This window comes from Absiella sp. AM29-15 (genome assembly GCF_003434225.1).
Taxonomy (GTDB): Bacteria; Bacillota_I; Bacilli_A; order Erysipelotrichales; family Erysipelotrichaceae; genus Hoskinsella; species Hoskinsella hominis.
Genome location: NZ_QVFL01000001.1, coordinates 230,686 through 288,356 on the forward strand (window position 1 = coordinate 230,686; position 57,671 = coordinate 288,356).

60 protein-coding genes (2 of these 60 only partly in view) are annotated in these 57,671 nt (G+C 32.8%); 15 read left to right on the forward strand and 45 right to left on the reverse strand.

Features of this window, described 5'->3' with window-relative positions; translation table 11 throughout:
• The 4 genes from DW761_RS01160 to DW761_RS01175 form a co-directional block, all read right to left on the reverse strand.
• On the reverse strand, positions 1–204 hold the start of the coding sequence (locus DW761_RS01160; RefSeq protein ID WP_117454660.1) for an HD domain-containing phosphohydrolase. The gene continues 2,298 nt to the left of window position 1, outside the view; 204 of the gene's 2,502 nt are visible here — the first part of the coding sequence; it begins with the start codon at positions 202–204; its stop codon lies off the left edge, out of view.
• Entirely contained in the window at positions 195–1,838 is a 1,644-nt protein-coding gene (locus DW761_RS01165; protein ID WP_199485569.1) for a GH3 family domain-containing protein, read from the reverse strand. Before DW761_RS01165 ends, DW761_RS01160 begins: the two co-directional genes overlap by 10 nt.
• Positions 1,835–2,386, reverse strand: a complete 552-nt coding sequence (locus DW761_RS01170) for a hypothetical protein (protein WP_117454659.1) — start codon at positions 2,384–2,386, stop codon at positions 1,835–1,837. Before DW761_RS01170 ends, DW761_RS01165 begins: the two co-directional genes overlap by 4 nt.
• Before the next feature lie 164 nt (positions 2,387–2,550).
• Positions 2,551–3,015, reverse strand: coding sequence for a pyridoxamine 5'-phosphate oxidase family protein (locus tag DW761_RS01175; RefSeq protein WP_117516181.1), 465 nt, complete (start codon positions 3,013–3,015; stop codon positions 2,551–2,553).
• A 91-nt stretch (positions 3,016–3,106) separates the two neighbouring features.
• On the opposite strand from DW761_RS01175, the gene DW761_RS01180 reads away from it, so the two are divergent.
• Positions 3,107–4,369 (forward strand): replication-associated recombination protein A, encoded by a 1,263-nt coding sequence (locus DW761_RS01180; protein ID WP_117454657.1) that lies wholly within the window; start codon positions 3,107–3,109, stop codon positions 4,367–4,369.
• Between the two features lie 353 nt (positions 4,370–4,722).
• On the opposite strand, the gene DW761_RS20945 is transcribed toward DW761_RS01180, so the two are convergent.
• The 9 genes from DW761_RS20945 to DW761_RS01220 form a co-directional block, all read right to left on the reverse strand.
• Positions 4,723–4,866: a hypothetical protein gene (locus tag DW761_RS20945; protein ID WP_158552301.1), complete on the reverse strand. Its 144-nt coding sequence runs from the start codon at positions 4,864–4,866 to the stop codon at positions 4,723–4,725.
• A gap of 152 nt (positions 4,867–5,018) precedes the next feature.
• Positions 5,019–6,029, reverse strand: coding sequence for an SIS domain-containing protein (locus DW761_RS01185; protein WP_117516182.1), 1,011 nt, complete (start codon positions 6,027–6,029; stop codon positions 5,019–5,021).
• Between the two features lie 36 nt (positions 6,030–6,065).
• Positions 6,066–6,497: a secondary thiamine-phosphate synthase enzyme YjbQ gene (locus DW761_RS01190; RefSeq protein ID WP_117454655.1), complete on the reverse strand. Its 432-nt coding sequence runs from the start codon at positions 6,495–6,497 to the stop codon at positions 6,066–6,068.
• Positions 6,490–7,344 (reverse strand): amidohydrolase family protein, encoded by an 855-nt coding sequence (locus tag DW761_RS01195; protein ID WP_207732803.1) that lies wholly within the window; start codon positions 7,342–7,344, stop codon positions 6,490–6,492. The genes DW761_RS01190 and DW761_RS01195 overlap by 8 nt, the downstream gene beginning before the upstream one ends.
• Before the next feature lie 37 nt (positions 7,345–7,381).
• On the reverse strand, positions 7,382–8,200 hold the full coding sequence (locus DW761_RS01200; RefSeq protein WP_117454654.1) for a PTS system mannose/fructose/sorbose family transporter subunit IID: 819 nt from the start codon (positions 8,198–8,200) through the stop codon (positions 7,382–7,384).
• Entirely contained in the window at positions 8,190–8,954 is a 765-nt protein-coding gene (locus DW761_RS01205; RefSeq protein WP_117454653.1) for a PTS mannose/fructose/sorbose/N-acetylgalactosamine transporter subunit IIC, read from the reverse strand. The genes DW761_RS01200 and DW761_RS01205 overlap by 11 nt, the downstream gene beginning before the upstream one ends.
• Position 8,955: 1 nt before the next feature.
• Positions 8,956–9,438: a PTS sugar transporter subunit IIB gene (locus DW761_RS01210; RefSeq protein ID WP_117454652.1), complete on the reverse strand. Its 483-nt coding sequence runs from the start codon at positions 9,436–9,438 to the stop codon at positions 8,956–8,958.
• Positions 9,439–9,452: 14 nt separating this feature from the next.
• Entirely contained in the window at positions 9,453–9,878 is a 426-nt protein-coding gene (locus DW761_RS01215) for a PTS sugar transporter subunit IIA (RefSeq protein WP_233512996.1), read from the reverse strand.
• A 191-nt stretch (positions 9,879–10,069) separates the two neighbouring features.
• The gene (locus DW761_RS01220; protein WP_117516184.1) at positions 10,070–12,808 is read right to left on the reverse strand and encodes a sigma 54-interacting transcriptional regulator; all 2,739 of its coding nucleotides are present in this window, start codon (positions 12,806–12,808) and stop codon (positions 10,070–10,072) included.
• Between the two features lie 163 nt (positions 12,809–12,971).
• Here DW761_RS01220 and DW761_RS01225 point away from each other — a divergent pair, with 163 nt between their 5' ends.
• Entirely contained in the window at positions 12,972–14,204 is a 1,233-nt protein-coding gene (locus DW761_RS01225) for an RNA polymerase factor sigma-54 (RefSeq protein ID WP_233512997.1), read from the forward strand.
• Positions 14,205–14,243: 39 nt separating this feature from the next.
• Here the strand turns inward: DW761_RS01225 and DW761_RS20950 are convergent, their stop codons facing one another.
• On the reverse strand, positions 14,244–14,402 hold the full coding sequence (locus DW761_RS20950; RefSeq protein WP_158553725.1) for a hypothetical protein: 159 nt from the start codon (positions 14,400–14,402) through the stop codon (positions 14,244–14,246).
• Positions 14,403–14,693: 291 nt separating this feature from the next.
• Here DW761_RS20950 and DW761_RS01230 point away from each other — a divergent pair, with 291 nt between their 5' ends.
• Positions 14,694–15,947, forward strand: a complete 1,254-nt coding sequence (locus DW761_RS01230) for a helix-turn-helix domain-containing protein (protein WP_117516185.1) — start codon at positions 14,694–14,696, stop codon at positions 15,945–15,947.
• Here DW761_RS01230 and DW761_RS01235 read toward each other — a convergent pair.
• From DW761_RS01235 to DW761_RS01245, 4 genes are all read right to left on the reverse strand, one after another.
• On the reverse strand, positions 15,944–18,187 hold the full coding sequence (locus DW761_RS01235) for an ABC transporter permease (RefSeq protein ID WP_117516186.1): 2,244 nt from the start codon (positions 18,185–18,187) through the stop codon (positions 15,944–15,946). The two genes, DW761_RS01230 and DW761_RS01235, sit on opposite strands and share 4 nt — an antisense overlap.
• On the reverse strand, positions 18,159–18,827 hold the full coding sequence (locus DW761_RS01240; protein WP_117516187.1) for an ABC transporter ATP-binding protein: 669 nt from the start codon (positions 18,825–18,827) through the stop codon (positions 18,159–18,161). The genes DW761_RS01235 and DW761_RS01240 overlap by 29 nt, the downstream gene beginning before the upstream one ends.
• A 182-nt stretch (positions 18,828–19,009) precedes the next feature.
• Positions 19,010–19,141: a hypothetical protein gene (locus DW761_RS21610; RefSeq protein WP_255411884.1), complete on the reverse strand. Its 132-nt coding sequence runs from the start codon at positions 19,139–19,141 to the stop codon at positions 19,010–19,012.
• Positions 19,142–19,159: 18 nt separating this feature from the next.
• On the reverse strand, positions 19,160–21,700 hold the full coding sequence (locus DW761_RS01245) for a YhgE/Pip domain-containing protein (protein WP_117516188.1): 2,541 nt from the start codon (positions 21,698–21,700) through the stop codon (positions 19,160–19,162).
• 223 nt (positions 21,701–21,923) lie between these two features.
• On the opposite strand from DW761_RS01245, the gene DW761_RS21295 reads away from it, so the two are divergent.
• From DW761_RS21295 to DW761_RS01255, 3 genes are read left to right on the forward strand one after another with little or no spacing between them, the layout of a single operon-like run.
• Complete coding sequence (locus DW761_RS21295) at positions 21,924–22,223, forward strand: RNA polymerase sigma factor (RefSeq protein ID WP_233512136.1); 300 nt, start codon at positions 21,924–21,926, stop codon at positions 22,221–22,223.
• Between the two features lie 23 nt (positions 22,224–22,246).
• Positions 22,247–22,786 (forward strand): sigma-70 region 4 domain-containing protein, encoded by a 540-nt coding sequence (locus DW761_RS21300; protein ID WP_233512134.1) that lies wholly within the window; start codon positions 22,247–22,249, stop codon positions 22,784–22,786.
• A complete protein-coding gene (locus tag DW761_RS01255) occupies positions 22,786–23,469 on the forward strand; it encodes a DUF2461 domain-containing protein (RefSeq protein ID WP_117516189.1) in 684 nt (227 codons plus the stop codon). Before DW761_RS21300 ends, DW761_RS01255 begins: the two co-directional genes overlap by 1 nt.
• Positions 23,470–23,618: 149 nt before the next feature.
• On the opposite strand, the gene DW761_RS01260 is transcribed toward DW761_RS01255, so the two are convergent.
• From DW761_RS01260 to gpmI, 3 genes are all read right to left on the reverse strand, one after another.
• Complete coding sequence (locus DW761_RS01260) at positions 23,619–24,053, reverse strand: GNAT family N-acetyltransferase (protein ID WP_117454643.1); 435 nt, start codon at positions 24,051–24,053, stop codon at positions 23,619–23,621.
• 90 nt (positions 24,054–24,143) lie between these two features.
• A complete protein-coding gene (locus DW761_RS01265) occupies positions 24,144–26,129 on the reverse strand; it encodes an FUSC family protein (RefSeq protein WP_158553727.1) in 1,986 nt (661 codons plus the stop codon).
• A gap of 177 nt (positions 26,130–26,306) precedes the next feature.
• Positions 26,307–27,881, reverse strand: a complete 1,575-nt coding sequence (gene gpmI, locus DW761_RS01270) for a 2,3-bisphosphoglycerate-independent phosphoglycerate mutase (RefSeq protein WP_117454641.1) — start codon at positions 27,879–27,881, stop codon at positions 26,307–26,309.
• Between the two features lie 498 nt (positions 27,882–28,379).
• On the opposite strand from gpmI, the gene DW761_RS01275 reads away from it, so the two are divergent.
• On the forward strand, positions 28,380–29,018 hold the full coding sequence (locus DW761_RS01275) for a DUF3796 domain-containing protein (protein ID WP_117516191.1): 639 nt from the start codon (positions 28,380–28,382) through the stop codon (positions 29,016–29,018).
• A 3-nt stretch (positions 29,019–29,021) separates the two neighbouring features.
• Positions 29,022–29,240, forward strand: coding sequence for a helix-turn-helix transcriptional regulator (locus tag DW761_RS01280; protein ID WP_117516192.1), 219 nt, complete (start codon positions 29,022–29,024; stop codon positions 29,238–29,240).
• Positions 29,241–29,256: 16 nt separating this feature from the next.
• Here DW761_RS01280 and DW761_RS01285 read toward each other — a convergent pair whose 3' ends face one another.
• From DW761_RS01285 to DW761_RS01315, 7 genes are all read right to left on the reverse strand, one after another.
• Positions 29,257–30,600: an ATP-binding protein gene (locus DW761_RS01285; protein WP_117516193.1), complete on the reverse strand. Its 1,344-nt coding sequence runs from the start codon at positions 30,598–30,600 to the stop codon at positions 29,257–29,259.
• 176 nt (positions 30,601–30,776) lie between these two features.
• Entirely contained in the window at positions 30,777–31,394 is a 618-nt protein-coding gene (locus DW761_RS01290) for a manganese efflux pump (RefSeq protein ID WP_117516194.1), read from the reverse strand.
• Between the two features lie 201 nt (positions 31,395–31,595).
• Entirely contained in the window at positions 31,596–32,885 is a 1,290-nt protein-coding gene (locus tag DW761_RS01295; RefSeq protein ID WP_117516195.1) for a family 1 glycosylhydrolase, read from the reverse strand.
• On the reverse strand, positions 32,882–34,192 hold the full coding sequence (locus tag DW761_RS01300) for a PTS sugar transporter subunit IIC (RefSeq protein WP_117516196.1): 1,311 nt from the start codon (positions 34,190–34,192) through the stop codon (positions 32,882–32,884). Before DW761_RS01300 ends, DW761_RS01295 begins: the two co-directional genes overlap by 4 nt.
• A gap of 13 nt (positions 34,193–34,205) precedes the next feature.
• Complete coding sequence (locus DW761_RS01305; protein ID WP_117516197.1) at positions 34,206–35,582, reverse strand: glycoside hydrolase family 1 protein; 1,377 nt, start codon at positions 35,580–35,582, stop codon at positions 34,206–34,208.
• A 158-nt stretch (positions 35,583–35,740) separates the two neighbouring features.
• Complete coding sequence (locus tag DW761_RS01310; protein ID WP_158552305.1) at positions 35,741–36,544, reverse strand: MurR/RpiR family transcriptional regulator; 804 nt, start codon at positions 36,542–36,544, stop codon at positions 35,741–35,743.
• Positions 36,545–36,633: 89 nt separating this feature from the next.
• Complete coding sequence (locus DW761_RS01315) at positions 36,634–36,870, reverse strand: helix-turn-helix domain-containing protein (protein ID WP_117452688.1); 237 nt, start codon at positions 36,868–36,870, stop codon at positions 36,634–36,636.
• A 152-nt stretch (positions 36,871–37,022) separates the two neighbouring features.
• On the opposite strand from DW761_RS01315, the gene DW761_RS01320 reads away from it, so the two are divergent.
• Positions 37,023–37,712: a hypothetical protein gene (locus DW761_RS01320; RefSeq protein ID WP_117452687.1), complete on the forward strand. Its 690-nt coding sequence runs from the start codon at positions 37,023–37,025 to the stop codon at positions 37,710–37,712.
• A gap of 130 nt (positions 37,713–37,842) precedes the next feature.
• On the opposite strand, the gene DW761_RS01325 is transcribed toward DW761_RS01320, so the two are convergent.
• Positions 37,843–41,505 (reverse strand): FtsX-like permease family protein, encoded by a 3,663-nt coding sequence (locus DW761_RS01325; RefSeq protein WP_117516198.1) that lies wholly within the window; start codon positions 41,503–41,505, stop codon positions 37,843–37,845.
• A 6-nt stretch (positions 41,506–41,511) separates the two neighbouring features.
• The gene (locus DW761_RS01330) at positions 41,512–42,213 is read right to left on the reverse strand and encodes an ABC transporter ATP-binding protein (protein WP_117516199.1); all 702 of its coding nucleotides are present in this window, start codon (positions 42,211–42,213) and stop codon (positions 41,512–41,514) included.
• 148 nt (positions 42,214–42,361) lie between these two features.
• Between DW761_RS01330 and DW761_RS01335 the strand changes: the two genes are divergently transcribed.
• From DW761_RS01335 to DW761_RS01355, 5 genes are all read left to right on the forward strand, one after another.
• Complete coding sequence (locus DW761_RS01335) at positions 42,362–42,937, forward strand: TetR/AcrR family transcriptional regulator (RefSeq protein ID WP_117452684.1); 576 nt, start codon at positions 42,362–42,364, stop codon at positions 42,935–42,937.
• 300 nt (positions 42,938–43,237) lie between these two features.
• Positions 43,238–43,657 (forward strand): helix-turn-helix domain-containing protein, encoded by a 420-nt coding sequence (locus DW761_RS01340; protein ID WP_117516200.1) that lies wholly within the window; start codon positions 43,238–43,240, stop codon positions 43,655–43,657.
• Positions 43,658–43,759: 102 nt separating this feature from the next.
• Complete coding sequence (locus tag DW761_RS01345) at positions 43,760–44,389, forward strand: hypothetical protein (RefSeq protein WP_117452682.1); 630 nt, start codon at positions 43,760–43,762, stop codon at positions 44,387–44,389.
• 359 nt (positions 44,390–44,748) lie between these two features.
• Entirely contained in the window at positions 44,749–45,732 is a 984-nt protein-coding gene (locus tag DW761_RS01350; RefSeq protein WP_117452681.1) for a helix-turn-helix domain-containing protein, read from the forward strand.
• 228 nt (positions 45,733–45,960) lie between these two features.
• On the forward strand, positions 45,961–46,485 hold the full coding sequence (locus tag DW761_RS01355) for a helix-turn-helix domain-containing protein (protein WP_117516201.1): 525 nt from the start codon (positions 45,961–45,963) through the stop codon (positions 46,483–46,485).
• Positions 46,486–46,530: 45 nt separating this feature from the next.
• Here DW761_RS01355 and DW761_RS01360 read toward each other — a convergent pair whose 3' ends face one another.
• From DW761_RS01360 to DW761_RS01405, 10 genes are all read right to left on the reverse strand, one after another.
• On the reverse strand, positions 46,531–46,986 hold the full coding sequence (locus DW761_RS01360) for a hypothetical protein (RefSeq protein ID WP_117452678.1): 456 nt from the start codon (positions 46,984–46,986) through the stop codon (positions 46,531–46,533).
• Positions 46,987–47,069: 83 nt separating this feature from the next.
• Entirely contained in the window at positions 47,070–47,480 is a 411-nt protein-coding gene (locus DW761_RS01365) for a DUF2000 domain-containing protein (protein ID WP_117452702.1), read from the reverse strand.
• Positions 47,449–48,357 (reverse strand): DMT family transporter, encoded by a 909-nt coding sequence (locus DW761_RS01370; RefSeq protein WP_117516202.1) that lies wholly within the window; start codon positions 48,355–48,357, stop codon positions 47,449–47,451. Before DW761_RS01370 ends, DW761_RS01365 begins: the two co-directional genes overlap by 32 nt.
• A 1-nt stretch (position 48,358) precedes the next feature.
• On the reverse strand, positions 48,359–49,183 hold the full coding sequence (locus tag DW761_RS01375) for an AraC family transcriptional regulator (protein ID WP_117516203.1): 825 nt from the start codon (positions 49,181–49,183) through the stop codon (positions 48,359–48,361).
• A gap of 523 nt (positions 49,184–49,706) precedes the next feature.
• Entirely contained in the window at positions 49,707–49,982 is a 276-nt protein-coding gene (locus tag DW761_RS01380) for a hypothetical protein (RefSeq protein ID WP_117516204.1), read from the reverse strand.
• 32 nt (positions 49,983–50,014) lie between these two features.
• Positions 50,015–50,392, reverse strand: coding sequence for a helix-turn-helix domain-containing protein (locus tag DW761_RS01385; protein WP_117516205.1), 378 nt, complete (start codon positions 50,390–50,392; stop codon positions 50,015–50,017).
• A gap of 193 nt (positions 50,393–50,585) precedes the next feature.
• The gene (locus tag DW761_RS01390; RefSeq protein ID WP_117452673.1) at positions 50,586–51,347 is read right to left on the reverse strand and encodes an SDR family NAD(P)-dependent oxidoreductase; all 762 of its coding nucleotides are present in this window, start codon (positions 51,345–51,347) and stop codon (positions 50,586–50,588) included.
• 91 nt (positions 51,348–51,438) lie between these two features.
• Positions 51,439–53,079, reverse strand: a complete 1,641-nt coding sequence (locus tag DW761_RS01395) for an AAA family ATPase (RefSeq protein ID WP_117516206.1) — start codon at positions 53,077–53,079, stop codon at positions 51,439–51,441.
• Positions 53,080–53,140: 61 nt separating this feature from the next.
• Complete coding sequence (locus DW761_RS01400; protein ID WP_117516207.1) at positions 53,141–53,941, reverse strand: nitroreductase family protein; 801 nt, start codon at positions 53,939–53,941, stop codon at positions 53,141–53,143.
• A gap of 112 nt (positions 53,942–54,053) precedes the next feature.
• Positions 54,054–54,740: an AT hook domain-containing protein gene (locus DW761_RS01405; RefSeq protein ID WP_117516208.1), complete on the reverse strand. Its 687-nt coding sequence runs from the start codon at positions 54,738–54,740 to the stop codon at positions 54,054–54,056.
• A 127-nt stretch (positions 54,741–54,867) separates the two neighbouring features.
• Between DW761_RS01405 and DW761_RS01410 the strand changes: the two genes are divergently transcribed.
• Positions 54,868–55,905, forward strand: coding sequence for an HNH endonuclease (locus DW761_RS01410; RefSeq protein ID WP_117452669.1), 1,038 nt, complete (start codon positions 54,868–54,870; stop codon positions 55,903–55,905).
• A gap of 33 nt (positions 55,906–55,938) precedes the next feature.
• On the opposite strand, the gene DW761_RS01415 is transcribed toward DW761_RS01410, so the two are convergent.
• The 5 genes in view from DW761_RS01415 to DW761_RS01435 are tightly spaced (at most 11 nt apart) and all read right to left on the reverse strand, a layout consistent with a single transcriptional unit that may run on beyond the window.
• Positions 55,939–56,490, reverse strand: a complete 552-nt coding sequence (locus tag DW761_RS01415) for a DUF4303 domain-containing protein (protein ID WP_158553728.1) — start codon at positions 56,488–56,490, stop codon at positions 55,939–55,941.
• Between the two features lie 11 nt (positions 56,491–56,501).
• Complete coding sequence (locus DW761_RS01420; protein ID WP_117452667.1) at positions 56,502–56,864, reverse strand: hypothetical protein; 363 nt, start codon at positions 56,862–56,864, stop codon at positions 56,502–56,504.
• A gap of 6 nt (positions 56,865–56,870) precedes the next feature.
• Positions 56,871–57,137 carry a hypothetical protein gene (locus DW761_RS01425; RefSeq protein ID WP_117452666.1) on the reverse strand — a complete coding sequence of 89 codons (267 nt, stop codon included), beginning with the start codon at positions 57,135–57,137 and terminating at the stop codon, positions 56,871–56,873.
• The gene (locus DW761_RS01430; protein ID WP_117452665.1) at positions 57,131–57,460 is read right to left on the reverse strand and encodes a hypothetical protein; all 330 of its coding nucleotides are present in this window, start codon (positions 57,458–57,460) and stop codon (positions 57,131–57,133) included. Before DW761_RS01430 ends, DW761_RS01425 begins: the two co-directional genes overlap by 7 nt.
• Before the next feature lies 1 nt (position 57,461).
• Positions 57,462–57,671, reverse strand: partial view of a GNAT family N-acetyltransferase gene (locus tag DW761_RS01435; protein ID WP_117516300.1) — the final stretch only. It continues 273 nt past the right edge of the window; only the last 210 of its 483 coding nucleotides appear in the window; the start codon falls outside the window, past its right edge; its stop codon occupies positions 57,462–57,464.

A 57,671-nucleotide genomic window follows, 5' to 3' on the forward strand; every position in this document is an offset into this window, starting at 1 on the left:
GCCAAAGATGGATAATTTACACCAGAAGATTACGCCTGGATATAATTGCGCACGCATCATGACAGAACCAGCTGTCCATAGTATGAAATAGATGATCATTGCCATGAAGTTATATATCAAACGATCTTTTTTAGCTGCTGTTAGTGCCAGAAACAGAATGGTGTAGAAAAACAAAGCGATTCCCGGAACGATAATCAGATGCATGATGCTTCACCCCGCTTTGCCTGGCTAAGTGCCAATAAATCCTGTATATGGTGTTTGGAAGGATTCATTTTAGGTAATTTTTCATTATGCAACTGATGATATAAATGGAAGGTATGACAGCGCACAACTGTGATTTTCAATGGATCAATTCCCAGCATCGTCTGTAGATCTTCATAGTCACTATCAAAGTATGTAAAATAAATCTGTAAGTGTTCTTTTAATATCTTCTTTAAGACTGCATCCTGACAAATGCTGGATTCACTCATTTCTATAATTAAATGCATATAAGGACGGAAGTCATCGTACTCTTTTAACGCTACCCATTCTATAATATCCAGTTTACTCATTTTGATGACATCTTCTATTGTTTTTTCACTAATTCTGGTAAAGCCAGCTATATCAATGATATCCAAAGAACGATCAACATACGTAAAACGAGGCAGCTGGATATGGTCTTCACTATCATGTGTGGCAATACAGCGATAACGGTCTTTTGTCATATATCGGGCAAAAGCACCACCTTTGAATACCGTCACAACCAGTTCATATTCTTCATGTGGTATGACTTCATCCATCAGGTAGGTTCTAGGTTGATAGGTATGATCTTTTGAGAAATGTTTCGCTTCTTCAATCGGCATAAATTCATAGAAACACGCATCGGGGAAGAAATACATTCCATTACGGCTCCAGTTTTCACTTGCAATACAGGTAGGTTCTGTACCCGCAAAGATTTCATGTGGTCGTTTACCCCAAAGCTTCTCTAAAACTGGCTTATACATTTGACTGTCTGTCCCAGCACATAAGAAACATTTCATTTGAAATACATCTTTTGGAAGCATACTGCGGTTTTCTTTTTTAGCCTGATAACTGCCTTTTAACAAGCGATATGCCATTTTAGGTTTTATCTTTCCACTTGAATGAGAAGAGGAAGAACTGGTTTGACTTTGTAAAGAGGAAAATGCCATACTGACATAATATGCCACAGAGCTTAAGGCAAAGAAGATATCAATTCCCTGCTTCACACCCATTTTAAAGCCTAATACATTACGTTCTTTAAAGCCAAGTTTTTCTGCTTGCTCCACTGGCGGCAAGATATCCAGAGTTAATTCTTCTTCTACCAGAACTGGTAAAAGTCCTGTCGCATAGGGCAAAGATGCTACACCATACAACGCTTTATCATGTGGTCGCAATACAACATCATTTCTTGTTTCACTTCCCGCAAGAATTAAACAAGCCATCATATTATTTTTAAATACCTGAAGCATTTCCTGAGTATAGGGTGCACATTTCACTGGATGTCTGCCTGCTTCCCATGTGGTTTCTATCCATGTGACTGGTTTTCCCGGCAAATCTTCTTCTTTTCTATTTAATAGGATATCAGCGTAATCTTCATAAGTGGTAAGTGGCACAAGATAACGAAAATCCTGAATATTCTTCAGGTTTTTCCCTTGCATAATACTTTGCCCTAATGGTGAAACAAGCCAATTAAGCATCTGTTCCTCTAATAACCGGTATTGTATATGCATATATTCCTGTATTGATAAATCTAAAAAGCCACAGTATTCTTCCCAGATATCCTCATACTTCTTTTTCCTCAATAATTCCTCAAAATGCATATGGTCCATCCCTTTCATGATTGTAGACTTCTTTTAATTGATGCAATGGTTGGTATCAGGAATGGAACATGCTTTTGATAATCTTCATATCCTTCCAAAGTGATTGGAAAAATCATGCGATCTTGCATATAGGCGTATATAAGATTCATTAAAGAGAATAAAACAGCCGCAATTCCTATTTCAATTGAAGATAGTGTCATCGCAAGAAACGAATAGGCAAAGAAAAACCAAAGGATTCCCGGATGACGGCATAAGGCATAAACACCCTGATCATAGACCTTTAAGTGATCTTGTTCAACATAGGTTCCCTCAAATGGCAGTGCAAAGAACAGTGTATAAATTAATAGGAGTGTATTAATCATACACAAAACTGCCGCAGCCAAATGCCCAATATGGAAGGTTTTTTCATCATATAGATGTCGACTGATCAATAACCCTGTCACTATCAAAAGTAGAAAACACCCAGCCATAAATGTATATTTTCCCCATCGCAAATGAAATTTTACCTGATTCATATCATTAAACATCATTAATAAAAATGCAAAGCATCCTAACACCAATAACATACCATACCACTTCCTATTTTACATGGTATCTTTATTATAACGTGATTTGCGTGAAATTTATATAAAAACTTGCTAGATATTAATATTTAATTATTATAAAAGATAAGCGTTATACTGTTTTAATTTATTTATGTAATCATTACAAAAGCAGCCATAAGGCTGCCCTATTCATGAAACTTTCCACTGATATGGTCAATTTCTATTTTTACAATACCTGTATTCGCAATTCCCTGTTCAATATATGCTTTCCCTGATGGTACCTGCATAGGACAATATTTCGCAATCAACAAGGTTAATGCATGAAACTTTTCCTTTTCCTCTTCAATTATAGAAGCTTTTCCATATGCCAGCACACTTTGATATTTCGTAGAATATTTTTCTGGAACGATTTCATCTTCCGCAATCACACAAAAGCTTACTTTCGGATTCTTTTGTATCACATCTAGCTTATGCCCGCTCTTTGCACAATGAAACCAAATTGTATCATTCTCATATACGAAGTTCAATGGAACCATTGTTGGTTCATCTTGATAGGTAATTGCCAGAATTCCTGTTTTCCCCTGTTTTAGTATTTCTTTTGCCTCATCCAAAGGCATTTGCTGCTTTATTCTTCTCATTGTAGGATACATTCGATAACCCCTTTTCTTTTTGATTAGTATAGCGTTCAAACGTATACCATGTCAATAATTTATGGTAAAATAATACCCAGGAAGTGATGATATGAAACAACCCTTGGCATTTCGTATGCGCCCACAACATTTAGATGATATCATTGGTCAACAACATTTGATTGGTGAAGGTAAAGTACTAAGAAAATGTTTAGAAGCAAAGCGTTTATTTTCAATGATTTTTTATGGTCCTCCAGGAACAGGCAAAACAACGTTGGCAATGGTTTTGGCAAATGAATTAGGTATGCCTTATCGTTTATTTAATGCAGTGACTGGCAACAAAAAAGATTTAGAAACTATCTTTCAAGAAGCAAAGTTCTATGAAGGACTGGTCGTAATCATTGATGAGGTTCACCGTTTAAATAAAGATAAACAGGATTTATTATTACCACACGTGGAAAATGGCAATATCACGCTAATCGGCGCTACCACCAGTAATCCTTTACATGCAATCAATCCTGCTATTCGTTCCCGTTGTCATTTATTTGAAATAAAGCAAGCCCAGCAGGAAGATATAGAAAAAGCTTTATTAAAAGCTATACAACATCCAGATGGTTTAAATAATGAAGTAAGCATTGAAGATGAAGCACTACATATCATCGCAAGACACAGCAATGGAGATATTCGTTATGCATTAAATATTCTTGAAATTGTCGCAATCGCAAGTGATGGTGTGATCACAAAAGATCTTGTTTCTCAATATTCTCAAATTCCAAATATGAGCATGGATAGTGATGGAGATGGCTATTACGATGTATTAAGCGGTTTTCAAAAATCTATACGTGGCAGTGATGTAGATGCTGCTTTATATTATCTTGGTATCATGATTGAAGCAAATGACATGGATAGTATTGAACGCAGATTATTGGTGACTGCTTATGAAGATATTGGATTAGGCAATCCTGCCGCAGTAGCTCGTTGTGTTCAGGCAATTGATGCCGCAAAACGAGTTGGTTTTCCAGAAGGAAGAATTCCTCTTGCTATGGCAGTCATTGATTTAACATTATCCCCTAAATCAAAAAGTGCAGAAAACGCAATTGATGCCGTTATGCAGACAATCAGAAATACTTCCTACAGTGTGCCAGATTATTTACGGTTCACTCCTGTAAATATGAAAGAAGAAGATAAATATGATTATGGTCGTGCTGATCTATGGGCAAAGATTCAATATCTTCCAGATAAATTGAAGAATGAAAAATTCTATATGCCACAAATGAATTCTTCTTATGAAAAAGTTCTTGCACAGAATTTAGAGAAATTACGCAGTGTAAAACGTACAAACAAATTGGCATCGTTGAAGAAAAACACAAAATAAAGAGTCCAGTAGATGTAATATTATTTACTGGATTTTTTTATTTCTATATAACCATCATTTTAGCTATATGAAGCGGCAAATATGCCCCTTAAATTGAGTTTCGTGCTAAATAACTACATATAAAACGCGGTTTCGTGTATAAATAACCATATATAAAATTGAGTTTCGTGTCAAATCAGTGTTATGAAAAGCTTGGTTTCGTGTCAAGCGATATAAACAAACACCTTATTTCTAAACAATATAAAATTCATTTTTTATAAAACTTCACAAGCTTAAATATCAAAAACTCATAATTCCATAATAAAAACAGGAAGCTACCATTTTAATACTTTTAGCTTCCTGTTTTTTTTCAATTATAAATTCGCCCACTGTTTTGCTCTTTGTTGTTCCTTTTCCTCTAACATCTGTCTTTTCTGCTGACGATAAATCTGCATGCCTTTGAATATTCCAATGATGGTGGCAATACCTAATATACTTTTCTTCTTTAATTGTGCCATAATTTTGTTCTCCTTTACTGTTTTATTTAAGTTACTTATATTATAAATAATAATTATCAATAAAAAGTTGAAGAAAAACAAAAGAATTTCTTAAGATTATATAAGAAAAGAAAGAATCTTATGCTTATTCACAAAAGATTCTTTCTGAAATTCTAGTATTCAAACTGACGATAGTAACGGCGAATTGTTAAATCATGTCCTGTAACACGTTCATAGTGAATCGCAAGACGTTCATCTAGGATCGTTGTCACGATAGAAGTCGCAATAATTTCTTTAAATTGATCATCCACATGTGGTGTTTTAAAATCAGCTACATCAATCACGACTGCTTCATCTGATAATTTTTTGATTAGATTTTCTACACGATCATCAATTGGTCTAGTAGCATCAACACCTTTCACAAGGAATACTGGTGTATCTTTTTCAATTACTTCCAATGTTCCATGGAAGAACTCTGCACTTTGAATTGATTTTGTGCGAATCCATTGCATTTCTTCTAAAATACACATTGCATGTAAATAAATTTCTGGTGCTAATGATCCACCACCAATCCAATATTGAATATTAGAGTTATGATATTTCTCTGCGATAGCAGCTGCTGTTGGTTCAAATTGTTCCTTAATTGCGATTAAATCTTCTGGTAATTTTTCTAATTGTGCAGCTAATCTTTCATATGCATCAAATTCTCCATTGTTGTATAATAAACGGAATGCTAATAAGTAATGCTGGATATATTCAAATTCAACGGCATCTTTTGCTTTCCCAATAATGGAATATGTCGCAAGCTGATCAACTGGTGTATCTGGTTTCCCACAGAAAGCAATAACACGGATATTTCTTTCATTACAATATTGAATAGCTTCTACTGTTTCTTTTGTTGTTCCTGATTTACTAGATGTAATGACGATAGAATCCTCATTTAACTGTGAGTTTCCTGTCAAAATTACTTCTGATGCGATTTCACAGTATGTTGGAATTTTTGTTTTTGAACGTAATAGATATTGGATTGGTCGCATAACCGCCAAAGATCCGCCTGAAGAAATGAAGAAAATATTTTTAAATCCTTCTTTTGTGACTTCATCAGCCACTCTTTCAATTTCTGCTCTTGTTTCATAAGTTAATTTTGCATCTGTATAGTATGCGTCTAAATCAAAGTTATACATATCGTTTACCTACCTTTCTTAATTTATATACGACATTTATTTTTCACCCATCATCATGATCATTACTGTTCTGGATTGAGGCCCATCAAATTCTCCTAAATAAATTTCTTGTGCCTTTCCCAGTTTTATTTCACCATTGATGATTGGAAATACTGCATGATTCCCTGTTACCATTGCTTTCAAATGCCCTGTTGGATTTCCTGCCATTGCTCCATAACTTTGAAGAAATCTTGCGTGATAATACTCACCATCTTCAGGAAACATCATAGAAAGCTGTTTTAATATATCATCACTCAAACATTCTAAATTTTCATTTACAGTAATCCCTGTTGTTGTATGCTTTGTGATGATGTAAATAATCCCATTTTTTACCTGACTATTTTCTATACATTCTTTTATTTCTTTACTGATTGGCACAAGTTCATTATAGGCTGTTGTATCAAACGTTATTTCTTTATAATCAATCATGGATACATCCTCCTTTTAAGAACGTGATGGCATTTTCCCCTAGCACCATTTTCTTTGTGGACTCGCGCCAGTTCATTTGTCGAATCGCTTCTATCATGCGATGTTGTTCTAAACGTGGTTCTTCTGAAGCAAACATTACCTGATGACGTAAGCTTCGATCAATCCAGTGTTCACCAATATCTATGCCAAATGACTGGTGATAAAATTCTTTAGGATTATCAAAATAGAGTAAGGATGTATCTGTATAAACATTTTTATATTTCAATAACAGCATACATACTTCTCTTATCCATGGCCAACCAAAATGCTGTAGACAAATTCTTAAATCTGGATATTTGCATGCGACTTCCTCAAATCTTAAAGGATGTGAGTACTTACTAACTGTATTTGGTCTTACCGACATTCCACTATGGAAAATAATCGGCTTATTATGCTGTATACAAAGCTCATAGATTGGATACATCCATTCTTCATCTGGATAGAATTTCTGTTGGGATGGATGCAAGAACAAACCTGATAATCCTAATTCTGTAAAGGCTGTTTCTATTAATTCTAATGCATCTTCACGATGAGGATCTACACTGGCGAAAGCAATGAATAATTCTGGTTCTTTATGAACAAGTTCTGATACCTGCTCGTTTGTACCTAAATTGCCTTTTTGAAATAAATCTAACGGAAGCAGGCACAATTTATCTATACCAGAAACATTACATAAGGTTTTCATTGACTGTATAGATATTTCATCTGTCTTATATAATCCCATTTGATTTCTACAAAATGCTAGTTGTTCATCGCTTGATTGCAGTTCCTCTATAAATGCAGGTGAAACATTCATATCTATTACCATCTCATACCTCCTTTTCTAAAAGATTTTTCTTTATTCATTAACAAAGGATGCCTAACCATACACATAAGATACCAAATAGTGCAGTACCTACGATCATTGCGATAACATTCACTTTCTTTTTCAAAAGCCAGTAATATATACCCATAACACCTAAGCTCATCATACCAGGCATAATACCATCAAGAATTTCCTGGATACTTGCTGCAGCATCCCCTGTTCCAATCGCAAGTGGTGTTGTTACTGTGATTAATTCTTTCGTCATACCTCCAATAACCATGACTCCAACGATAGATGCAGCCATCATAAATTTATCCATCATTCCTGATTTTTGTATTTTTTCAAGATAATTTGCGCCTAGTTCATAACCTTTCATCGCTCCAAAATAACGTACGAGGAATGCCGGAACATTAAATACAAGTAAGAATAGAAGTGTTCCTAAAATATTTCCTTGTGCAGCTAAAGATGTACCAATACCAATTGCAATAATTCTTATCGTACCAAAGAATAAGGAATCACCGATACCTGCAAGTGGCCCCATCAATGCGACTTTCATCGTACTGATAGATGTTGGATCAAAATCATCCTGTTTCGCATTCATTTCTTCCATAGAAGCTACAATACTACCAATAAACGTTGTAACATACATAGAACAGTTAAAGAATTCCAAATTTCTTTGTAATGCTTCTTTATATTTTTCTGGATCATCTTTATATATTTTTTTCAATGCAGGAATCATCATAAACTCAAAACCCATATGCATCTGTCTTTCATAATGCCATGAGAATTCCATTGGTAATGATCGCCAGAATATTTTACGTAAATCTTTCTTTGTGATTAATTCATTATTAGAAGTCATCATCTTCACCTCCATCAACAACTACCTCTGTTTTATTTGAGAAAAAGTCAACTTTTAAGAATGCGGCGATTACACCTAACAATGCGATTCCTAAAACTGGAACACCAATATATGCAGATAATAAGAATCCCAGGAAGAAGAATGGTACCACTTTTTTGTTTAACGTCATTTGCGCAAGCATTGCAAACCCCATACCAGGTAATAAACCAGTTGCTACTGTTAATCCATCTGTAATTACAGAAGGAATAGAATTTACCAATGTTTCAACCTGACTACTTCCTAATAAGAATCCAAATACTACTAATAAGCCAAATGTTAAACTCTGAACGATTCCATCGCCAATATGTATCATTTCAATGGCACGTGCATTACCTTTTTCCGCATACTTATCTGCCCATGTACCAGTTAACGGAAAGATTGCGGACATAAACAGATTTTCAAAAATACTTGCTAATAAAGCAATCGGATAAGCTAGTGTTACTGCCACCTCTGCACCTTTTCCTGTAGATATTGCAAATGCTGTTCCCAGTACACCCCCAACAACAACGTTTGGTGGCACAAATGCCCCAACAGATTGTGCACCGATAAAGGCTAATTCAAGAATACCTCCAATAATAATTCCCTGTGTGACATCACCCATAACCAATCCAACAACCGGACCTAATACGATTGGATTTTTGATTAAACTTGTACCTAATGCATAATCACAATTTCCTATAAATGCAATAATTCCCAATAATATAGCCTGAAGCATATTAACCCTCCTTATTCAACGCATGTCGTGCGTCAATCGATGTATCTAAAGGAATCATACGAATTTCTACATCAATACCGCTATCCAGCATTTCTCTAATCCTTTCTTCTTCTTTCTTTGTTACATTCACAGCTTTTGAGATATTTCTAGTTCCTTCTCTTGCCTTGGTTCCTCCCAGATTTACAGCTTTGATTTGTGGACAGTTCTTTACAAGCTGATATGCATCTTCAATAGATTCCACAACAATAAATAATTTATATTTATCAGTAACTCCACTGTTAATTGCTTTAATAGAATCTTCTACTGTTTTGATTACCAGCTTTACACCACTAGGTTTAGCAAGCTTAATGGTTGTCTTACGAATTTCATTTTGTACAACATCATCATTTGCGATTAATATACAATCTGCGCCAAGTGATGTTGTCCATGAAAATGCTACCTGTCCATGTAATAATCTGTGATCCACTCTTAAACACTTGATCATATTTCATTCCTCCTTTAAAATTCCTCATCATTTTCAATGATCAAATCTTTTCTTGTCATTTGTGTTAAACCTTTTTTCGCATTTGTTAGTAATTGTTCTGCCTGTTCATCATCCAGACCTTCTTGATAAGAAAGTAATAAATCCAGTACAAGATTCATATTGGTACCACTGAATACACGAACATTTGAATAAACACACAATTGGCTCAATGCCGTATGCACGCTCCCTCCTTTGATATCACACAGAAATATATATTGCGTATTTCCGTTTTGTCCAATTTCTTTTTCCATTGTTTCTTTGAAATCCATAGGACTTTCTGATGGGTAAAGGCAAAATGTTTCTATTTCATCTGCCATTTCTCCCACAATCATTGTTATAGAATTTTTTAAACCTTTTGCGAATTCACCATGTGAGGCGATGACAATCTTTCTCAAATTCATATCTCCTTTCATTTGTATCCAAGCAAGTTATGTGCCATAACTTCTTTTTTATTTCCAATATCTTTACATCTTCATACAAGCAAAATCTGTGCCACAGCATTTAATTTCTTTTAAATTCTTTTACGCTTGCTCATTTGTATACAAGCAAACTTTGTGCCATACAAAAAAAGAGCAGAACTTTTTTCTGCTCATCATATAGAAAATCCTCTTTCAATAAAATTTTTATCATTGCGTACATAATCATAAATATAGCCGATTTCTGCAATTGGTATAGTCACTCTATAGAAATTCTCTACATCTTTAAATGATTCCTTAATATAAGATATAAAGAGTGCATGCTCTTTCTCAAAGATATTCATATCCGGATAGATTTCTATTTCCTTCTGCATAACTTGTCGTTCTATCAGACAACTGATATGTACATATAATCCAAAACATGTATTATTAGAAAAATTAAAATCCAGTGCTATCTGTAAACGATCAATGGCATCAGCAACATGTTCTAAAAGCTTATTTGGATTCAAGATTGTCAAACTGTTCATAATATTTGATAAAGAGAAATTCTTTAAAATATTCTTCTTAAAGTCCTGTAGCTGTTCTATTGTCATAGAATCTTCAAGATAATTATCCAGCTCACCTAAACAATCGTTAATGATCAAGTCTTCAATGGGTACGAAATTCATTTGTTCAATATTTGGATTTAATGTTCCAATGACACATAATACATGATAATCATCAAATAATGTGCTGTTCATTCCTTTCTCTACCAATTCATTATAATCATAAACTCTAACAGATATTTCTGATTGTAAAGGTAATGAATCTTCCATGATCTGTTTCAATTTTTCTGCAGTTCCTACACCACTTGCACATGAACATAAAATCACTTTCTCTTTCTGACGATTACGTTCAATATGATAACTTGTAGAACTATATGCAACAACATCTTTGAAGATATCTTCCATTGCACGATTTTGTAAGATACCATTTCCTATTTCCAACGCTGTTTTTGTGCTGATGTTATTAATAATTCCAACATTTACATTATCTAAATGAAGTCCTTTATATATTTCTTCCAAACTTCCCATATCCACAAGCAGAAATAACTCTTCGGTTTTTCCTAACTTTTTCATATAAGAATTTAATTGCTGGAGAACAGAATTCATATCCACATTTACCGGCATATCAATCGCATCAAATACATATTTCCCTAAAAATTTATTTACAGCATCAGCAATACTACTCGCTGTAGAAAACCCATGTGCAAGAATCACACCTGCACGTTTTTGATAAGTATCATCCTTTTTTAAGCTTTGGAAATAAAAGATAAATGTTATCATTGCCATAGGCAGTACATCCATATCTAAATAAGATGATAAATACTTCCCTATTTCTTCAGATATACTATACTCACGATGATAATGCTGTTTCATGAATGAATAAAAAGTTTCTACTACTTCATTATTTTTCACAGACCAATTCCGAAAGCTATGATAATCCTTTGTATATGCATTTAAATAGCTGCATACAGATAAAATATCATTATTTGTAACTTCAAATTTATATTGTCCTGCAACTAAATCAAGGATATGCTGGATGCCATTTTGATAGAAATCCTTTTGTTGTTCTTGTTCTTTATAAATCAAGGTACTATCAAAATATTTCCATACAGTATCTCTACATCGTTCTATACACTGTTCTTCATTGATTATTCTTTGAACACATTCTTTATAATGCTTCATCAATTCTTCATTTAATCGTATAATATTCTTTTCTTTATGTATAAAATTTTGTAAATCATCAATCTTGATATACTCACTGGCAGATGTATATACCGCACTTTTTTCAGTAATATCATTTAGAATACTATTTGGTAAACTTTTTAACTGTATCAGCATATCGCCTTCATCATTTTCTTGAAATAAAGAATTGATACAACATGATTGTACACAGCTTTTTAATCCCCCTATGTTACCAGGAAATTCATGTGACAGTAAGATGTTATACGCTTTCGTGCTGATACTGATTTTCTTATGTAAACGCTCTTCTTCCTCTTTGAACATTGAATATATCAACTGTACCTTTTCCTGCATTCCTCTTTGTTGTAAAGATGGTACAGTAATCGTCATTGGAATTCTTCGCTGTAATGTTTTTAATAATACTTTTTCCGGGTTCTCTGTTGTCGCAAGAATCAATCGAACTTTTGATGTATACCACGTTTCATTATCCCCAACGCGATGATAAATAGATTGATCCATAAATTGAAATAGTTTTTCTTGGCATTCGGCTTTTAGATTATGAACTTCATCCAAAAACAATACGCCACCATTCGCAAGTTCTATCAGCCCAGCTTTATCTTTCTCTGCTCCAGTAAATGCACCTTTTACATAACCAAATAAATTCGCAGTCAATAACTCTGGATTGTTCGCATATTCACTACAGTTTACCGCAATAAATTTTCCTTGTGCTTCTAATAAATTTTGATTTTTCGCATACTCATATGCCAGCTTGGCAATAAAACTTTTTCCTGTTCCTGTAGGCCCATATAACATCATAGGAAGCCCATCAGGTGGATAAGCGATTGTCGCTTTACACTGATTGATTAAATCAGACAAACTGCCATCATGTCCAATCAATTTATCAAAATCACGTACACTTTGATGACTTTGGTTAAGCAATAAATCTAAACTTTTAAAAACATCTTGTTCTATTTTCATATTATATTCATTTTCAAACACTTGTTTATCAATGTAATAAGCAGGGCGTTCTTCTATCTTCATCAAAACATGACGTGCCACAAGCGTCTTTAATATCGTAGCTACTTCATTACGACTAACATGTACAAGTTCACTGATGTTTGTGGCAGTATTATTTTCATATTTATGACTTTGAGAATTTTCTTTTATGATATTAAGGATTTCTTCATTCATCTTATCACTCCTTGTATATAGAATGGTAAATTCTAAAATCATAAATGTCAAGGAAGAAATTATACCCAAAAACTCTATTTTAATAAAAATAATTATTTTTTATTTTTTTATGTAATCGTGCTGCTTATGGCACGTTTTTTGCTAGAATAGATATAGAAAGGATATGATGATGATGATGAAACAGGATTTGATTTTTCAACAAAAATTAACACAAACATTACAGCTTTCCATGTCAATGAAAAATTCTTTAGATATTCTAAAATTAAATCAGGAAGAGCTATTAGATTATATTGAGGCATTGGTAGAAAAAAATCCTGTTATCGCATATAAACCATCTACGGATATGCATACTTTACTGCATGAAACACTGTCACAAACACGTACGTTAAAAGATGATTTATATATGCAATTACATACATTTCCATATGCCTATGATGAGCGTATTTGCACTTATTTAATAGAATCCCTAGATGAGCATGGCTTTCTGACTTCCACAATTAAAGAATATGCACAATGCCTTCAAGTTAGTGAAGATACAATAGAAGATCATTTAGAGATCCTCCAGTCTTTTGAACCATGTGGTATTGCGGCATTTGACAGTGTCGACAGTATTCATCTACAACTGCTACATAAACATCTGTTTGTGTCTGAATATATCTTTTCAAATTATCCAGATGATATCATAGAAAAAAACTATTCTAAAATTGCTAAGTCATGCCATCTTAGTATTTCTGAGGTCATGGAAGCTTTGGATCATATTAAAAACTGTACGCCGTTTCCTTGTAGTAATTATCAAAATACAAAAGATCCTGTAGTTCTTCCAGATTTTGAAGTAAAAGTTATCGGACAAGATATTGAATTAATCCCAAAACAGCCAGGTCATTTTACAATTGAAGATGAATTAGCTGTTATGAAAGAAGAAAGTGAACAGATAAAACAATATTTTGAAGAAGCATATTACTTTATCGATAACCTTAATAAACGTAATAAAACTCTTATGATAATGGCAAATGAATTATTCCATATACAGAAGAATTACTTTCTTTATCATGACGAGTTACAGCCTTGTACATTAGCCGATATAGCCCAAAAAACCGGATTTCATGAATCAACTGTTTCCCGTACATTATCAAATAAATATTATATCTTTGAGAATGAAATTTATCCTGTAAAACAATTATTTATATCTTCAACAAAAAGTGGCAGTAGTAAAGATTCTATTCTGAAAGCTATTCAAAAATTTGTAAAAGAAGAAGATAAAACTCATCCATATAAAGATGAAGAACTTGTTGATTTATTAGCCGAAATCGATTTATATGTTTCCAGAAGAGGTGTAGCGAAATATCGTTCTTTATTGGATATTCCCGGTTCTCGTGAACGACGATTGAAATATTAAAAAAATCATCAAAATTTATGATGATTTTTTGTTTATTATTTAATTTTCAGCGCCATCTTCTACAACCTGTCCACGCTCTTTTTGTTTAGCTGCTGCTTTTTCTTTTTTCATATTCATATATATCTTAGCCCCACCAAATACACCTACACATGTTGCGATACCACCAATGACTGCTTTTTTTACTTTACCTTTTCCCATAACTGTCCTCCATTTACACACACTCATTTATATGGTTATTATACAGCAACTACATGTGAAAAGTATCAAAATTTTATGGCAAAATTATTAAGAATTATTAAGAATTTAATCGTGTTTTACAAGCATGACAACTTTTGCAAGCTTTAGATAAACATATTTCCTTTAATTATTTTTAAGATATTAATTCATTTCCAAACTATAAACTAAATATTGGTATGTTTGCTAAAACAAAACGTTTAAAAAATATAATAACTGTATTATACTTATATATAGAAAAAGGGAGTCTATTTTATGCCATTTGAAGAAAAAATATTAAATACAAATATAGAAAAAAGTAAACGATTAGGTGCATTTATTCGCTATCATCGTGAGGAAGAAAAAATGTCATTAAGTTTTATGGCAGATACAGTCAAAATATCCAAAGCATACTTAAGTGAAATTGAACATGGTAAAAAAGCACCTCAACCTTATACTCTTCAACAAATTTTAAAAGTTCTTGAAATCAAATTTTATCCAGAGATGGACTTATTTTATCAATCAGAAAACTTATTAAAACAATTGTTTGAAAATTATAGTAACTTAAATGAACAAGAAGAAATCCATTGTTTTGACATTTTAAATGAGAATGCATACTTCGAATATTCATATGGGTTTTTACAGTACTACCTCATGAAGTTTATGTATGAGATAAGATTTCACCATAATCAAACTAAAATAAATCACTATAGAAAATGCATAGAAAAATATATAAATTTATTGAATGAAGATGAACAAAGTATCTTTTATGATTTATGTGGGCAAGAAAATATTCGTAAAGAAAATTATTTAGAAGCTGCCTCACAATTAAATAAAAGCCTTACTTATCAATCTTCATTAACTACGCCAATGGTTCATTATCATTTATGTATCGTACATCAATACTTAAGTAAAGCAGCAATTGCACTATCTCATTGTTTTAAAGCACAAGAATTATTCAACAAACAATTTGCTTTTGAACGTATGCTGTATTTGGCAATATATGAAGCTAATTGTTATTCAGGATTACGCAGCTATGATAAAGCAGAAGAATTATACCTTTTTGTATTACAAAAAACAAATCTTACTTCTTTAAAGCACATTCAAATCACAATTTATAACAATCTTGCATGGAACGCATTAAAACAAGAAAACTACAAGAAATGTGTTACTTATGTGAAACAAGCAATCCAACTTAGTTCTAAGTTTATTGATATTTTCATTTACCTTCCTATTTCTTACTATTATCTTTCTGATTTTGATATGTGCAAGGCTAGTATAGAAAAATATCAAAGTACATATACTGATACAAATTATCATAAATATGTATTAGAAGCATTAACATTTATGATGAATCATGATTTTACACAAGCTTTGAATTCCTTGAAAAAAAGTTTAAGCTTGTGCAAGGAATATGAAATGCGTATTGTTATTTTGAAACAAATTTGTTTCGTGCTAAGCAAATTAAAAGCATATCCTGAACTTTGTGAATATCAGGATATGCTGCTTCATGCATATGAAGGATACTAATTCATATTTTGTTCTATGATATCATTAAGATACTTTTTAATAATATATTTCATCACAAGAATAAGTAGAACTATTAGTGATATAGAGTATATTATTAATTGAATCAGGAACATGACAAATGATATATTTAAATTTAAATATAAACTTACTAATTTGTTTAATCCTAATAAAAGAATAAACGAAATACATAAAGAAATTACAGAAATCACCATTATTTGTATAATATATTGCTTAGATATATCTTTTCTTGTCATTCCTGATGTAAATAATAAATAAGTATCTCTTGCTTTACTTAGGAAATATTGAAGGGAGATATTGTAAATAATACAAATACTAACCATGATTGCTATGAAATAAAACCCATAAATAAATATTTTTATAGCATTAATATCTCTTTTATTTTGTTCCATATTTTCTTTATTATCTATTAGATATAAATGATCATTTTCTGAAATATTCCAATAGCTTTGTAATGACGCACCTTTTTGTGAAGCTTGAGGACCATTCAATTTTAAATTGCCTTCTACATATGTTTCTGGATATGCATCTTGCCATTGCTCTGTTAATGTGGCAGGGACAATCACCACAGGTGTATCAAATGACAGTGTATCATCTTGAATACTTTCACAAGGATACTGTAAATAAGCTAAAGTTTCTCCCCATTTTTCATTTATATGTATAGAAACTTCTGTATTTGTATTACTTGCATTCACGACAAGGATACTTTCTTTGTCTTTTATTTGATGCCTTTTCAATAAATTTTCATATGTTTCATCATCTATTGTATAGACTTTATCTATTTCCTCATTCCCTGCCTTTGCATCTGCCTTTACACCATAATAATACTGGTATGTGCCCTCTTCTCCTTTGCACACTTTATCTAAATCCTGTATAAGATTATGGATTTCACTACCACTCTTTTGAAAAAGATCAAAATTAGCAGATACATCCGCAACATAATCTATAGAAGATAAACTTGCTTCTTGCCATACACCTACTATTAAATTTGTGGATATGCAAAATAAAGTCACAAGTATCATAATAAAACTAATTGGGATACCATAGCTAGTTCTTAACGTATCTCTTATTGCCATGCGAAAATTCATAGAACCCGCTGTTATATGTAGCTTGCGAAAATGAAGTTTTGTTGATTTTGGCTTTTGGTGTTTTATCAACAAAAGTATAAACGTTATGATTAACATTAAAGTGACAACACATGATATGATACTTAAATGTTTCACATTAGCACAAAAGGTTAGGTGAATAGATAAATTAAATATTTTCGTTATACTTTCGCCAAATGCATTCATAACAATAAACCAAAAACCTACACTGCATCCTAAACAAAGTAAACCAAATAATCCATTTACCAAAATAACTTCATTAAAAATGAAAGTACGTATTTGTTTTTTTGTTGCGCCTGCATAAGATAATTGTTTAAGTTCATGTCCTCTTTTTTTCAAATACATGGCAGAAACATTATAAATAAAGAGAAAGCAGCATATGCCAATTAATAAAGTAAATGCATAAAATATGAAATCAAATCTATAATTTAAATGATATTTTTGATTAATTAATCCATCATTTACTTCCAATGTCAATGGCTTATTTTCCAAAAAGGTTTGTATAGAAACATCTTGTTTAAATGTTGCATATACTTCCGTCATTAGATTTTTATCTTTAGAACCCATCAATGTCCAGAAAGAAAGTGTCGGACGCCAAGTATTTTCTTTAAAAACGCCAGATATTTTATAATTCACTTCCTGATTCTCATCATCAAGTAATGTTATATAATCACCAATATGAAAATTATTTTGTTTGGCGAATGATTCATCTACTATAATTTCTTTATTATTTTTAGGATATGTACCTTCTTGAACTGTAATAGGATAGGTATCATCAAAGCAAGATACCGCAAAAAAAGCATAGTCATTACGCTTATTTTGATAGGATAAAGCTAAATTTTTGCGATAGTTTTTTGTGGTCAAATAAGATGAATATTCATCATCTAAATCTTCCTTTTGTTTCGTATAGTGAACATCCCAGTTACCAAATATTTTTTCACTTAGTTTTAAATCATATTTATCATAAGAATCTTTGATAATCACAGTGGAAGATAACATAAAAATTGACAAAAAAATGATAGCTAACATGGGAATAACAGACTTTTTATTGCTTTTCAAATAGGCTTTAGATATCTTCAATAAATATTTATAGTTCTTCATCTGCAATCTTTCCATCTTTCATATATACAATACGATCTGCCGTATTTGCGACATGCTTATCATGTGTGATCACGATTATAGTTTTCTTTTTTTCTTTCAGTTTTTTAAATATATCTAGTATAATCTGTGTATTTTTGCTATCTAAATTACCTGTTGGTTCATCCGCTAAAATGATTTCTGCGCCACTCAATAAAACTCTAGCAATACCAACACGCTGTTGTTGACCTCCTGAAAGTTCACTGATAAAACAGTTCCTTTTATTCATCAGATCAAGTTCTTTTAAAACTTCAGCTAAACGTTCTTCTGATATTTTTTTGCCATCTAATTCTGTACTTAAGCGTACATTTTCTTCTACTGTTAAGGATGAAATCAAATTGAAAAATTGAAAAATCACACCAATTTTTTGCCTTCTTTTCTTGGTTATTTCATCCTCAGATAATGTTTGTATATTCACATCATCTATATAACAATCACCTTCATATTTACGATCAATACCACTTATAATATTGAATAATGTTGTTTTTCCACTGCCGCTTGTTCCACAAATAGCAACAAATTCTCCATCTTGAATGGATAAAGATAAGTCATTTAAAGCAACACATTGATTTTGTTTGTTGCCATATATTTTTGTAATATGTTCTAATCTTATTGCCATTTCTTACCCTCCTTTTTTATAATTATACCCTTTTATAAAAAAACAGTCCACAGAATAACGTTAGCTAACACACTTTTATTGCCGGTTTAGTCCAAGCAATTAAAACACGATATATTAAATTCTGGCAAGCCGTTAAAAAAAAGGATCTCATACATATTTCAGTATAAAATCCTCTTTTCTTCTTAACCAAATAGCTCTTTTTCTCTTAATCTCATTCGTTCACGTTTATCCTTCAGATATAATTTCATACCTCTAAACGCCCCAATACATGTTGCGAACACTTCGATCATGAATGATCTTGCATTATTCAGCACGCTTGACTCCTCCTTGAATTAATGAAATTTCGCTAAAGCTGTTTTTTCATATGCTTCATCACTGATGTTTGCTTTCCAGTGATAAAACAGAATAGATAATACAGAGAATATAATGATCATTCCCACAAACACCATAATATCTGGTGTAATATTACCACCCATTGCTAATGTATGACGGAATGCCTCTACACTATACGTGAATGGCATGAATGGATGAATAACATTATAGAATACGCCGGATGTTTCAATTGGATACGTACCAGCTGCACCACCTAATTGTAATACCATGAAGATTAATACGATAAAACTTCCAATCTTGCCACAGGTGATACTAAAGAACACGATCATTGACATGAATGCTGCTGCGACTAATATTGCCATACCAAAGGTTCCTGCGACCTGATATGGAGATAAGCCATTCACAAGCATTAATGCACCGATCATTACAATTGCCATAATGGTTGAAATCACATACATCACACCTGCTTTGCTAGCCCATAGCTTGAATCCAGATTTTGTTTGAATGTTGTTTTTCAATAATGGATACATCAATGTAAATGCCATACATGCGACATATAGACCAACAGACATCATATATGGTGCCATGGCATGACCATTGTTTTCAACCGTACTGATTTCCTGATGCTGCAGCGTTACAGGACTTGCCATCATATCTTTGGTTTGATTACTGATATCCATATTGCTTTTTTTCGCTCCATCTGCAAGCGATGTTTGTAATGTAGACGTACCAGATTTAATGGTAGATAAACCATTGTATAGACTATCAGAACCAGTTGCCAGTTGGTTTGCGCCATCACTTAATTGTGTACTTCCGGATTGTAGTGCCTGTGCACCATTTAAGATTTCAGGGTTATTAGACACCAGTGTATTAGCACCTTGTGTTAAAGATTTACTGCCTTGTGCAAGTTCACTAATTCCCTGTGTTAACGTAGGAACATTATTGTTTAGTGCCTGACTGCCTTGTGCAACCTGACTGGCACCATTTCGTAATGCATCACTGTTTGCCTGAATTTGTGATGCACCTTGTGATAAAGCACGCACACCATTGGTATATGCTTCTACACCTTTCACAAGACCCTGATCACTGTTTAGACTTTGATTTAAAACGGAAAGATTGTTTTGTAAAGTTTCCATGCCTTGAATAAGTCCCATATCTTCAGCACTTGTGCCTTGGGCATCTAATGCTGTTTTAATATCCTGCATACTTTGTGATAATGTGGTAATCGCCTGATTATTACCGTTTAATACAGTTTTCATCTGGTCGCTTTGTGTAACTAGCGTATCTAATACTTGTGACAGCTGTTCATAATTAGTATTTGATGCTTCCATGCCCTGAATGACTGCATTCAGTTTTGCGGCTGATACTGCATCACTTGTTTGCACTGTTTTTAAAGTATCAATTGCAGTCCTTTGTGATTCGCTTGCGCTATTTAAGGCGTCTTTTAACTGTTGTGCCTGTACTTTTAAGGTATCCATACTGGAAGCACCTGCTTGATTGCCCTGCATCAGTTTTTGAATATCCGCTTTACTTTTTTCCATGTTATCTCCAATTTGATTAGACATGGTTTTTAATCCATTTGTGATATTTTGACTGCCCTGATATAAAGCTGTACTGCCTTGTGCTACCTGCTTGATACCGCCAACAAGTGTTGCATTATTCTCAACTAATAAAGCACTGCTGTCTGATAATTGATTGACACCGCCAGTGTATTCATTTACACCACTTTGTAATTGTTGGCTGCCATCTGTTAACTGAGCGATGCCACTTGCAAGTGCTGGCGTATTGCCATTTAACTGTGTTAAACCATCTTGAAGCTGTACAGAACCTTTTTGTAATGAAGTAACACCATTTGTATAATCAGATAAACCTTTCACAAGGGTGGAAGTACCATTTTCAAAGGTCAATGTGCTGTTTGCCAAAACCTTTAAATTGTCGTTAATTAACTTACTGCCATCCTGTGCATCATTCACACCATCATATAACTTCGTACTGCCATCGCTTGCGTCTTTTAAACCACTGCTTAACGTCTTTACCTGTGAGAATATTGTATCCGCGTACGTCTTTGTGACAGAAGCTGATACACTTTCTTTAATCTTAGACACTGCTGTGTCATCCATCTTTGTGGCGATATAATTGGTACCCGGATTGGTTGTATATTCCAGTTTCATTTTTTCCGGATGTTCATCCAATAATGTTGTCGCATTCTTTGAAAAGTCAGATGGAATGGTGATTACCATATAATATGTTCCATCTTTTAATCCATTCATTGCCTGTGTTTCATCCATAAAAGAAAACTTCATTGACTTGTTATCTTTGAGATTCTTCACCAGTTCATTTCCTACATCCAATGTTTTATCGTTGTAAGTAACCTGTTTATCGTTATTCACAACAGCAACTGGTATATCCTCTGCCTTCCCATATGGATCCCACATAGATCCTAAGAAAATTCCCGCATATAACATTGGTATGGTGATAATTGCTACTAAAACGATTTTCAGCCATGTGCTGTGCAGCACACCTTTCCATTCTTCTCTCATCGTATCCTTCTTTCTATCAATGACATACATTATAATCTTGTATTCATCACAAACAATGTACAAAATGCTAGCTTTGTCTAAGTATGCGGTTTCATAACGATCGATGATGAAATTATAAAAATACTTTATATTGTATGTCATAGAAAATTTTTTGTGATATGCTGTCACAAAGAAGGAAAAGAATTGTCTAATTTATAGAAAGAAAAACAGGAGGATAGTTTTTATGAATAAAATTGAACAAAATAAGTATGTAGAAGCTGCATTGGAAGGTGATTCTCAGGCATTGGAAACCCTTTTAATAGAGGTAAAAAATTTTATATTTAACTTGTCATTGAGGATGCTTGGCAATGTACACGATGCACAAGATGCGACACAGGATATTCTAATACGTATTATGACACGACTAGACAGTTTCCACCAAGAATCAGCATTTACTACCTGGGTTTATCGTTTATCTGTGAATTATTTAATTAATTATAAAAAATCCATCTTTGCTCAGCACTCATTATCTTTTGAATTTTAGAACAGGATACCAAAAATGGTTTTATGGAAAAAAATGAAGCCTTGTTGCAAGGTATAGATGAAGATGAGTTGGCATGGGAGCTTCGTATGTCATGTACAAATGTCATGCTGCAATGCTTTGATCCACAGACCAGATGTATCTTTATCTTAGGAACGATGTTCCATTTAGATAGTAAAATTGCTGGAGAGTTATTGGATATGAGTCCTGATAACTATCGCCAGAAACTTTCACGTGCTAAGAAAAAAATGACCAAGTTCTTAGGTGAAAACTGTGGACTAACGAAAACTGGTTATTGTGATTGTAAAAAAAGAGTCAGCTATGCTATTGCAAGTCATCGATTACACCCTAATCATTTGGAATTTAATACACTTCAGCCTTTGAATGAACAATTATTAACAGATGTTACCAATCATATGGTAGAGATCGATAAACAAGTACCTGTCTTTGAAGATTTACCTAATTATGAACCCCCTATATCTGTCGAGGCATTCATGAAAAATCTTCTTGAGTCAGATGATATGAAAGTAATACAATCTTATGATAAAGATGAGGTGATATCCTAATGGCTGATTTACAAATAATCTTACATTATCTATCTGACTTAAAAGCAAATAACAATCGAGAATGGTACCATGCGCATAAAAAAGAGAAAATGGAAGCAATGAAGGAATTTGAAAATCTTGTACAGGATTTGATGATTATCATTTCAAAAGATGAACCAAATGTATTACAATTTCAACCAAAAGATTTGATTTTTTCATTGGTCAGAGATACACGATTTTCAAATGATAAATCACCTTATCGACCAGCTTTTCGTGCTCACATATCCCAAAAAGGAAAACTGCCCATTCCTGTAGGCTTCTTCATTTATATAGAACCTGATGGAAACTCTATCATTGGCGGCGGCTTGTTTGCGGATATGTTTCGTGATGCAACAAACATGATGCGTAATTATCTAATTCAACATGCAAAAGAATTTGAAAATATTCTTTCAAATAATCGGTTTTCAGCTTACTTTCAATTACTTGGCGCAAAATTAAAACGGCCACCAAAGGGATACGATCCTGATTTTCCTTATATTGAATATATAAAATATAAAAATTGGTTTGTTGAATACCATTTAGAAGATGTTGATTTATTAAAAGGAGATATGTTTGATAACCTTATCGAAATGTACCGTGCTGTCAAACCATTTAATGATTTTATCAATAAGGCACTAATTGATTTTAAAATGCCAACACGATGATTCCAAAAAGATAGGCAAAATTGCCTATCTTTTTGGTGTATATAACGGATAGAGATATATATTAAAACACATCGTATCTTTATCCTATAAAAAAGACCATCCATTTATGTAAATAATCATGAAGGATGGTTTTCTTAATTACTAATCTTTTAGAAATATTTGATATAGTGTTTTAAATCACGTTTGTTTTCAAATCCATTTGATACAAGGAATTCATGTAATAAATCACGTTCCACATCAGCTGTTAAACGAATACCATGATATCCATTTTTCTTTACACGCTTTTCAAACTCAAAGAATAATTCCCCTTTGGCCTTTGCGTCTATTTCTACTGAATTTGAGAAAACAATCGCTACCATATTAATCAGATTATCTGTGTATAATGTATTATATGGAATACCATGAATATATCCAACTACTTTTCCCTCTACTTCCAGAACTGTAATGATATCTGTACCTGCATCTAACAGATTAGATATGCGCTCTTTTACTTTATCTTTATCATATTCGTAGCCTAACTGTTGATTTAATGCATGAATATCCAAATAATCATTTTCTGTAACTCTCCTTATTTCATACTTCATAAATATGCTCCTTTCAACCTCTGATATTAGTTTAACATGTTTCATACATGCTTGCATATGTTTTTTAAAGTATTCCCAATAAAGATGTTTTTATTCTGTAGTAATTCGTTTATTTTTATCTTTGTAATACGTAAAAGTCCTGTAATAAAGCCTGGATATATGTTTTGCATATTGTTCCATCGCTAAAGATAAAGAAGGTTCTCCCTCAATTTTTCGTTTATAAACTATATCTTTTACATCAATCAAATTAACCTCTCCTAAATTCATCATCATCTGGATATGCTGGAGTACATAATGATTGACTTTAATATAATTCCATAATTCTCTTTGATTATCAACACCGATACGTTGTTGATTCACAAGGAACAACAACTGTTCCATTTCCGCAGCCATGCGCCAGAAGATTAAAAGAATATCTTGATAAAAAGCTTTTTCCTCACCATCTAATTTAGAAACATGCTGATGCAGTTGTGCATATACCATATGATAGCTGGTTAAGGCATCACAGATCACACCATAGTCAATTTGTTTTTCTAGTGCAGAACGAAGAATCATAAGATAGGCGTGCTGCATATGGAACATCCGTTGTAAATTATAACGAAACTGCGTTGTCATACTGGTTGGAAACAGGAATCGGTTCACAATCAATACAAGGATAATCGCAAGTACAACATAAGTAATTCTTAACTCAATTGCTATTTCCTGTTGTAGAGCCATAGTGGTCATCGTCAAGGCAAAACAGGTTGAAAACATCGCCTGCATCCAACTGCCTGGTGTTGCTGTATACATACAGGTAACCATGATCGTTGCAATGATGAAATGAGCGTTAATCCCAGGGAAGATACTTAGCAAAATATATACACCGATACTTCCAGCAACTGTACCAATAAAACGAGTTTTTAAACGATAGTTACTTTCTTCATACATAGGTTGAAGTAAAACAATCGCATTTAATGGGAGCCAATAAGAATGATTCCATTGTGTAAGGTTGGAAAATAAAAATCCAATAACCATAACACAGCTTAAACGACAAGCAAAACGAAATTCAAAACGGTCAAGATGAAATTTAGCTTTTAATTGTTCTAAAGGATGCAGATGTTGTGGCATACGCCATTCTCTCATTGGCTGATTATCTTTCCCTTCCTCACGTATATCCAGGATAATCATAAACAATCGCATAAAATTTTGTATAAATGCACAAATATCATTATCTTCTTTGGATGATGCTTCTTGTAAAAGTATTTCTCCTTCTTTCTGATACGTTTTTTTATCATTTAATATATTAGACAGATGCTTGGTATAAGCAGAAAATGTTGCAAATAATGAATGATCATTTTCTTTTTCCAACATATCTTGTTCATAACGGCTTTCAAAGAAATATATGGTTCTTTGCATCAACAAGGCAAACATATAATGCAGTTTCCCTGATTTTGTAATCACATAAGTTAAACCACGACTTTGATATGCTTCCTTATATAAAGCCTGTTGTGTTAAAATCATCGCCTGTATCTGATGAGCAGGATCTTGATGATGAAGAATCAACTGTGTTAGATCATATAGCTGTGTATTTGCTTTTTTAATCAATACATAACTGTCTTTATGTCGATGGGTAAAGGCTACAATAATTAAAGCAACTGCCAATACAAGAATAGAATAACAGAGTACTATTGTTAATGGCCAGATGCCACTCCATCCCACTGGACGAAGCTGTAGTAGTACAAATGCCATCATATTTGCCATATAGCCTTTTTGATTAAACTGGGAAGCCTGAACAAAAACCAGAATAAATGGTACAATGCAGTTTAATAGTACGGATAATGCAGGATGAAGTGTCGCAAAAAATGCGAGCATCGATAAAACCAGTAACTGTACTGTAATGCTCAGCATCTTTTTTATAGTAAATGATTTGTTATATTGTATTTTAAAAATAATTGTTATAAAAGATACGATTGTCATATATTGTACGCCAAAAAATATTAAAATTGTATAGAATAGAAAGAGAAAGAATACGATTGTTGGTACTGCCTGTATAAATTGTTTTTTTATTTTATCTATTGTCTTTTTACGATTTTTCAATAAAACTCCTCCAATACACATATTGTTTTTTTAAGTATATCACGATTTTTCACAAAATAATAGTTGCATGCGCAACAATCTAAATAAATTAAGCAACATATATATAAATTATTAATTATATGATTAAAACATGATAAAAAAAGAGTAACATCATAAGATGTTACCCTTAATGTATTTTTATTTCTTAATAATACTTTCGTTCCAGTGTTCATTTGGTGCAACTTCTAATAAGTCAGCTACTGTAGCAGCAACATTTGATAAACCTAAGTTTTCATCCTGTTTCAATTCTACATCAGCACCATAGATAATGAATGGAACTTTATTTAATGTATGAGAAGTTTTTGCTTTGATAGGCGCATCTTCTTTTTTCTTCTTTTCATACATTTCATCAGCGTTACCGTGGTCTGCAGTTACGATTAAGATACCATTGACTGCATCAACTGCTTTCTTTACACGAGCAAGCTGTAAATCTACTGCTTCTACACCAATGACAGTTGCTTCAAAGTTTCCTGTGTGTCCAACCATATCTCCATTTGGATAGTTAGTACGTAAGAAATCATAATTTCCTGATTCGATTGCAGCACATAATACATCCGTAATTTCAGCTGCTTTCATCCAAGGACGCTGTTCAAATGGTACAACATCTGATTGGATTTCTACATAGTCTTCTAAAGCAGGATTTACTTTTTCACTACGGTTTCCGTTCCAGAAATAAGTAACGTGTCCGTATTTCTGAGTTTCACTGATTGCATATTCACGGATATTGTGTTTGCAAAGTTCTTCTGTCAATGTATATTTGATCTTTGGTGGCTGTGTTAAGAAATTCTTTGGAATGCATAAGTCAGCATCGTACTGTAACATACCAGCATACATAACGTTTGGTACACGTACACGATCAAATTTATCAAAGTTTTCATTATCAAATGCTAATGAGATTTCTTGTGCACGGTCGCCTCTGAAGTTGAACAGAATAACACTGTCGCCATCTTCGATTGTTCCAACTGGTTTGCCATCTTTTGCGATTACAAATCCTGGAAGATCCTGGTCAACAACACCTGTTTCATTACGATAAGTTTCGATAGCTTCTCTTGCACTGGCAAATTCTCTACCTTCACCTAATACATGTACATGCCATCCCTGTTCTACCATCGCCCAGTTTGCTTCATAACGGTCCATTGTGATTGTCATACGACCACCACCACTTGCGATACAAGCGTGGAAGTTATCATCATTTAAATCAGCCATATAAGCTTCGATATCATCTACGTAAGTCAATGCACTTGTTTCTGGAACATCACGTCCATCTAATAATGCATGGATTCTTACTTCTTTAACACCATCTTCTTTTGCACGTTTGATTAATGCTTTTAAATGATTGATGTGAGAGTGTACATTTCCATCAGATAATAATCCTAAGAAGTGCATCTTTCCATCTTTACAATTTGCAACTAAATCTTTCCAAGTATCTGTATTGAAGATTTCGCCTGTTTCAATATTTTCGTTTACCAGTTTTGCGCCCTGAGAATAGATCTGTCCACATCCTAATGCGTTGTGTCCTACTTCACTGTTTCCCATATCTCCATCTGTTGGAAGTCCAACAGCCAATCCGTGTGCTTTAATTTCTGTGTGTGGGCAAGTTCCCCATAATTCGTCTAATGTTGGTTTGTATGCAGCTTTCACGGCGTTACCGAATTCGTTATCACTGATACCAATTCCGTCCATGACTACCAATACAACTGGTCTTTTACTCATAATATATACCTCCTGTTTACCCTAATAATATAACACTATTTGCAAGTTTTAGAAACTGTTTTGTTCTCTGTTTTTAACTTTTTGATAAGATTTTCACAAGAATTATACAGAATTCTACCTTATCTCAAAAACTATCGCAATTTTATGATATTGAGGATATCATTTTTAGATACTTTTTTTAACTAAGAGTGCGTTTAAAATCATAAAAGCAAGACCTGAAATTATCGTCAACAATTTTTAATGATTCCCATTAACATCTATTAAAAGTGAGTCATTGATAGAATTGTTAAATTTAAGCCATATTTTATTAATTTATTACTTTTTAAATTATTATTACAATGTATTAAAATATTTACAATATTCATACGTATTTCTAATTAAGCATAGTTACAAAACCAATGAGATATATTTGTCACTTTTTTGTTGTTTAAAAATTCAAAATGTGATATATTTATATCATAAAGTGATAAATACATCACTACCTACTGGAGGAATATTATGAATAAACGTAAAGTAAAACATCTCATCTATATGGGTATTGTATGTCTATTGCTGTTGGTTTTATCGTCTATATATGCTGTTTTATACAATCATGGTCGATTAGTAGAGCCTATGGATTTTTCTACCTATACCTTTCATATAAAGGACACGCCAATGGTATTATCTGGCATTTTACTCATTATTTATATAATCTATATGACCATCTTTATTATAAAATACAATATGAGAAAACCTGTAGATACCACGCACACAAAGAAATTATCTCCTTACTTAGGTTTTCTAGGATTTTTTGGATTCTTAGGCTTTGCAGGTTTTTGGACCTATAACAGCGCAGGCATCATATATCCATTTATATTCTTTATCTTTTTTGGCTTTTTCGGGTTTTATTATGATGGAAAACTATCAAATACATTAAGAGATGAACTATTTGAACAAAACGTAAAAACTGCATCTATCAAAGCCTATAAAACAGGATTTGCGCTCTTATTTATTGTAATATGGGGTATTGATATGGGGATGTTATCAAACAATTTAGAATGGTGTGCTATTTTTATGTTAATATCTATATCCTTAATTTATGCCCTTGTATTATTTTTGGATAAATATTATTTATATCGCTTGGAAAAAGAGGATTAAGCTATGGAGGAGCAGTTTCAATGTAAATTAAAGCTATATCGAATCGCACAAGGATTGACGCAGGAGCAATTAGCAAATAAAGTCGGTGTAAGAAGAGAAACAATCATGCGCCTTGAAAAAGCACAATATAATCCTTCTTTAAAGCTTGCGATTGATATATCTAGGGTTGTGAAAGTACCTATTGAGGATATCTTTATATTTGATAAGCCAAAAGAAAAGTAGAATGATTTCTACTTTTTTATATATGTAACGTGAAGTCTATTTTGCCTAAAGAAACAGGCTCTGTCAAAAACATAATCATATACAAAGGAAGATATATCAAATCTTTTGTTTCTTCAATATTCCCTATGCAAAATACGATTGGCTTTTTCATCTGGTCATCTTTCATTTCGATTATATGATTTAGTGCAGGATGTTTTTTATAATTGTTCCCAGATTTAATTTCGATTGGCTGTAATCTATTTTCTGATTCAATCACAAAATCAAGCTCTCCAAATTTTTTCTTATCATAATAATAGATTTTATAACCATTACTTACAAGTTGCGTCGCAAACATATTTTCCATTATGCTGCCTTCATTGACATCTAAATCATCAGATATAATCATATATTGTATATTTGATGAGGACATTGCACATAGAAGCCCTGTATCATTTAAAAAAAGTTTAAATAAATTTCTAGAAAGATTTATCGCAATGGGTTGTCGTAATTCCTGTAAGTTATAACATGGCAGTGTTACGCCGGCATCATTTAACCAGTTGAAGCAAGATTCATATCGCTCACTTCTTGCGCTCTTTTTTAAATCACTTAAGATGAATCGTTTATTTTTATTATTCAATTCAGCGGGAATTGCATCAAATATCATTTGTATTTTATCTTTCCCTTTTTCAGCGTATTTTTGAACATCTTTTCGGTATAATTCTAAAATACCTTTCTGTTCATTGATAACTTTTCCCATATCTTTTGTTTGAATAAATGTTTGTACAACAGCTGGCATTCCCCCTACAACACAGTAAAATTTAAATAATTTCATCATTTCTTTATGAATAAAATCATCCACTGGTTTCCTATTTATGTATGCTTCCTTTAATATATTCAATGTGCTTTGTTGGATTCCCATTGCAATCGCAAATTCTTCAAAATCCATTGGATACATTGTATGCGGATCTTCATAACCAACAGGTAAGGATTTAACATTTTGATAGGTTACTCCCAACAATGATCCAGATTCTATATAATCAAATCTTCGATCTTCCACTAAAAATTTAATGGCTGTTCTTACTTCCATACATTCCTGAATTTCGTCGAAAAAAATCAATGTATCATGGGGTATCAATTCTGTTTTAAAATAAGCTGTGAGTTTTGTGATCAACAACTCCGCAGACAAATCTCCTTCAAAGATTGTTTTAGCTGAAGGTGTAGTTATAAAATTAATTTCTAAGAACTTTTTATAATTTTTTTTACCAAATTCTCGTATTAACGTCGTTTTCCCTATCTGTCTGGCTCCGTTAATATATAATGCTTTTTTATTTTTATCTTGTTTCCACTGCATCATATATTCATAAAATTTTCTATACATCATATATATCACATCCTTTCTCTGCGACGTTTTTTCATATAAATTATAACACTTTTGCGACGTTATTCTATATTTTTTATTAACGTTTTGCGACGTTTTTCTACATTTTTCACACGTAATCTGCGACGTTATTCCAATGAATATCAAAAAAAGATACAGATTGCTCCATATCTCATAACCTATAATATTCTTGTGAATGCTAATATAATGAATAAGATACCACTAATCCAGCTTAAATCAATATCAGCTTTATGGAAGATTCGCTTTCCCAAAAAGGAGCCTAGTAATATCACAAAGACTCCCATCAGAAAACTAATTATCAATACTTGTAATGGATGAAGAATACTAATTCCCATCGCAAACCCACTGACCAAAGAATCTATTGATAACGCAACTGCAAGATAGGCAGCTTCTTTTAATGACAAATACATACTACAATCGCTATCCGCTTTTGTTTCATCAAGGTATACATCTAATACAAAAGATATGCCTCTATATTCAAATTCTAATTGTTTCCTTTTATATTTACGAAGGATCCTTTTGATGGTTCCCTGAAATATAGAACTAAGTCCAATACATAAAAAGATTGTAAAGGATATTCCAGAACACAGCCAATGTGGAATGAACTGTTGAAGAAATTTTGCGGCATACAATGATACCGATAGAAATAATACTCCAATGGATGATATCAGAACTGCGCTTTTCACAGGTATTTTGATATGTTTGGTGCCATAAGCCAGAGCCGCAAGAAAACTATCCAGACTTAAAGCTGTCACTAACAAGAAGGAATGCAACACATTTACCAGCTCCTCTTTATTAGTCTATTGTCATTTTATTTTTGTGTGAGCGATATGTTTTACTGTCCTATTGAAAATTTATGTTAATATTTACGTTTTTTTTCAATAGGATTGATTTTTCTTTAATATTTTTGTTATCAATATTATGATTTTCTTTTGAATGCAAATAGTCTTGAATTCTAATAAGGAAAAAGATACAGTTTATTTCACTGTATCTTTTATTGTGGGCATATGATCCATGTACGTTCTTATAATTTGTTGATCAAGACAATTATTTTTTGCGATATCTCCATAAAATTGGCCACTTTGTTTTAACTTTCTATCGAATGTTTCTGGATCTACAGTTGCTAAACCAAATGTAGGATGATAAGTCCCCCACTCCCAGTTGTCTAATAGGGACCAATGTAAATATCCAATCACCTGCGCACCTAAATCCATTCCCTGTTTCATGGCCTGAAGCATTGCCGCAAGGTATACAATTCTAATATGATCATCTGCTACTGCAATACCATTTTCTGTAATCATAATTGGTTTATCTTTGAATCGCATCAACATCTCAATCATGATATCCGGACAGATTTCTTCTGAGAAAAACGGTTTGGATAATGCATGAAAATGTGTTGCCTGATAATTATCAAAACGAAAGGCCTTTTTACGACTATTGATAAACTGGCGAACATATGTATTTAATGCCCAAAAATCACAAGTATCTTTTACTTCTGGAACATAGACTGCATCATGAAATGGCATAACGATTTCACCAGTTTTTATCGCATGTATGAAGAATTCATTTTCTACATAATCAATGTAGTCTGCCATAACACGATCTGCTTTATCATATCTTCCACGAAATGGTTCTTTCATGGAATAAGACAATGTTGAACTAACAGGAGCGTTACTATATTTTTTTATAATATGATAACCCCGTGCATGATATTGCAGCATATTGATTCTTTCTTCTTCACTGTATTCAAATACAATATTCATTTCGTTAATCACAATCCAATAGTCTACATAATCTTTATATATTGGCACAACTTTTTCTATATAGCGTTCCCAATCCGGCATATTATCCATGGTATGGAAAGCCTCTTGTTCATGGAACCATACAGGATGGGACACGTGATGAAGTGTTAAACATACTTTGATATTTTCTTCTTTTAACCGTTGTAGAATATGCAGATAATGCTGTATTGCTTCATCGTTAAATACTCCTTTTTGTGGTTCTATTCTACACCACTCAATAGACATACGATAGATACCTAAATGCATTTGTTTTAAGAGTTGAATATCATCTTCAAAACGTTCATAACTGTTACACGCTTTACCAGCCATTTGATATGGAACGCCACCATAAGCAAACTTTGGCGCATATTGTTTATCATCGTGATAGGAACAATTGTTCCCTTCTACCTGTTGTCCAGCTGTTGTGGCTCCCCATAAGAAACCATCTGGAAACGCGATATCTGGATACTGAAATATATCTATCATAATAAATCCTCGAATGATTCTTCAGCGGTTTCTACAGCATTCTGTTCTTCATCAAATGCTTGTTTATCCAATATCTTGAAGAAGGGGAAATAAATCATCATTGAAATAACAGTCGCAAATAATTCATAGATACCAAAGGACAAACTACCTTGTACAATACCATGTACAAGTGGTGGTAAAGAGCCAGCACCTAATACCCCGATGGTTGGTGTAATTACATGAATCTGAATTAAGAAATATCCTAATATTACAATAATAATTGGTGTAATCAAGAATGGAATCAGCATCATGACATTTAACATTAAAGGCATACCAAATACGACTGGTTCATTGACACCGAATAAGCCACAAGGCAATACAAGTTTTGAGAAAGCTTTATATCGCTTACTTTTTGAGAAAAAGAACATGACAATTACCAAGCCAATTGTTGCACCACATCCACCAAGACATGCTAAGTCGTATAATCCAAAGTTAATAGCGTTTGGCGCAATCTGTCCAGCTTCAACTGCAGCTGTATTTTCTGCAAGATAGCCTAAGAATACAGGGAATAAGATTGGCAATACAGTCATGGAGCCATGTACTCCAAAGAACCATAACAATTGAGCTATAAAAATCAATACCAAGAATGCTGGTAGACTTCCAGTTAAAGACTGAATAGGTGTTTGTAGCATTGTATAAATAAAGTTATTGGCTGTTTCATATGTAGTATTCGCAAAGCCTAGTTTGATTAATCCAAATACTAATACAATGACAGTTGCAGGTATCAATGCAGAAAATGATTCCATGACCATACTAGGAACACCATTTGGCATTTTAATCGTAAAATTTTTCTTCACAAAAAACGCAAGAATTTTTACTGTAATAATACCAGTAATCAACGCCACAAATACACCTTTTGCACCTAAATAACTGATATCAAGGAATGTAGAGCCTTCTACTGCAGTACTGTTAATTGGTGTTAATAATAAGAAACAAACCAGTGAAATCGCACCTGCATTGAATGCTTTATCTTTGATATCAAATACTTTTGCACCCTGATATCCAATAGAAAAAGCCATGTATAATGCTAATAAATCAATAGTGAAATCTGGCACATAACCAAACAAGGTTCCTATACCCGTAGATGTTAAGAAGCTTTGATAAGGTTCCCACGTAATAGAAGATACAACTGTAAATAAAGATCCTAACATAATGATGCCAAGTAAGGACATAGAACCATTACTGATTGTTTTTAGATAACGATTGCCAGATACTTTATTGGCTAAAGGTACTAAATATTTCTCCATAAAACTCATAAATTTATTCATCTTTTTTTCCTCCTCAAATTGCGTTTTCTTTGATTATTTTTTGATACCAGTAAAAACTATTTTTTGGTATTCTTTTGCATTCTTTAACATCTGTGTCGCTTCGATCGATATAGATTAAACCATAGCGTTTCGCAAACCCTTGATGAGAACTCAATACATCAATAAGTGACCATGGGCAGTATCCAAACAATGGATATCCCTGTTTGATCAAATCATGACATACTTCCATATGTTCTTTTAGATATTCAATTCTATAATCATCCTCTATCTTTCCATCTTTTAGTTCATCAGAATAAGCCAGCCCGTTTTCCGTAATCATTACAGGAAGATGATAACGTTCAAATAATTGCTGGATACCAATTTCAAGTCCTTTTGGATCAATGCCAAACTCCATCCATTTGGTTTTCTTTAGATGTTCATTAGATGCTATAGAGAATAATTGATTGCGATAGAATGGTGGCAGTTTACTTTCATCTTCTGTGATATCTTTTGCTTTTACGCAGTTGCTGGCATAATAATTTACACCGATAAAGTCAGGTTTTGATGATGTTAATATTTCTTCATCCTGTACTTCTGTGATTGGATATAATTCATTCCCTTTAAGATAATGTGTAACCCGTTGTGGGTATCTTCCATAAACACTCATATCCAATAACATATTCTGCAGCATATCCTGTGCATCATATGCAGCCTGAATATCCTCTGGTTTTGATGATGCTGGATAAATGACCTGCATCGAACAAACAACACCAACTTTGGTATTTGGAGATATTTGTTTCAAAAGCTTCATAGCTTTTTTCTCAGCCAATGACATGTGATAACTCATTTGATACATATCTTTTATTTTTTGACTGCTTTCTTTATTCCCATTTAAATCTGATGCTGCACTTGCAATCAATTGTTCATTGATTGTTGCCCAATAAGGTACCTGATCTTTCCATCTATGAAAACATATACTAGCATAAGTTACATAATCATCAACGCACTCTCTTGATTTCCACCCTCCATAAGCATCTACTAATGCTTGCGGCATTTCAAAGTGGTAAAGTGTTGGGAAGGGAATGATTCCATTCTTTATACAGGTATCAATGATATGATCATAAAACTGCAGACCTTTTTCATTCACATGTTTCCCATCTGGCATAATTCTTGCCCAGTTGAATGAAAAACGATATATTTGGATACCTAAATCCTTCATCAACTGTAAGTCCTCATCTACATGATGATAATGATCACTTGCGACTTTACCATCTGCAATACCCTCAGGAACATTTCGACAATCTGTTGTGGATAATCCTTTTCCATCTTCCAGATAAGCTCCTTCAATTTGAAATGCACTTGTACTTGCGCCCCAAAGAAATGATTCTGGAAATGTTTTTTTATCTTTCATAACTTGCCTCCTCGTTTTACATATAAACTTTATCATGAAAGGAAGAAATCTTAGTCATCAAAAAGGCCTGCGCAATTTCAAAAAAACACAGCCAGTTTCAAAAAATGAAACTGACATAAAAAAAGATGATGGCATCCGTTATTAAAGCCTAATCATCTTTAGATATTATACATTTGATAATTTACAAAATAATACATTAATAAAATTTCAATCATATATAGTAATGTAATTCTACCTTCTGTATTGCTGTTTTCTTTATTACAAATCAAGATTTCATCTACATCTTTCATTAGCTTTGTATTTTCATTCATCGTCATTGCGACAATCGTCACATGTTTTTCTTTTAATATTTCCATGACTTCATCATTACGATAGAAGTAGCCGCCTTCTAATGAAGCCACAAATACCAGTGCTCCTTCATGAAGATTAGCTGCAATCACCTTTTGTTCCTCATATGTTAATCCAAGTCTGACAAGTTTATTCATACTTGCCATCTTTACTTGAAAATGCTGACCAAGCAATGTCGCAAATTCTAATCCGAAAAACGCCATTTCTTTTGCTTCAAACATCTTTTTTGTGATACGCTCCAACTGTTTAAAATCAAGCTGTTGAAATGTAAAATCAATATTATTTTTTATATTCTCAGTATAGTGTTTTAAAATAGGCCGCATATCATCAATACTTGCTTTTGATACTTCTTTTGAATAGTCAACTTCTATTCCAATTTCTTTTTGGCATGCATTTCTAAATTCTGTATAATGATCAAAGCCAAGCATTCTGATAAATCTTGATAGTGAAGCTGATGATATAAAACATGTATCTGCCAGTTCATGAATTGTCAGACTTGGAATTTCATGATAATGCTGCATCAAAGCTTTTGCGATATCATAAGAGCTTCCTTTCTTGTTTGTCACATTGATTTCACGTAATAATAATGAAAGTACGGGTGTCTGCATTGCCATGGGATACATCTCCTTCTATCTTTTATTATATTCTACTATAGGTTTCATTTAATGAAAAGAAAAAGCTGTGCCTACACACAACTCATTTACTATTTATCTTCATTTTCTTTACGAGGTGATTCATATGTAATCAACTCATCAATTGAACAATTTAAGTAATAACATAACTTACAAATCAAACCAGCGTCAATTCTTTGAAATTGGTTACGACAATATCTATTTAAATTAGGACGTAATATATCAAGATCCTTACATAATCTGTTTTTACTAATACTTTTTTCTTTTAGTATTTTTTCAATGTTAAGCGTGACTTTCCCATAGTCCATTGTATCACCTACTTGTTTGTAATTATACATTATAATATATGAAATCGTAATTTGTTATACAAGACCTATTTAAATAGAACCACCCTATATACTTACAAACTGTATTGTGATATCATATGTATAGTTTTATAAAAAAGCAAGGAGAAATGACCATGTATCTATTCGATTTTTTTCATTCATTAACATTATTAGATAAGGCAAAAATACCAGATATTTCTATATTTCCTAATCAAGATGTATTTTATTTTGGCTATTGTGAAAAAGATGATATAAAAGATGTTATATGTGGTAACGATCATTATCATGTTGCTTATGTTTATCGAAATGATGTTAAAAAATTGAATTATCTTGGTATAGATTACATTGTAGAATATATTGAGGAAATAAACAGAGAGCCATATTATACCTTTCCTGGTGAATATGCGGCAATTTATGAAGCAGTTTGGTTATTTGATGAATTGAATGTAATTGATAATCCTTTCTTTAATATGGTACTATCCGTACCACTTCCCAGCATTTCTTCTTCTCTTTCTGATGAAAATACTGATGATGAATTAACCATTGTGGATTTTCAAGGTAATCCTTTAATCAAGAAGTTATATATGGCACAGTTTATGTATTATATAAAAAAGTATCTTGCAGTTAAATCTAAGCAATATACGATAGTAAAAGAAGCGTCAGATGTCTTGTTGGAAGCTAGAATAATGGATGTTATGAAAGATTATTTACAGAATATCCCTTTAAATTATAAATCCCAGATTTATACAAAGGAAAATAATCCAGAGTTTGATGATTTTGTCCAACAAATTGGTTCCATCGCAGAGCATGAGCTTTGGGATTAACAAAGATATCCTATTCATACCTGCATTAAAAAATGGCATTCACTTTCGCAAACACCATTTTCTATGATTATTTTTTATTTTTCAATTACAGTGGGACGAATTTCTTGAGGTTGTTCTAGCATTGCTTTTACTATTCTATACTCTTTAACGCCTCTACCATGTCAATTTGATTCAAGGTACGATTCGTCATAAAGTTCACTATCAGCGCAAAGCCTAATGATAGTAAAGCCGCATATAAATAGCTCACTGGATATACAGTTACTGCGAAATGAATGGAAGGCATTTTTAATGCGCTTGTTAACATGCCACTTAATACTCGTCCAAGTGGTAATCCACACAATATACCAATACCTGTTAATATCACTGTTTCTTTATTTACATAAAGATGCACTTCTTTATCAAAGAATCCTAGTACTTTAATTGTCGCAAGTTCTCTTTCACGCTCAGATATATTGGTTGTGGATAGTGTGAATAATACCACAAAGGCAAGTCCTGCAGCCATAAACGTAATCAGATAAACCACTGCATTGATCAACGTAAATGCATCAGAGAATTGATCACGCAATGCTTTTACACTCACAGCGGATAAAACATGATCTTTCTTACTGAATGTTTCCGCAAACTGTGTCTGTTTCTTATATCCATCCTTAAAATGTGCTAGATAGCCATTTCCTTCATACTTTCCAAATAATGATTCATATGTTTTCTGATTCATATAGACCATATTTCCCAGGTAATTTTGTACGATTTTCTGTACCTCAACGTCCTGTTCAATCAAATCCATATTTTGAATAAAAATATGGTCATGTTTATCAAAACCAAGTACAGTAGAAACATTTTCAGTGATGTATATTCCATCATTTAATGCTATAGCTTTACCATTTGTATCCTCTAAGCCAATATATCCTTCTATACTTTCTCCATTAGGAATGACCATCATAGAAACACTTTCTTCCTGACCATCATGTTTTGATTTTACTTTCACATTATCCATACGTATACCAATCAGATCTTTTATATTTTGATCTTCTACAAGTTCTTTTTTCATAGATTCATATTCTTTACTAGCTACAACACTCATAAAATCATATTGATAGATTTTTTCATATTGTTCTGGCATAAGTTCATTTACAGAATCCTTAATCGCAAAGCCACATAGAATCAAGGCAGTGCACCCCATAATACCGCCAATTGTCATAAACATACGTTTTTTAAATCGAAACAGATTACGCATAGTGACCTTATTCAGGAAAGATAAACGTTTCCATATCATTGGAATATATTCCAAAATCACCCTTGAACCAGCACGTGGTGCTTTTGGTCGCATCAATACTGCGGGCATTTGTGATAGTTCTAATCGACATGCGATAATTGTCGCAAACATAATACCAACAACAAATAACAAGACCCCACCTACACCATATATGAAATCAAAGCTTATCTGATATTCTGGTATTTTATATAGAACCTGAAAAATTGTAAACAGAAACTTTGGCAATAGCCAAAAGCCGCAAGCATCCCCTAAAATTCCACCTATGAAACAGGCAGAGAATGCATATATTAAATACTTACTGTAAATCGACATATCAGAAAAACCGAGTGCTTTGTAAGTTCCAATCAAGCCACGTTCTTCTTCAACCATACGGGTAATAGTGGTTAAAGATATTAAAATTGCGACGATTAAAAAGATGATAGGAAAAGCTGTTCCTACAGTTTCAATAGAAGATGCATCACTTTCTACTGAGGTATAAGAATCCATTGCATTACGGTCTTGTACATACCATGTTGCTTTATCAATTTTTTCAATATCTGCCTTTCCTTCCGCAAGCTTTTTCTGTGCTTCTTCTTTTTGTTTATCATAATTATGCTGTTGTACAGACAGTTCTTTTTCGCCATCTTGTAATTGTATTTCACTTTCTAATAGCTGTTGTTTCCCTGATTCTAATTGTTGTTTAGCGTCATTTAATTTCTGAATAGCGAGTGCCTGCTGCTGTTTCAGGTTCATCTGGGAATCTTCTAATAAACTTTGCGTTGCATATAATTTCTTATAACCTGCCAGTGTTTTTTCCTTGCCATCCTGTAGCTGTTGTTCTTTTTCCTGTATTGTGGAAAAACCTTGTGAAAAACCTGCCACTGCTTGTTCCTTCTGTGAAAGCAACTGTGTTTCCAGATTTGATATCACCTGTAAATTCGCCTGTATTTGTCCTTTTTGTATGCCTAAAGCAAGAATTGCTTGTGGTAATGTTTCTAATACTTGTATCTGATTTTCGATTATTTGTTTCTGTGTTTCATAATCTGATGATGTGATATCCAATGCCTTTAATTGTGCTTCTAATTGCTCCTTCACTGGTTCTATCTGTATGGATAATGCAGATAGTAACTGCTGCTGTTGAAGTTCATATTGTTGTGATAATGTTTCTTGCAGCCTCTGTATGGTAATCGTTAATACTTCTATTTGTTGTTTTGCATCATCACTTTGTTGTTGGGATAATGCTTGTATTTGAAGCTGTAGTTGCGCTATTTTCTGATATGCTTGCTGAACAGCATCAATATATGTTTCCCACTCATGATGTGGCCAATTTTGTAAGCTAGTAGATAAAGAAGTTTCCTGCGTAGATAAAGCTTGTAAAGCACTTTTCAAATCTATGATCTGTGCTTCTATCTCCTTTTGTTTTTGATCAAGTTTTATCAATGTATCATCCTGTTGTGTTTTTAAATCATCTTTTGCCTTTGTCAGTTGAACTTCCCCATCCTGCACTTGCTTCATTGCCTCATCTAACTGTTGTTTCCCTATATCTAACTGTGTGAAACCATTCTGAAGTTTTGTATAAGCATTTGCCATTTCATCATCAAGCGTTTGGGATTGTTCCTGAAGAAATTGTTCATTAGCCTGTAACTCCTGCCATCCTTTTTGTAACTGTATTCGCCCATTTTCCAGTTCTTCACGAGCAGATGCCAGTTTTTCATCTCCTTTAGAAAATTCATTGTCCATCTGATCTTTATTTTTATCATATTGTTTCCATGCATCATCTACAACCATTTGATATCTTGCGTTTTCACGATCTGTTTTTATACTTTTCTCAATCTTTTCCATCACTTCATGAACCATTTGTTTATATGTATCACTATAACTTCTCGAATCCTTGCTGCCTTTTAATGTCATATACAGTGATGTATAAACATCATAATCAAATGCATCTAATTGTACATAAAACGTATCATCGACATTGGAAGTAGAACGAAAAGATGTTGCTCCTTCATCAACACTGATATTCATTGCATCTAAGATCACGCCACAGATTGTGAATGTTTGGTACTTTAATTTAGAATCATCATCCGAAAAAGTGATGGTATCACCAATCTTTTTACCTGAATTACGTAAAAACTTTTCACTAACCGCAATTTCTTTCGTATTTTTCGGTAAACTTCCATCCAAAACATATGGTTCATTGATTCCTGATTTTGTGATGGCATTCAATTGAATACTTTGTTTTTTATCCTGTACCTCTAATATATGTGTTTCAGAATAGCTGCCCACAATCTGATCAATTTCATCAATATTAGAAAGTGCTGAAATATCTTCATCTTCTAAACCCAAGGTAGATACCACCTGAATATCATAAAGTTTTTGCTTATCATAAAAATCATCCGCTGAATTACGTAAATCCACACAGCCCGCACGAAGTCCTGTGAGCATTGTGACTCCCAGCATCGTGATAATTAAAATAGAAATAAATCGTTTTTTACTTTTAACGATTGTCCGCCAAATATCTTGCCAATATGCTTTATTCATTTAAAATCACCACTCAATATTCGCAATTGGTATTGGATTTTTTTGAATCTTTTCTTCCAATACTTTACCATTTTTAAATCTTATTAATCGATCAGCCATTGGCGCTAATGCGGAATTATGTGTGATTAAAATCACAGTCATGCCTTCTTTTCGACAAGTATCCTGTAGCAGCTGTAAAATCTGTTTTCCTGTATCATAATCCAACGCTCCAGTTGGTTCATCGCATAACAAAAGCTTTGGATTTTTTGCGATTGCCCGTGCAATGGATACACGTTGTTGTTCCCCACCAGATAATTGAGAAGGAAAATTATTCAAGCGCTCTTTTAAACCAACTTTTTCTAATGTGTCAACTGCATTTAAGGAATCTTTACATGTATGCGCCGCAAGTTCTACATTTTCTAACACGGTCAGATTAGGTACTAAATTATAAAATTGGAATACAAATCCAATATCATTCCTACGATATAATACCAGTTCTTTTTTCTTATATGATGTGATATCTTTCCCATCAATAATCACATGACCACTACTTGCGCTATCCATACCACCTAATATATTTAATGCTGTTGTTTTACCAGCGCCACTTGCCCCCAGTATGACTACCAATTCACCTTTTTCAACTTGAAAACTTGCGCCGTTTAATGCTTTAATAGATGCCCCTTCTGTATGATATTCTTTTACTACATCCCGAAATTCAATATATGCCATATAAACGCCCCTTGCTCAACAACGTGTTGTTTTAATTATTATAACGCAATCAAAAATCATCATCAATGAACAATCTTTCCCTATATGTTGAAACAGCTTGTTCCTACATATTTCCTGTGTTATCATAACAAAAAGAGAGGTATAGAATATGCAAAAAAGGAATGAATTGACACAGCAGACGAAGCAAAATTTAAGGGAAGCTTTTTGGTCATTATATATTCAAAAACCGATTGAAAAAATAACAGTAAAAGAGATCACAGATATCGCAGGATATAATCGTGGTACCTTTTATCTATATTATAAAGATACCTATGATTTACTTGCAAAGATTGAACAGGAATTGTTGGAAGTAGTGGATGCCTTAATTACACAATGGCTAGAAAATGATGCCCTACATAACCTTCCAGATCATATGGAACATTTGATAGAATTGGCACAAACATATTCTTCTTATATGGGTGTTTTATTAAGTGATCAAGGGGATCCAAAATTCGCATCACAATTAAAAGAAATATTAAAACCTTTAATTGCCTGTTGGCTGCAGATTGATGATACAAACAAGGAATCCTCACTGCTATGTGAATTTTATTTATCTGGTTTATTGTCAGTGATCTCTATTTGGCTTTGTGAAGAGAAGGATTTAGATATTGAACAGTTTGTACAGTTCATCATTTCACATATATTTTCGATAGCAAATATTAATTCAAGTCTTGCTACTAGATAGATTGAAGGATGAATGATTGATATAAAAAATGGAACGATAATAAATCCTTTCACAATATTAACTTTATTTACTTTATCCTAAATTTTAGGAGAAATTTACAAGCTCACAAATAGCATTACGACAGGCATCTTAATACATGCTGTATAAAATAATTTTGTGAAAAACATCTTATTGATTTTATAACAGTAGTGGTTTAAATCTTTTTTATTTGAATTCTAGTATCAATTCTCAGTTTCTGTCCTGTTCTTTTATAATAATTTCGTTTAACATGAGAACTGAAAAAGAAAGGAAGTGTCTTTTATGAATCAAGAAAAAATTGGTAGCTTTCTATCAGATTGTAGAAAAGAAAAAGGATTAACACAAACGCAGCTTGCTGAAATATTAGGTGTTAGTGATAAGTCTATTTCAAGATGGGAAAATGGGAAAACGATGCCAGATCTATCATTATATGAGCCTTTGTGTGAAACGCTTGGTATACAAATATCAGAATTATTATATGCAAGGAAAATGAGTGATACTGAAAAGAAAGAACAAGGTGAAAAATCTGCATGGAATGTTTTTATGACAAAATCACAACTTGAAACATTTGGGATTTTAACAGGACTTTTGATTTTAATTGGGATCCTAATTACGATTACACTCACAAAGATGTTGGCGGTAACACCTCTACAAATCTTCATCACAATGCTATGTGGATGTTTTGTATGGGGTTTGGTTTAGTTCTAAGAGTTAAGATTAGAAAAACTATTATAGCGTTAGAAAAACAATAGATGCTTATAGTATAATTACTATATAAGCTAATCTTATATAGGAGGATTTATTATGGGCTTGTTTCATCTATTTAAAAAAGAAAAAAATATGGATCAAAGTAATGGTATATCTCAAGAACCAGATACACCAATTCCATTTGGCATGAAAATTTCATGGTTGGTTGTGAAAGAGAAAGATCCAAAAGCAGTAATGGAAAAATTGAATTGTACCGATATCAAAATCAGTAATTGGCAAAGTGCTTTTTCTCACATGCAAAAGATGAAAAAAGTTTTTGTTACACCATGTTTCAATGGATATGTTTTAATTCTTAATTATAATGCGCCTTTAGAAAACAAAGAGCTTTTACAGGACATAGCTTCAAAATTTGAAGAAGTTCAATATTTCTCAACACATAGAATTGTTGAATTATCGTGTTGGGTGAAATATATAAACGGTAAATTAATACGAAGCTTTTATTATGTTGGAGAACAAAACGAGATTATTTGGAATGAAGGCGAATTAACACAAGAAGAAAAAGAAATCGGCTTAACTCCATCTTCTTTTGACTTAGATGAATATGATGAAAATATCGTATATCCAAATGAAGAAGTCGTTGATGAACTAGCTGCAGCATGGGGTGTAGATCCTTTTTTAGATGACTATCAAGAAACGAAATCTACTGGCTTCTTATGTCAGCTATAATATGAGTGTTCATCCAGATTGCTTAGTCTTATAAAAAATAAAGCAGTGCCAGTCGAGCATAACAGAACAGTTAAAGACGGAAAACACCTTAGAATAGTATAAATAATATACAGTGCAAAGGAAATCATCTTTGTATAAGTACAGAAAGCGGCAGAGAGAAATCTCTGCCGCCTTTGAATAAATTATGGGGTTACTTAAATGACTATAAAAGGAAATATACAGGTAACAACTAAGTGAAAATTTCAATGATATGATGAATGCAACTGACAGTTGACACATTGAATGGTGTTGATTGGTAGTGAGCAACCTGAAAAAGAGGTAAAATATACGCATAACAATCACACAAGGAGGATATCGTTATGATTTTTGCAGATAAATTAACACAGCTTCGCAAGAAAGCAGGTTGGTCACAAGAGGAATTAGCTGAACAAATGAATGTTACAAGGCAGTCCGTTTCAAAATGGGAAGGCGCCCAATCTGTTCCAGACCTTGAGAAAATGATTCGCCTTTCAGAGTTATTTGGCGTAAGTACAGACTATTTGCTTAAAGATGAAATTGAAGATGAGGAATGTACCACACCAGCTGATGAAGTATCAAAACTAAGGCGGGTATCTATGGAAGAAGTAAACGCCTTTCTTTCTGTCAAAGCTACAACATCAAAATCAATAGCATTGGCAACTTTTTTGTGTATTATATCACCTATATGTCTATTAATATTAGGAACGATTAGCGAAGTTCCAAAATATAGTTTGAGAGATGATGTGGCTGGAGGAATTGGAATGATTGTTTTACTTCTTCTTGTCACGATAGCAGTTGCTTTGTTTATTTCTAGTGGTAGAAAAACCGCAGCATATGATTATTTAGAAAAAGAAAATTTTGAAACTGCATATGGCGTTCGTGGAATGGTTTCAGAACGGAAAGCACAATACAACGAAGTATATACAAGAAATAACATAATCGGCACTAGTCTTTGTATTGTGGCACTCATCCCTCTTTTTGGAGGAGCAATTTTTAATGATGAAAATGAATTACTGCTAATAATTATGCTTTCTGCTTCTTTAGTTATCGTAGGTGTTGGTGTAGTTTTCTTTATTCATAGCGGAATCGTATGGGCAAGCTATGAAAAGCTTTTACAAGAGGGCGATTATTCAAAAGAGAAAAAGGAAAAGCAATCTGCCACAACGGCTATTTCGGTTGTATATTGGTCAATTGTTACTGCCGTATATTTAGGATATAGCTTTTCTACAAATAATTGGGGATATAGTTGGATTATTTGGGTAGTTGCGGCTGTAGTATTCCCAGCTATTGTTGCGATTTCTAATTCGCTTGGTAAACGCAAATGATGAAAACAGAATAAATATATTGCTCTGTCTTGTGTAATAAAACACGTACTATGATACAAGAGGATAACGTAATGGAAAACTTTTATGGGTGTAGATTTATTTTTAGATGAATATCAAGAAATGAAATCTACTGGTTTCTTATGTCAGCTATAATATGAATGTTAATCCAAGTTGCTTGCCGCAACGAGCTTTCCTGCCTTATAATGACAGTGAAAGGAGGTATCGCTGATGCTAAATGAAAATATCAAAGCAATCAGAAAATCCAAAGGACTTTCACAAGAAGAGCTTGCCGTCAAGTTAAATGTTGTAAGACAGACTATTTCAAAATGGGAACAGGGTTTGTCAGTGCCAGATGCCGATATGTTAATTTCCATATCTGAGATATTTGAAACACCTGTCAGCACATTGCTTGGAGAAAATATTATTGAAACAAAAGCTGATGATTTAAAAGTGATTTCTGAGAAACTTGAAATTATAAACCTGCAATTGGCAAATAGAAAAATGACGAAACAAAAACTATTACATTGGTTATTTATCTCATTAGGAATAGTGATTATGATTGTTTTTATCATCCTATTTATATCTCACAGTCCCTATTTAAATTGGGATTACAGCAATCCTGAAACTTCAGTGATGGGAGTTGTATTACATGCCTTTGAATGGCTGTTTATCAGAGTAGCACCACTTCTTTTGATTGGCGCAATTACTGGAGTTTACTTCACACGAAAGTTATCTAATCAAGAAAACAATTAAGATTCAATAATTCAATTTCTATACAAAAAGCACATCTTATCCTTATTAGGAATCTGATGTGTTTTTTTCATTCATATATTGTTTTACTTCCTCAGCTGTCAGTTTTCTGATCTGTGAATCAGGATATGCATGAAATTCATCTCTTTGATATATTGGTGCTTTACTAACACAGCTTTTATCCTTGTTTTTTGATAAATAGATTTCTAAATCCATATCATTTGCATATATCTTATATGATTTTCTTCCATTTTTGCTTATGATTTCATAAATACCGCAAGCTTGTTTCATGGTAACATCCGCAGTTCTTAGATAAAGCTTCGCAATTTCTAAAGATTTAAATGGGAAATTCCATCGTTGCAGACCTCTTTTATCATCATGTTCTATACAGATACAGCGACCACATGTACTACAGATATATTGCGTATGGTTTTTTAGACAATCTTCTGGATGTAATAATGGGGTAATGCGACTTTGTGAACTATAACATTCTGGACAATTCATGAAATTCCTTCTTTCTTCTTTTAGTTTAAATCCAAAAACTGTGATTATCAAGAAAAAAAGCTCCTTATCCAAAGAGCTTATCCTTAACGATATAATGGTAAAGAGCCTGTGTACTTATTCATACGTTTTTTATCACCATATAATGCGATACCAAAGTAAGTAAATTCGTTAGTTTTGTGTGCTGCACTACGTTCAATATATTCTTCATATACTTTACATCCTTGCGCAACATCTGTGAAATCTAACATCGTAATCAATTCATCATTTTTTACTTTTTCAACCAATTCTTTTAAATCTTCGCTGTTCATTTTCAGCACTGGCACAGGTATCTGAATCGTACCTGCATGCATAATACCATCCTGATCTTTTACATCAACACCAACACATTCTGGTATCTTTTTCCCTAAAGAAATCCCCAATACTGCTGCTGTATTCATTGCGATACCAAGTGGCAACGCCTCATCAATCACCATAACACATTTCATGTTTTCCATCTTCTATACCCTTCTTTCTTTGTGACAACATTAATCCTGCAAGTGTTAATATCATACCGATCCAGGTCATAATCGTAACCTTTTCTTTTAATACGATCATAGAGGTTACAACGGTAATCACTGGAACCAGATAGATATATGTGGAGCATTTGATAGAACCAAGCTTTTTTAACGCAAAGTTCCAAGAAACAAAACATATGGCAGAAGCACCTAATCCAAGGAAAATCAGATTAAAGATAACTTCTATATGCATAAAATCTGACATCGATACATCAAATCCAAATAGGAATAAGGCCGGTATCATAAATAATAAGCCATAAAAGAAAATTCTTCTTGTCATAGGAATGGTCCCATATCCAAATTCACTGATTTTCTTTGTACATATGGAATATAATGCCCATACCATGGCGGCTAAAAGTGCTAATAAATCTCCTGTTGGATGTATTTCTAAAATCGATTGTCCATTGGTACTTATGAGATAGACACCAAGGATTGCGAATAGAAATCCGATAAAGAATAGCTTATTTGGTTTATCATCCTGATGAAGCAGCCATGAGAATAAAGCTGTAAAACATGGAGAAATGGCTACAATAACACCAACATTACTCGCAAGAGTATATGTCAATGCGATATTTTCTAATAAGAAATATAGAGTAACCCCACAGATACCTGCGAAGATGAAATATTTTTCTCTTGAACGATCAATGGAAAATACTTTAGGATAAGCAATCCATAATGCAATATATCCCATAAAAAAGCGAATGAATAGTATTTCTACAGGGGCAAAATAGCCTAGTAAAAGTTTAGTAGCGATAAACGTTGTACCCCATACAAAGATAGTGAATAGCGCTGCGAAATGTCCTTGTTTTTCTTTCATACTAGCCCTCACTTTCCTGGAATATCCGTTGATATTGTTTTGGTGTTATACCAATAAATTCTTTAAAATAGTTTGAGAAATGACTTTGATCACTAAAGCCACACATATCTGCGATTTCAATCAATGGAACCTGTTCTTCCAGAAGTTGTTTCGCTTTTTCTATACGTATGCTTTGTAGATAACGATATGGTGAAATTCCATATTGTTTTGTGAAATTGCGCAATAAGTAAGAACGTGACATTGCAGCCATATCTGCTAATTCATCCAAGCTAATATTATCCATAAAGTGATCTTTCATATAAGTACATAAGTGATCTAATGGCTTAGGCTGTGATGACGTTTCATTAAAATCTCTGGCATATTCTCTTAAAATACCTTCCAGTAATAAATAAAATGCTTCTTGTCGTTCCATATAACATGCATGATTTACAATCGCATCATATAATGTTGCGACATAATTAGCCAACTCGCTTTGTGGCACCACATTACAGATGAACTCTGGTTGATATTCTTTTCCAGTAATATCTTTTGCGGCTTTTTTCATACATTCAATTGGTATATTTACTGCACGATAATCTAGTAATTCATGATTGACTGGTGCACAAAAATGGTTATCATAAGGATTAAATAAAATCAAATCACCACTTGTTGTGTCATATTCTTTACCTTTGCACCACAAATGTCTTTTTCCACCCTCAATAAATCCAATAACATAAAATTCATGAAAATGATTTGGGAATTTCTGTACGACTCCCGTTAATTGATAAGCCTCAAGTCCCAGCGACTCATCAAATAAAATATGGCGTTGCTCTTGTTTTTCTATCATATAAAACCTCTCTCTTGGCATTGATTATATCATTACTGACTATAAAATTCTTGTAAGAAATGACACAATCTTTATCATTTTGATTTTTAATTTATATAATGTTTAAAAGGTGATTAAAGATTAGCTCTAAAACACAGCATATATCAATGTTCGTAATAACTTAATATATAGAATTTACTATTAACTAAAGAACTTTGATACCACAATATAATTATAAAGTTATAAAAACTGCAAGCCCTATATTAATTTATTCTATGATTTTGTAATTATCACCTTCATGAATCAAAAGCTCAAACGATGATATCTGTGTTTGCCTTTTTTTATCCTCGAATACAGTTTCATTTACGATATATATAGGAGTTGGCAAATCTGCTCTATCCTACCGCTTTTAATGTAAGTACAAAAAAATCTGAAGCTCATCAGATTTTGTTTATCAGATTTTTCTTTATATTGTGAACACATTTCTTTTCTATCGTTTAAATATGGACATATTCATAATGATACTCATTGTAACATGGATGTATTATCTATATCTAAATCCGATTTCACTATCATCATATATTGCTGGATATGAGATCCCTATGATTTTTCCATTTTCACATACATACCAATTATTCTCATCTAATAAATCTTCATCAAACTGTGATTCATCGAATCCATCTTCACATACCAAAGCATCAAAAAAGCTTTTAAATTCTGATGCTTCAGGATTTGGATAAAAATTTCCAGAAATCCAAAAACTTTCCCTTTCTGTAATCTCAATTTTTCCAAGAAAAATATTTTTATACATCAATTCCATGTTGTATCCTCCACACATACGTTAGCACCGTTTCATCCTTTGTTGGATTTACTATTTTTTTGATTTCCCCGAAATGCCTTCCAAATAAAATAAATACCCAAACCTATAAAAGGCATTGCGATTCCAATCATTGCCTGATCGAAAAAGACTGTAATTACATTTCCAACAATCGCAAAACCGATAATCATCCATTCCATATCATCATCGTCATCAACGTCAATGTCTAAAGCTGAATCTATTGAAAACCCCAAAAATACCGCAAGTTTTCTCAAACTCTCTAAATCAGGTAATGTTTCATTCAGTTCCCACTTACTGATTGTTTGTCTTGCGACATTTATTTCTTGTGCAAGCTGTTCTTGCGAAAGACCTTTTTCTTTTCTTTTTGTACTAATCATATTACCAATTTCCATAATCGTCACTCCCTTAAAATCTTATGTTAAGTTTATCGTATTTTTCTGCCAAGGTCTAGCAATTTGGGATGGAATTTACGCACTTGATACGAACATTTTTGGTTTTCAATAATATATGATGAATATACAATTCTATTTCATTGCATCATACATACGAAAAAAGGAAATACATAAGATTTCCTTTCCGTATCGATTATGGCGCGATAGAATAAGCACCATCTAATAATAAACATTGTCCTGAATAGTAACTTGAATCAGGTCCGGCTAAAAATGCAATCACTGGCGCAATATCTGTTTCAGGATCACCTAAACGTCGCATTGGCTGTTGCTGAAGAATTGCTTCATACTTCTCTGGGAATTTCTTTGCCCATTCTTTTGCAGCAGGTGATTCAGCACCAGGAAGTACACAATTTACGGTAATACCATATTGTCCCCATTCCTTAGCAGCTATTTTTGTTAAACCACGAATAGCCTCCTTATTTGATCCATATGCAAGATTTCCAGCATATCCAAACATACCAGTTGCGGATGCGAAATTGATAACGCGTCCTTCTTTTTGTTCTTTAAAATATGGGAAGCATTCCTGCATAAAATTCAATGATCCTATCGTACCTGTAGACCATGCCAAGTACATTAATTCATAAGTCGTTTCTTCAACAGGTGCTGATTTTGCGACTGCCTGCGCATTGTTTACCACAACATCCACGGTACCATATGTTTCTACTGTTTTTGCGACAACTTCTTTTACTCGTTCTCGATTAGATGAATCGCAAGACATGGCGAAGCCTTCTCCTCCTGCTTCTTTGATTTCTTTTACAGTTGCTTCAATTGGTTCTATTCTCCGTCCAGTGCATACGACTTTAACACCACGTTTTGCCAGACAAAGTGCGATGCCTTTTCCAATTCCCTGGCCTGCACCTGTAACAATCGCAACCTTTTCATTCAATTGTTTCATTATAGTTTTCCTTTCTATCTTCTTAAAGATTTTATGTAAGTTAATTATATCAAGTCACACAGTAAAGTCAATGTAAACGCATTCAATTTATTCATATTCTATCAACTTTTGATATGTAACACATTTTATGATAGAAAGCGATGCCATAACCTTTCATCTGTGTATAACCATCATGTTCAAATTCTTCAAGATATTTTCTGTCAAATATTTGTTGACATGCCTCCTGACTTTTCTCTTTCAGATTTTGTAGAGAATCTGCGATTTTACACTCAATAACGAAGCCAGGATCATCAAAATCTAAAGGAATATAAGCTAAATCATAACGTCCGTCCCCTGATTCACGATTAGATTTAATTCGTCCTTCTCTTAGCATACCAGCTAAAAAGCCATGATAGTAGTTCTCATGATAATCAAAATAACTGATTGTATACGCTAAAGCTTCATTCAATATCTTACGAGCTGTAACTTCATCTCCCCTGCATAAAGCTTTCATAAAAGGAGAAGATATTTCTTGAATTTTTGTATCCAGCCATTCTTTAAACATCGTTTCATATATATATTTGATTTCCTTATTTGGAATCATTAATTCATAATCATTTTCATTTATTTTTCTAACGATTTTCAAATACCCTGTAAAAAGTAAAAAACTATAGATGTTTTTGATATCATCCATTTCTCTATATGTTAATTCTGGCTTTATTGTTTTTTTGATAGTTTTTTCTTGTATTAGATTATCAATATCATCTCTTAATTCCTGATTTGCATGTAAAATAAAATCATAGATGATTGCATTTCCACTGGAATTAATCCAATATGATTTTGGCTCATCAACGCCATATTGTAAATCTTTAATATAATTTAAAACGCTCCATGGATTATATATTTCCTGATCACAGAATAAATAACCATCATACCATTCTTTCATTTTATCATGATAGCTTGTGAAGTCGTAATATGATAGCAGATTATACACTTCATCTTTTGTAAAACCAAAGCAATCTTGTGCTGCTCTATCCATGATTGAGTAAACATGAAAGTTATTCAATCCTGTAAAGATGCTTTCTTTTGCGATTCTTAAACATCCCGTTAACACACCTTTTTCCAATGCGTCATTGGTTTTTAAAGCCGTACTAAACAAATCTCCCATGAAACTGGACATTTCATCATAATATCCATTTTGGTATGCACTATGTAATGGAACATCATATTCATCAATTAATATGATTACATTTTTTTCATAAAATTGTTTTAAAGCAACAGATATATAGTATAAAGAATTTTGTAGTGTGATATCATCTACATGATCTTTTAATAATTTTTCTAAATAATTTCGATATACAGGATGAACTTTTTCACTTGTTAATAATTCTTCACACTGTACAAGGAGCATTTGGATCAAGCTTAAAAACTTTTGTTTCTGTAGATTCATATTCCTTTGTTTCATATCTTTCAAAGTTATGAAGATAACAGGATATTGATTCTGATGTTCCATGATATCCGTATTTTTCTCGATATGCAAGCCATTAAATAAATAAGCATTTTCTTTTTGTTTGATAGAAAAGAAATAATATAACATACTCATGTTTAATGTTTTTCCAAATCTTCTAGGTCTGGTAAATAAAGATACTTTATCACTGAATATCGTACTAATTAATTCACTTTTATCAATATAAAAATAATCATGATCAATTACTTCCTTAAAGTTTTCTACTCCTATGGCGATCTGCTTCATATCATCACTTCTTTCTTTTCTTTATTTTACCATATTATTAAGATATACTATATCAATTTCATTATATTATGTCAGTTTTATAGCTAGAAAAACACTTCTTTTTCATTACTTTTTTCAACTTATATACCGCATTTAATGCTTTCTCATTCGTGCCATCATCATGAAATAATTCACGCTCATAACCGATTTCCTTATGTTCTAAACACAATTCTAAAAATAATAAAAATATTCCTATATCTATTTGATTATAATACGATACTTTTACCGCAGGCATGATACCTCTTTTTCCTGGCTTTTTATATCGATAAACTGATAAATAGTCTTGATGATTTTCTACAATCCAAGGCTGTGTGTTACAAGCACTGGGCGCAAAACGTACGATATCAGAGATGCCTAATAATGTAGTACCACTCCATATTTCTTCTTCTGGTTTTCTTTTACTTTTAAACATATCTTTGCGAAATTTTTCTTCTTTGACTTTTTTTATCGCAAGCATAATCACAAAATCCAATCCATGATATGTTGTTTCTTCTACTTTACCTATCCCAAACCATAATGCGCCTATATTCATAGATGCAAGATATAAATCCAATTGTTCCCCAATATATCCTATGTTCTGTAAGTAGTTTGGCTTTTTTTCACTATAAAGTAAAATGCAGTATTCCTGCCCTCTTTTACAAGTTGTCTGATCTGCGGGCAATATTTGCATATCAACTTTGATATCTTTTTCAAGTGGGATACATGTTTCAAATATCTTTTGTATCTGTGTTAACTCTTTTGCTGTTAATGTTTCATTTCCTGTATTTCTAAATAGGTGAAAAGATTTGCGTTTGTATATCATTTCATAAAGTGATGTTTTCATAAGTTTCCTCCATATAAGGCAAGGATACTATGCTTTAAAAAATAATACAATCCTTATCGTAAATATTTTTGATATCTGCTGAATAGAAAAAGAATCTGAATTTCTCAGATTCCTAGATTTCTACAATATTACCTTTTTTATCCGCAAGAATAACACTCATATGTAGCGTATTCTTTACAACTTCAGGAATTTCGTTCCACTGTCTGCGATAAGCCAGAGAATCATTAAATGCGATACTATAGTGTGTATTCACATCATCAATATGTTTGATGACTTCACTTAATTTAACTGGTAGTGTTTGTTTTCTGCCACGTTTGATTCCCTGTACATTAATAACCCAGCGTTTATCATCTGCGTGTGCCTCGATAAATTCTTTATTTTCTTCATATTCCCAGCCATGTTCAGATAACCAGCCTTTGATCAGGTTACATAAATCTTCTGTATTGCGCTTCATTTTGGCTTTCTTTGCCGCCAGTTTTTCTTCTTCAGATTTAGCAGGTCTACCTCTTTTTTTATTTGGGAACATACGTTCTCTTGTGTCCATATCATGTAGATAGAAACGTACAGTTAAATGAGAACCAAAACCGGTATTTCCTTTTGGACGTTGTAAGATTTCATCTCCCTGTAACATCAATTTATAAATAGCCTGGCAACAGGTTGGCATTGTCGCATGCTGAGGGGATACCAATGCATGCAGTTCCTTACTATTGACTTCAATAAACTCCTTATTGTTTTTCACTGCTTCCATTTTTATACTGCTTAATACTTCCAAGTAATCTTTAATTCCTGGACCTTTCATATTTAACACTCTCCTTTTAATTGCTTACATTGTAAATGTTTTGTTTTGTCGAATACACGCATATTATGGTGGAAAGCGAAAAAAATTAAATTTTTCATGTATAATAGAGTTAGAAAGTGGTGATTTTATGAGAAAGTCGGTATATAAAAAAATACTGTCTGTGATTGATGCGATTGAATTACAGGGGATTCCCTTTGAGCAGTCTGCCATTCGTGTATATGAAGAAATCGCAAATGATTATTATAATTTAAAGCTTTCCGAGATTAAACATTTAATGGATTTTCTAAAAGCGAAGCATTTATTGAAAGTGAATAAGAATGGCATTGATTTATCTCCTGCTGCGACAATCTATGCGAAAAGCAATCAAAATTCTGGTGTTGAAGCTTTGAGTATGTTTGAAAGTTTTATCTTAAACGAAGAAATACATGAATTCTATAACACACAAATACGTAATAATCCTTTTCTATTGAAAAGTGAAGTATTGGAGTATATTGATCGTGAAAGTCTGGAATATATGTTACAGACTACATTATTTGAAGTTCAGCAAGAGAAAATGCGTTTTCACCCAAAACTACTTAAAGGCATTGGGGATATCCTGCATGAATATCAAAAGGATTCTCCTTTAATATCATGTTTTTTGACTGCACTGTATACGTCAACCATTGTTGCTCATGAGGATATGCGAATTGATTATAAGAATACAATGGAAAAGATGAATGATTATAAATATAAACAAGCAATTTTAAGTATCATTCCAAGACGTGGGATTCCCCATGATCGTGATGAAACGAAAGCTTTACAGGTATTCTATAAAGATACTTTGTTTCATGAATTTGATCATGCGTGCCCCATTTGTGCCATTAATATTCCTCATATGTTAATCGCAAGTCATATCAAGCCATTCCGTGACTGCGCTCATATTTATGAAGCAATCGATCATAATAATGGTTTGTTATTGTGTCGTAATCATGATTATTTATTTGATCAGGGATATATTACTTTTGATGATCATGGATATATTATTCTATCTGGTGAATTGTTAAAGATTGAAAATTGGCAGGAAAAGTTTTCTTTGAAGAAAAATTATCGTTTACCAGAAGAATATCTGACAAGAGATAGAGTCTTATTTTTTCAATATCATAGGAAATATATTTTTAAAGGATAAAAGGCCTTAGAATAGAAGGCCTCTTTTATTTTTTTATTCAATTAACTTTTTCATGAATGCTGCATCTACTGTTTTCGCTATCATGACATCTCTAGCTTCTTGACTTTGATCATGGTCACAATAGAACATCACAATATCTTTTGTAGTATGGATTCCTAATGTATGTATTTCACTTTGTAGCTGTTGAATCGTATCTTCTATCATATGCCAGAATATATCCTCAAAATCATCTTTGATTTCCTCGATTGGCTCATCTTCTCTAAAATAATCACCAATACGATGATAGTAATAAGAAGCTGTAAAATGTGCTACAAGATCAGTTTTTTGAAAATCAATAAAGCCAAATTCTCCCACACTGTATTCTAAACCATGTAGACCATATATCACCATATCATCATCTGCGTATTCTCGTTTTGTGTTCTCAAATCTAGTTAAGTTATTATAGCGAAAGGAAATCATTCCCACATCAGAATCACAATCAAATACCAATGCATATACATCTTTATTTTCTTCCGTTTGACTAAATGTAATCAATGCTTTTTTTATACATTCGTGAAATTCTTTCTGTAGCTGTTTTGTGTCCATAAGTGCCTCCTCTAACATTCGCCTGTAGGAACTTGACCATTTAAATATTGATGAAGAAACTTATCCATCCACTCGCTTTGATAATCTAATTTTAAGCTATCATAAATCAAACCAAAATCATCTGATATATATCCAGCAAGATCATCATCCTCTGTTTGATCATAGACAAATTCAAATACTTCTTGTCTTAATATTTTACAATCTTCTCGATCTGCATCTGAATAAACTTTCTCTTTTTTCAATTGTTCCAGTTGTTCATAAACCTTCATCCATTCTTTGTCAAATGCTGGCATATCCCTTTGTTCCAGTATCTTTTCAATATCCATCTGTGAAAAATCCATTTCTTCTAATTTCTTTATTATTCCCTCTAACATTTTTCTTCATTCCTTTTGATATAGTATAATCGATTCTACTTTTGATATATCTTTATGACATATTGTCGTGATATAGGTAAACACCTCATCTTCTTCCTGAATTTCTAAAAAATCTCCATAACACAAATCAATATCTATATGACGAAACATTATTTGTGTATCTCCTGCCATAAAAACATCTTTATGATAGGTAATGGTATCAATATCTTCTTTAACGACTTGATGATATGGAAGCCTCTTTAAGATTTCATCTAATTGTTCCCGTTTCAACATGCTTCATCATCTTTTGGATATATTTTTTTACATTCACTTAGCTCTGCAGTATCTTTTTCTGAAATATAAATTTCAGCGGTTTTTGATAAATCATTTCCACATACTTTATGCGTGGAAAGGTAATCCATCATCATTGGGTAATCCTTTTCAACATCTTCTGCACAAAGCCATATACCAATTTTAGTATCAGATAAATAATCGTATCCATTATCTGAAATACGATGGTTTGAGTATTCATCTAAACAATCCGATAGTTTATAAAGGATGTCTAAATCAGGGTTTTCAAGTTTTCTACTGTCTACTACAATAATAATCGTTTGCATATTATTCTCTCCTTTCGGTGTATTTCATAAGGTATTCTTCTTCATTTTCTTTGATAATTTGAAATCCAAGTCGTTGATACAAATGTACAGCTGGATTTGCTTTTTGAACCGATAATGAAACACTTTGATATCCATGATGCTTCACACTTACTAGCATTGTTTCCATGAGTTTTGTGCCAATTCCCAATCCTCGATATTCCTTTTTCACAGA

What these genes read in the sequence shown, in the direction of transcription:
- DW761_RS01165 (WP_199485569.1), bottom strand. Translation starts at nt 1,838, where the DNA reads ATGAAAGGGATGGACCATATGCATTTTGAGGAATTATTGAGGAAAAAG.
- DW761_RS01170 (WP_117454659.1), bottom strand. Translation starts at nt 2,386, where the DNA reads ATGTTATTGGTGTTAGGATGCTTTGCATTTTTATTAATGATGTTTAAT.
- DW761_RS01175 (WP_117516181.1), bottom strand. Translation starts at nt 3,015, where the DNA reads ATGTATCCTACAATGAGAAGAATAAAGCAGCAAATGCCTTTGGATGAG.
- DW761_RS01180 (WP_117454657.1), top strand. Translation starts at nt 3,107, where the DNA reads ATGAAACAACCCTTGGCATTTCGTATGCGCCCACAACATTTAGATGAT.
- DW761_RS20945 (WP_158552301.1), bottom strand. Translation starts at nt 4,866, where the DNA reads ATGGCACAATTAAAGAAGAAAAGTATATTAGGTATTGCCACCATCATT.
- DW761_RS01185 (WP_117516182.1), bottom strand. Translation starts at nt 6,029, where the DNA reads ATGTATAACTTTGATTTAGACGCATACTATACAGATGCAAAATTAACT.
- DW761_RS01190 (WP_117454655.1), bottom strand. Translation starts at nt 6,497, where the DNA reads ATGATTGATTATAAAGAAATAACGTTTGATACAACAGCCTATAATGAA.
- DW761_RS01195 (WP_207732803.1), bottom strand. Translation starts at nt 7,344, where the DNA reads ATGGTAATAGATATGAATGTTTCACCTGCATTTATAGAGGAACTGCAA.
- DW761_RS01200 (WP_117454654.1), bottom strand. Translation starts at nt 8,200, where the DNA reads ATGACTTCTAATAATGAATTAATCACAAAGAAAGATTTACGTAAAATA.
- DW761_RS01205 (WP_117454653.1), bottom strand. Translation starts at nt 8,954, where the DNA reads ATGCTTCAGGCTATATTATTGGGAATTATTGCATTTATAGGAAATTGT.
- DW761_RS01210 (WP_117454652.1), bottom strand. Translation starts at nt 9,438, where the DNA reads ATGATCAAGTGTTTAAGAGTGGATCACAGATTATTACATGGACAGGTA.
- DW761_RS01215 (WP_233512996.1), bottom strand. Translation starts at nt 9,878, where the DNA reads ATGAATTTGAGAAAGATTGTCATCGCCTCACATGGTGAATTCGCAAAA.
- DW761_RS01220 (WP_117516184.1), bottom strand. Translation starts at nt 12,808, where the DNA reads ATGAATGAAGAAATCCTTAATATCATAAAAGAAAATTCTCAAAGTCAT.
- DW761_RS01225 (WP_233512997.1), top strand. Translation starts at nt 12,972, where the DNA reads ATGATGATGATGATGAAACAGGATTTGATTTTTCAACAAAAATTAACA.
- DW761_RS20950 (WP_158553725.1), bottom strand. Translation starts at nt 14,402, where the DNA reads ATGGGAAAAGGTAAAGTAAAAAAAGCAGTCATTGGTGGTATCGCAACA.
- DW761_RS01230 (WP_117516185.1), top strand. Translation starts at nt 14,694, where the DNA reads ATGCCATTTGAAGAAAAAATATTAAATACAAATATAGAAAAAAGTAAA.
- DW761_RS01235 (WP_117516186.1), bottom strand. Translation starts at nt 18,187, where the DNA reads ATGGAAAGATTGCAGATGAAGAACTATAAATATTTATTGAAGATATCT.
- DW761_RS01240 (WP_117516187.1), bottom strand. Translation starts at nt 18,827, where the DNA reads ATGGCAATAAGATTAGAACATATTACAAAAATATATGGCAACAAACAA.
- DW761_RS01245 (WP_117516188.1), bottom strand. Translation starts at nt 21,700, where the DNA reads ATGAGAGAAGAATGGAAAGGTGTGCTGCACAGCACATGGCTGAAAATC.
- DW761_RS21295 (WP_233512136.1), top strand. Translation starts at nt 21,924, where the DNA reads ATGAATAAAATTGAACAAAATAAGTATGTAGAAGCTGCATTGGAAGGT.
- DW761_RS21300 (WP_233512134.1), top strand. Translation starts at nt 22,247, where the DNA reads ATGGAAAAAAATGAAGCCTTGTTGCAAGGTATAGATGAAGATGAGTTG.
- DW761_RS01255 (WP_117516189.1), top strand. Translation starts at nt 22,786, where the DNA reads ATGGCTGATTTACAAATAATCTTACATTATCTATCTGACTTAAAAGCA.
- DW761_RS01260 (WP_117454643.1), bottom strand. Translation starts at nt 24,053, where the DNA reads ATGAAGTATGAAATAAGGAGAGTTACAGAAAATGATTATTTGGATATT.
- gpmI (WP_117454641.1), bottom strand. Translation starts at nt 27,881, where the DNA reads ATGAGTAAAAGACCAGTTGTATTGGTAGTCATGGACGGAATTGGTATC.
- DW761_RS01275 (WP_117516191.1), top strand. Translation starts at nt 28,380, where the DNA reads ATGAATAAACGTAAAGTAAAACATCTCATCTATATGGGTATTGTATGT.
- DW761_RS01280 (WP_117516192.1), top strand. Translation starts at nt 29,022, where the DNA reads ATGGAGGAGCAGTTTCAATGTAAATTAAAGCTATATCGAATCGCACAA.
- DW761_RS01285 (WP_117516193.1), bottom strand. Translation starts at nt 30,600, where the DNA reads ATGATGTATAGAAAATTTTATGAATATATGATGCAGTGGAAACAAGAT.
- DW761_RS01295 (WP_117516195.1), bottom strand. Translation starts at nt 32,885, where the DNA reads ATGATAGATATATTTCAGTATCCAGATATCGCGTTTCCAGATGGTTTC.
- DW761_RS01300 (WP_117516196.1), bottom strand. Translation starts at nt 34,192, where the DNA reads ATGAATAAATTTATGAGTTTTATGGAGAAATATTTAGTACCTTTAGCC.
- DW761_RS01305 (WP_117516197.1), bottom strand. Translation starts at nt 35,582, where the DNA reads ATGAAAGATAAAAAAACATTTCCAGAATCATTTCTTTGGGGCGCAAGT.
- DW761_RS01310 (WP_158552305.1), bottom strand. Translation starts at nt 36,544, where the DNA reads ATGGCAATGCAGACACCCGTACTTTCATTATTATTACGTGAAATCAAT.
- DW761_RS01315 (WP_117452688.1), bottom strand. Translation starts at nt 36,870, where the DNA reads ATGGACTATGGGAAAGTCACGCTTAACATTGAAAAAATACTAAAAGAA.
- DW761_RS01320 (WP_117452687.1), top strand. Translation starts at nt 37,023, where the DNA reads ATGTATCTATTCGATTTTTTTCATTCATTAACATTATTAGATAAGGCA.
- DW761_RS01325 (WP_117516198.1), bottom strand. Translation starts at nt 41,505, where the DNA reads ATGAATAAAGCATATTGGCAAGATATTTGGCGGACAATCGTTAAAAGT.
- DW761_RS01330 (WP_117516199.1), bottom strand. Translation starts at nt 42,213, where the DNA reads ATGGCATATATTGAATTTCGGGATGTAGTAAAAGAATATCATACAGAA.
- DW761_RS01335 (WP_117452684.1), top strand. Translation starts at nt 42,362, where the DNA reads ATGCAAAAAAGGAATGAATTGACACAGCAGACGAAGCAAAATTTAAGG.
- DW761_RS01340 (WP_117516200.1), top strand. Translation starts at nt 43,238, where the DNA reads ATGAATCAAGAAAAAATTGGTAGCTTTCTATCAGATTGTAGAAAAGAA.
- DW761_RS01345 (WP_117452682.1), top strand. Translation starts at nt 43,760, where the DNA reads ATGGGCTTGTTTCATCTATTTAAAAAAGAAAAAAATATGGATCAAAGT.
- DW761_RS01350 (WP_117452681.1), top strand. Translation starts at nt 44,749, where the DNA reads ATGATTTTTGCAGATAAATTAACACAGCTTCGCAAGAAAGCAGGTTGG.
- DW761_RS01355 (WP_117516201.1), top strand. Translation starts at nt 45,961, where the DNA reads ATGCTAAATGAAAATATCAAAGCAATCAGAAAATCCAAAGGACTTTCA.
- DW761_RS01360 (WP_117452678.1), bottom strand. Translation starts at nt 46,986, where the DNA reads ATGAATTGTCCAGAATGTTATAGTTCACAAAGTCGCATTACCCCATTA.
- DW761_RS01365 (WP_117452702.1), bottom strand. Translation starts at nt 47,480, where the DNA reads ATGGAAAACATGAAATGTGTTATGGTGATTGATGAGGCGTTGCCACTT.
- DW761_RS01370 (WP_117516202.1), bottom strand. Translation starts at nt 48,357, where the DNA reads ATGAAAGAAAAACAAGGACATTTCGCAGCGCTATTCACTATCTTTGTA.
- DW761_RS01375 (WP_117516203.1), bottom strand. Translation starts at nt 49,183, where the DNA reads ATGATAGAAAAACAAGAGCAACGCCATATTTTATTTGATGAGTCGCTG.
- DW761_RS01380 (WP_117516204.1), bottom strand. Translation starts at nt 49,982, where the DNA reads ATGGAATTGATGTATAAAAATATTTTTCTTGGAAAAATTGAGATTACA.
- DW761_RS01385 (WP_117516205.1), bottom strand. Translation starts at nt 50,392, where the DNA reads ATGGAAATTGGTAATATGATTAGTACAAAAAGAAAAGAAAAAGGTCTT.
- DW761_RS01390 (WP_117452673.1), bottom strand. Translation starts at nt 51,347, where the DNA reads ATGAAACAATTGAATGAAAAGGTTGCGATTGTTACAGGTGCAGGCCAG.
- DW761_RS01395 (WP_117516206.1), bottom strand. Translation starts at nt 53,079, where the DNA reads ATGAAGCAGATCGCCATAGGAGTAGAAAACTTTAAGGAAGTAATTGAT.
- DW761_RS01400 (WP_117516207.1), bottom strand. Translation starts at nt 53,941, where the DNA reads ATGAAAACATCACTTTATGAAATGATATACAAACGCAAATCTTTTCAC.
- DW761_RS01405 (WP_117516208.1), bottom strand. Translation starts at nt 54,740, where the DNA reads ATGAAAGGTCCAGGAATTAAAGATTACTTGGAAGTATTAAGCAGTATA.
- DW761_RS01410 (WP_117452669.1), top strand. Translation starts at nt 54,868, where the DNA reads ATGAGAAAGTCGGTATATAAAAAAATACTGTCTGTGATTGATGCGATT.
- DW761_RS01415 (WP_158553728.1), bottom strand. Translation starts at nt 56,490, where the DNA reads ATGGACACAAAACAGCTACAGAAAGAATTTCACGAATGTATAAAAAAA.
- DW761_RS01420 (WP_117452667.1), bottom strand. Translation starts at nt 56,864, where the DNA reads ATGTTAGAGGGAATAATAAAGAAATTAGAAGAAATGGATTTTTCACAG.
- DW761_RS01425 (WP_117452666.1), bottom strand. Translation starts at nt 57,137, where the DNA reads ATGTTGAAACGGGAACAATTAGATGAAATCTTAAAGAGGCTTCCATAT.
- DW761_RS01430 (WP_117452665.1), bottom strand. Translation starts at nt 57,460, where the DNA reads ATGCAAACGATTATTATTGTAGTAGACAGTAGAAAACTTGAAAACCCT.